This is a genomic window from Enemella evansiae (assembly GCF_002250705.1).
GTDB classification, from domain to species: Bacteria; Actinomycetota; Actinomycetes; order Propionibacteriales; family Propionibacteriaceae; genus Enemella; species Enemella evansiae.
Genome location: NZ_NMVP01000009.1, coordinates 1 through 55859, shown reverse-complemented (window position 1 = coordinate 55859; position 55859 = coordinate 1). Strand labels below are relative to the sequence as shown.

Annotated in this window: 56 protein-coding genes and 1 pseudogene (1 of these 57 running past the window's edge); 23 read left to right on the top strand and 34 right to left on the bottom strand. The window is 70.3% G+C overall.

Going from position 1 to position 55859, the window contains the following annotated elements; genetic code table 11:
• Together BI335_RS07940 and BI335_RS07935 are read left to right on the top strand one after the other, a co-directional pair.
• Window positions 1-531: the 3' portion of a hypothetical protein gene (locus BI335_RS07940; protein ID WP_094430119.1), read on the top strand. It extends 408 nt beyond the left edge of the window; only the last 531 of its 939 coding nucleotides appear in the window; the start codon falls outside the window, past its left edge; the stop codon is at window positions 529-531.
• 79 nt (window positions 532-610) lie between these two features.
• On the top strand, window positions 611-2845 hold the full coding sequence (locus BI335_RS07935; RefSeq protein WP_094430118.1) for a HelD family protein: 2235 nt from the start codon (window positions 611-613) through the stop codon (window positions 2843-2845).
• A 13-nt stretch (window positions 2846-2858) separates the two neighbouring features.
• On the opposite strand, the gene metF is transcribed toward BI335_RS07935, so the two are convergent.
• On the bottom strand, window positions 2859-3749 hold the full coding sequence (gene metF, locus BI335_RS07930; RefSeq protein WP_094430117.1) for a methylenetetrahydrofolate reductase [NAD(P)H]: 891 nt from the start codon (window positions 3747-3749) through the stop codon (window positions 2859-2861).
• 50 nt (window positions 3750-3799) lie between these two features.
• On the opposite strand from metF, the gene BI335_RS07925 reads away from it, so the two are divergent.
• Entirely contained in the window at window positions 3800-4918 is a 1119-nt protein-coding gene (locus tag BI335_RS07925) for a polyprenyl synthetase family protein (RefSeq protein ID WP_094430116.1), read from the top strand.
• Window position 4919: 1 nt separating this feature from the next.
• Here the strand turns inward: BI335_RS07925 and BI335_RS07920 are convergent, their stop codons facing one another.
• The 5 genes from BI335_RS07920 to thiE form a co-directional block, all read right to left on the bottom strand.
• Window positions 4920-6365 (bottom strand): APC family permease, encoded by a 1446-nt coding sequence (locus BI335_RS07920; protein WP_094430115.1) that lies wholly within the window; start codon window positions 6363-6365, stop codon window positions 4920-4922.
• Between the two features lie 86 nt (window positions 6366-6451).
• Entirely contained in the window at window positions 6452-7012 is a 561-nt protein-coding gene (locus tag BI335_RS07915; RefSeq protein WP_094361119.1) for an ATP-binding cassette domain-containing protein, read from the bottom strand.
• 104 nt (window positions 7013-7116) lie between these two features.
• Window positions 7117-7497: a barstar family protein gene (locus BI335_RS07910; protein WP_094430114.1), complete on the bottom strand. Its 381-nt coding sequence runs from the start codon at window positions 7495-7497 to the stop codon at window positions 7117-7119.
• A complete protein-coding gene (locus tag BI335_RS07905) occupies window positions 7494-8039 on the bottom strand; it encodes a guanyl-specific ribonuclease (protein ID WP_229119492.1) in 546 nt (181 codons plus the stop codon). The genes BI335_RS07910 and BI335_RS07905 overlap by 4 nt, the downstream gene beginning before the upstream one ends.
• Window positions 8036-8878, bottom strand: a complete 843-nt coding sequence (gene thiE, locus BI335_RS07900; RefSeq protein WP_208109143.1) for a thiamine phosphate synthase — start codon at window positions 8876-8878, stop codon at window positions 8036-8038. The genes BI335_RS07905 and thiE overlap by 4 nt, the downstream gene beginning before the upstream one ends.
• Window positions 8879-9019: 141 nt before the next feature.
• Between thiE and BI335_RS07895 the strand changes: the two genes are divergently transcribed.
• Window positions 9020-11170 (top strand): Stk1 family PASTA domain-containing Ser/Thr kinase, encoded by a 2151-nt coding sequence (locus BI335_RS07895; protein ID WP_133625815.1) that lies wholly within the window; start codon window positions 9020-9022, stop codon window positions 11168-11170.
• Window positions 11171-11333: 163 nt separating this feature from the next.
• Here BI335_RS07895 and BI335_RS07890 read toward each other — a convergent pair whose 3' ends face one another.
• Window positions 11334-11972: an MBL fold metallo-hydrolase gene (locus BI335_RS07890; RefSeq protein ID WP_094430144.1), complete on the bottom strand. Its 639-nt coding sequence runs from the start codon at window positions 11970-11972 to the stop codon at window positions 11334-11336.
• Between the two features lie 10 nt (window positions 11973-11982).
• Window positions 11983-13020 (bottom strand): threonine aldolase family protein, encoded by a 1038-nt coding sequence (locus BI335_RS07885; RefSeq protein WP_094430112.1) that lies wholly within the window; start codon window positions 13018-13020, stop codon window positions 11983-11985.
• A gap of 723 nt (window positions 13021-13743) precedes the next feature.
• Between BI335_RS07885 and BI335_RS07880 the strand changes: the two genes are divergently transcribed.
• The gene (locus tag BI335_RS07880; protein WP_094430111.1) at window positions 13744-14124 is read left to right on the top strand and encodes a hypothetical protein; all 381 of its coding nucleotides are present in this window, start codon (window positions 13744-13746) and stop codon (window positions 14122-14124) included.
• 42 nt (window positions 14125-14166) lie between these two features.
• On the opposite strand, the gene BI335_RS07875 is transcribed toward BI335_RS07880, so the two are convergent.
• The 6 genes from BI335_RS07875 to BI335_RS07850 all read right to left on the bottom strand — a co-directional run bounded on the left by BI335_RS07875 (window position 14167) and on the right by BI335_RS07850 (window position 19343).
• Window positions 14167-15549, bottom strand: a complete 1383-nt coding sequence (locus tag BI335_RS07875) for a class II 3-deoxy-7-phosphoheptulonate synthase (protein WP_229119082.1) — start codon at window positions 15547-15549, stop codon at window positions 14167-14169.
• Window positions 15550-15614: 65 nt separating this feature from the next.
• Complete coding sequence (locus BI335_RS07870; protein ID WP_094430110.1) at window positions 15615-15893, bottom strand: hypothetical protein; 279 nt, start codon at window positions 15891-15893, stop codon at window positions 15615-15617.
• Between the two features lie 13 nt (window positions 15894-15906).
• On the bottom strand, window positions 15907-16542 hold the full coding sequence (locus tag BI335_RS07865) for a response regulator transcription factor (RefSeq protein WP_094361219.1): 636 nt from the start codon (window positions 16540-16542) through the stop codon (window positions 15907-15909).
• 68 nt (window positions 16543-16610) lie between these two features.
• A complete protein-coding gene (locus tag BI335_RS07860) occupies window positions 16611-17801 on the bottom strand; it encodes a sensor histidine kinase (protein WP_094430109.1) in 1191 nt (396 codons plus the stop codon).
• Window positions 17798-18577, bottom strand: a complete 780-nt coding sequence (locus tag BI335_RS07855; protein ID WP_094361133.1) for a lysophospholipid acyltransferase family protein — start codon at window positions 18575-18577, stop codon at window positions 17798-17800. The genes BI335_RS07860 and BI335_RS07855 overlap by 4 nt, the downstream gene beginning before the upstream one ends.
• Window positions 18570-19343: a lysophospholipid acyltransferase family protein gene (locus BI335_RS07850; protein ID WP_094361135.1), complete on the bottom strand. Its 774-nt coding sequence runs from the start codon at window positions 19341-19343 to the stop codon at window positions 18570-18572. The genes BI335_RS07855 and BI335_RS07850 overlap by 8 nt, the downstream gene beginning before the upstream one ends.
• A gap of 43 nt (window positions 19344-19386) precedes the next feature.
• Here BI335_RS07850 and BI335_RS07845 point away from each other — a divergent pair, with 43 nt between their 5' ends.
• Both BI335_RS07845 and BI335_RS07840 read left to right on the top strand, forming a co-directional pair.
• Entirely contained in the window at window positions 19387-20184 is a 798-nt protein-coding gene (locus BI335_RS07845; RefSeq protein ID WP_229119491.1) for an alpha/beta hydrolase, read from the top strand.
• Complete coding sequence (locus BI335_RS07840; protein ID WP_094361137.1) at window positions 20177-20623, top strand: hypothetical protein; 447 nt, start codon at window positions 20177-20179, stop codon at window positions 20621-20623. Before BI335_RS07845 ends, BI335_RS07840 begins: the two co-directional genes overlap by 8 nt.
• 129 nt (window positions 20624-20752) lie before the next feature.
• Here BI335_RS07840 and BI335_RS07835 read toward each other — a convergent pair whose 3' ends face one another.
• A complete protein-coding gene (locus tag BI335_RS07835) occupies window positions 20753-22144 on the bottom strand; it encodes a sulfatase family protein (RefSeq protein WP_094430108.1) in 1392 nt (463 codons plus the stop codon).
• A gap of 291 nt (window positions 22145-22435) precedes the next feature.
• Here BI335_RS07835 and BI335_RS07830 point away from each other — a divergent pair, with 291 nt between their 5' ends.
• Both BI335_RS07830 and BI335_RS07825 read left to right on the top strand, forming a co-directional pair.
• Window positions 22436-23554: an S-(hydroxymethyl)mycothiol dehydrogenase gene (locus BI335_RS07830; protein WP_094403434.1), complete on the top strand. Its 1119-nt coding sequence runs from the start codon at window positions 22436-22438 to the stop codon at window positions 23552-23554.
• Window positions 23551-24156 (top strand): MBL fold metallo-hydrolase, encoded by a 606-nt coding sequence (locus BI335_RS07825; RefSeq protein WP_094361143.1) that lies wholly within the window; start codon window positions 23551-23553, stop codon window positions 24154-24156. The genes BI335_RS07830 and BI335_RS07825 overlap by 4 nt, the downstream gene beginning before the upstream one ends.
• On the opposite strand, the gene BI335_RS07820 is transcribed toward BI335_RS07825, so the two are convergent.
• From BI335_RS07820 to BI335_RS07795, 5 genes are all read right to left on the bottom strand, one after another.
• Window positions 24153-24584, bottom strand: coding sequence for an SRPBCC family protein (locus tag BI335_RS07820; RefSeq protein WP_094361145.1), 432 nt, complete (start codon window positions 24582-24584; stop codon window positions 24153-24155). The two genes, BI335_RS07825 and BI335_RS07820, sit on opposite strands and share 4 nt — an antisense overlap.
• A 28-nt stretch (window positions 24585-24612) precedes the next feature.
• The gene (locus BI335_RS07815) at window positions 24613-25710 is read right to left on the bottom strand and encodes a glycosyltransferase family 4 protein (protein ID WP_094430107.1); all 1098 of its coding nucleotides are present in this window, start codon (window positions 25708-25710) and stop codon (window positions 24613-24615) included.
• Complete coding sequence (locus BI335_RS07810) at window positions 25707-26999, bottom strand: hypothetical protein (RefSeq protein WP_133625818.1); 1293 nt, start codon at window positions 26997-26999, stop codon at window positions 25707-25709. Before BI335_RS07810 ends, BI335_RS07815 begins: the two co-directional genes overlap by 4 nt.
• A complete protein-coding gene (locus BI335_RS07800) occupies window positions 26923-28083 on the bottom strand; it encodes a C40 family peptidase (RefSeq protein ID WP_094430104.1) in 1161 nt (386 codons plus the stop codon). The genes BI335_RS07810 and BI335_RS07800 overlap by 77 nt, the downstream gene beginning before the upstream one ends.
• A 120-nt stretch (window positions 28084-28203) precedes the next feature.
• Window positions 28204-28449 carry a hypothetical protein gene (locus BI335_RS07795; RefSeq protein WP_094356521.1) on the bottom strand — a complete coding sequence of 82 codons (246 nt, stop codon included), beginning with the start codon at window positions 28447-28449 and terminating at the stop codon, window positions 28204-28206.
• A gap of 252 nt (window positions 28450-28701) precedes the next feature.
• On the opposite strand from BI335_RS07795, the gene BI335_RS07790 reads away from it, so the two are divergent.
• From BI335_RS07790 to BI335_RS07780, 3 genes are read left to right on the top strand one after another with little or no spacing between them, the layout of a single operon-like run.
• Complete coding sequence (locus tag BI335_RS07790; RefSeq protein WP_094430103.1) at window positions 28702-30429, top strand: DEDD exonuclease domain-containing protein; 1728 nt, start codon at window positions 28702-28704, stop codon at window positions 30427-30429.
• 41 nt (window positions 30430-30470) lie between these two features.
• Window positions 30471-30746, top strand: a complete 276-nt coding sequence (locus BI335_RS07785) for an Lrp/AsnC family transcriptional regulator (protein WP_094356519.1) — start codon at window positions 30471-30473, stop codon at window positions 30744-30746.
• Window positions 30739-30930, top strand: a complete 192-nt coding sequence (locus BI335_RS07780) for a hypothetical protein (protein ID WP_094356518.1) — start codon at window positions 30739-30741, stop codon at window positions 30928-30930. The genes BI335_RS07785 and BI335_RS07780 overlap by 8 nt, the downstream gene beginning before the upstream one ends.
• Before the next feature lie 9 nt (window positions 30931-30939).
• On the opposite strand, the gene BI335_RS07775 is transcribed toward BI335_RS07780, so the two are convergent.
• Both BI335_RS07775 and BI335_RS07770 read right to left on the bottom strand, forming a co-directional pair.
• Window positions 30940-31950, bottom strand: a complete 1011-nt coding sequence (locus BI335_RS07775) for a rhomboid family intramembrane serine protease (protein WP_094430102.1) — start codon at window positions 31948-31950, stop codon at window positions 30940-30942.
• 4 nt (window positions 31951-31954) lie between these two features.
• Window positions 31955-32473 (bottom strand): peptidylprolyl isomerase, encoded by a 519-nt coding sequence (locus BI335_RS07770; RefSeq protein ID WP_094356516.1) that lies wholly within the window; start codon window positions 32471-32473, stop codon window positions 31955-31957.
• A gap of 861 nt (window positions 32474-33334) precedes the next feature.
• On the opposite strand from BI335_RS07770, the pseudogene BI335_RS22535 reads away from it, so the two are divergent.
• The 3 genes and pseudogenes from BI335_RS22535 to BI335_RS07755 form a co-directional block, all read left to right on the top strand.
• Window positions 33335-33502 (top strand): annotated as a pseudogene (locus BI335_RS22535) (sunset domain-containing protein); the annotation flags it as partial.
• Between the two features lie 267 nt (window positions 33503-33769).
• Window positions 33770-34270, top strand: a complete 501-nt coding sequence (locus BI335_RS07760; RefSeq protein WP_133625819.1) for a hypothetical protein — start codon at window positions 33770-33772, stop codon at window positions 34268-34270.
• Window positions 34271-34280: 10 nt separating this feature from the next.
• On the top strand, window positions 34281-34970 hold the full coding sequence (locus tag BI335_RS07755; RefSeq protein ID WP_166646712.1) for a prepilin peptidase: 690 nt from the start codon (window positions 34281-34283) through the stop codon (window positions 34968-34970).
• Between the two features lie 9 nt (window positions 34971-34979).
• Here BI335_RS07755 and trpD read toward each other — a convergent pair whose 3' ends face one another.
• Both trpD and BI335_RS07745 read right to left on the bottom strand, forming a co-directional pair.
• Entirely contained in the window at window positions 34980-36041 is a 1062-nt protein-coding gene (gene trpD / locus BI335_RS07750) for an anthranilate phosphoribosyltransferase (RefSeq protein WP_094403427.1), read from the bottom strand.
• Window positions 36042-36051: 10 nt separating this feature from the next.
• On the bottom strand, window positions 36052-36510 hold the full coding sequence (locus BI335_RS07745) for a response regulator (RefSeq protein ID WP_094356511.1): 459 nt from the start codon (window positions 36508-36510) through the stop codon (window positions 36052-36054).
• 257 nt (window positions 36511-36767) lie between these two features.
• On the opposite strand from BI335_RS07745, the gene ctaE reads away from it, so the two are divergent.
• The 4 genes from ctaE to qcrB all read left to right on the top strand — a co-directional run bounded on the left by ctaE (window position 36768) and on the right by qcrB (window position 41218).
• Window positions 36768-37451, top strand: coding sequence for an aa3-type cytochrome oxidase subunit III (gene ctaE / locus BI335_RS07740; protein WP_458859440.1), 684 nt, complete (start codon window positions 36768-36770; stop codon window positions 37449-37451).
• 60 nt (window positions 37452-37511) lie between these two features.
• Entirely contained in the window at window positions 37512-38315 is an 804-nt protein-coding gene (gene qcrC, locus BI335_RS07735) for a cytochrome bc1 complex diheme cytochrome c subunit (protein ID WP_094356510.1), read from the top strand.
• A 119-nt stretch (window positions 38316-38434) separates the two neighbouring features.
• On the top strand, window positions 38435-39466 hold the full coding sequence (gene qcrA, locus BI335_RS07730) for a cytochrome bc1 complex Rieske iron-sulfur subunit (RefSeq protein WP_094403520.1): 1032 nt from the start codon (window positions 38435-38437) through the stop codon (window positions 39464-39466).
• Window positions 39467-39472: 6 nt separating this feature from the next.
• Window positions 39473-41218, top strand: a complete 1746-nt coding sequence (gene qcrB, locus BI335_RS07725; RefSeq protein ID WP_094356509.1) for a cytochrome bc1 complex cytochrome b subunit — start codon at window positions 39473-39475, stop codon at window positions 41216-41218.
• An 86-nt stretch (window positions 41219-41304) separates the two neighbouring features.
• On the opposite strand, the gene BI335_RS07720 is transcribed toward qcrB, so the two are convergent.
• The gene (locus BI335_RS07720; RefSeq protein ID WP_094356508.1) at window positions 41305-41544 is read right to left on the bottom strand and encodes a zinc-ribbon domain-containing protein; all 240 of its coding nucleotides are present in this window, start codon (window positions 41542-41544) and stop codon (window positions 41305-41307) included.
• 61 nt (window positions 41545-41605) lie between these two features.
• Between BI335_RS07720 and BI335_RS07715 the strand changes: the two genes are divergently transcribed.
• Both BI335_RS07715 and BI335_RS07710 read left to right on the top strand, forming a co-directional pair.
• Window positions 41606-43069: a GuaB1 family IMP dehydrogenase-related protein gene (locus BI335_RS07715; protein WP_094430098.1), complete on the top strand. Its 1464-nt coding sequence runs from the start codon at window positions 41606-41608 to the stop codon at window positions 43067-43069.
• Window positions 43070-43119: 50 nt separating this feature from the next.
• A complete protein-coding gene (locus tag BI335_RS07710) occupies window positions 43120-43458 on the top strand; it encodes a hypothetical protein (RefSeq protein WP_094403425.1) in 339 nt (112 codons plus the stop codon).
• 78 nt (window positions 43459-43536) lie between these two features.
• Here BI335_RS07710 and BI335_RS07705 read toward each other — a convergent pair whose 3' ends face one another.
• Genes BI335_RS07705 through BI335_RS07680 form a run of 6 tightly spaced genes read right to left on the bottom strand, consistent with a single transcriptional unit; the run spans window position 43537 to window position 49663 of the window.
• The gene (locus BI335_RS07705; protein ID WP_094430097.1) at window positions 43537-44118 is read right to left on the bottom strand and encodes a nucleotidyltransferase family protein; all 582 of its coding nucleotides are present in this window, start codon (window positions 44116-44118) and stop codon (window positions 43537-43539) included.
• The gene (locus BI335_RS07700; protein ID WP_094430096.1) at window positions 44115-44888 is read right to left on the bottom strand and encodes an SRPBCC family protein; all 774 of its coding nucleotides are present in this window, start codon (window positions 44886-44888) and stop codon (window positions 44115-44117) included. The genes BI335_RS07705 and BI335_RS07700 overlap by 4 nt, the downstream gene beginning before the upstream one ends.
• Window positions 44888-45763 (bottom strand): FAD binding domain-containing protein, encoded by an 876-nt coding sequence (locus BI335_RS07695; protein WP_094430095.1) that lies wholly within the window; start codon window positions 45761-45763, stop codon window positions 44888-44890. The genes BI335_RS07700 and BI335_RS07695 overlap by 1 nt, the downstream gene beginning before the upstream one ends.
• Window positions 45760-48303, bottom strand: coding sequence for a xanthine dehydrogenase family protein molybdopterin-binding subunit (locus BI335_RS07690; RefSeq protein WP_094430094.1), 2544 nt, complete (start codon window positions 48301-48303; stop codon window positions 45760-45762). Before BI335_RS07690 ends, BI335_RS07695 begins: the two co-directional genes overlap by 4 nt.
• Window positions 48300-48779, bottom strand: a complete 480-nt coding sequence (locus BI335_RS07685) for a (2Fe-2S)-binding protein (RefSeq protein WP_094403422.1) — start codon at window positions 48777-48779, stop codon at window positions 48300-48302. Before BI335_RS07685 ends, BI335_RS07690 begins: the two co-directional genes overlap by 4 nt.
• A 56-nt stretch (window positions 48780-48835) precedes the next feature.
• Complete coding sequence (locus tag BI335_RS07680; protein WP_094430093.1) at window positions 48836-49663, bottom strand: helix-turn-helix domain-containing protein; 828 nt, start codon at window positions 49661-49663, stop codon at window positions 48836-48838.
• A gap of 70 nt (window positions 49664-49733) precedes the next feature.
• Between BI335_RS07680 and BI335_RS07675 the strand changes: the two genes are divergently transcribed.
• Complete coding sequence (locus BI335_RS07675; RefSeq protein WP_208109144.1) at window positions 49734-50522, top strand: phytanoyl-CoA dioxygenase family protein; 789 nt, start codon at window positions 49734-49736, stop codon at window positions 50520-50522.
• On the opposite strand, the gene BI335_RS07670 is transcribed toward BI335_RS07675, so the two are convergent.
• Genes BI335_RS07670 through BI335_RS07660 form a run of 3 tightly spaced genes read right to left on the bottom strand, consistent with a single transcriptional unit; the run spans window position 50519 to window position 53656 of the window.
• Window positions 50519-51640: an XdhC family protein gene (locus BI335_RS07670; protein ID WP_094430091.1), complete on the bottom strand. Its 1122-nt coding sequence runs from the start codon at window positions 51638-51640 to the stop codon at window positions 50519-50521. The two genes, BI335_RS07675 and BI335_RS07670, sit on opposite strands and share 4 nt — an antisense overlap.
• Entirely contained in the window at window positions 51633-52763 is a 1131-nt protein-coding gene (locus BI335_RS07665; protein WP_094430090.1) for a vWA domain-containing protein, read from the bottom strand. The genes BI335_RS07670 and BI335_RS07665 overlap by 8 nt, the downstream gene beginning before the upstream one ends.
• The gene (locus tag BI335_RS07660; protein WP_133625823.1) at window positions 52760-53656 is read right to left on the bottom strand and encodes an AAA family ATPase; all 897 of its coding nucleotides are present in this window, start codon (window positions 53654-53656) and stop codon (window positions 52760-52762) included. Before BI335_RS07660 ends, BI335_RS07665 begins: the two co-directional genes overlap by 4 nt.
• A gap of 353 nt (window positions 53657-54009) precedes the next feature.
• Between BI335_RS07660 and BI335_RS07655 the strand changes: the two genes are divergently transcribed.
• Window positions 54010-55623 carry a hypothetical protein gene (locus BI335_RS07655; protein WP_094430088.1) on the top strand — a complete coding sequence of 538 codons (1614 nt, stop codon included), beginning with the start codon at window positions 54010-54012 and terminating at the stop codon, window positions 55621-55623.
• Window positions 55624-55859 lie beyond the last annotated feature (236 nt).

Genomic DNA, 55859 nt, shown 5'->3' with positions numbered 1-55859 from the left:
CGCTCCGCCCGCCGCGAGCTGTGGGTGGGGCGGACGGTCGAGGACCTGGCCACCGACTTCGACCATCCGGTGCTGTCGGAGGTGATCCGCGACGCCGCCGAGGGCGTGCCGCGACACTCCCCCGCCAGTGACGCCGTCTGGTTGAGCGTCGAACGGACCTTCGGACTCTGGCAGGTCACCCACGCCGACGGTACGCCGGCGGGTTCGGCGGCGCTGATCGACGCGCTCGCCCGCCGCCTGGACGCCCGGGGCGTACGCCAGACCGAGTCACCCCCCGACGACGCCGACGCGACGATCACCGCAACCGGCCGGATCCCCGGCGGCCTGCGCGGGCCGAAGCCGTGGTGGCGGCGTACCGGCTCCCGCACCGGACGCCACCACTACACCTGCGGCGCGCACACCGCCGCCGGCAGCACGGTCGCCGGGCAACTGCTCTCCGCCGCGCTCGCGACCTATGCGGTGCACGCCGACCTGACCGGTGAGGACATCCACCCGACCAACAAGGACCTCACCGTGCATCGCCGCCACTGATTGTCGAGCCTGGCTGCCGACTTACCCCGAGCCCGCGTAGAATGCTGAGTCTGTTTCCGACAGGTGAGGATTTACGGGATTGACTGCGCATTCGCGGCCCGAGGGTTCGGGGCCCTCCGATAACCATCCGCAGAGCACGACGGTCGAGCGTGAGCTCGCCATCGAGCAGGCGCACGTGGATGCGGTCTACGACCGACTGGCCGAGGCGACCCGGTCCGCCCAACAGGTGGCCACCGAGGGCCGCTCCCTCTATCAGGGCGACCGGATGAGCTGGGCCCGCGAGGAGGACGGCACCGGCCTCTTCGAGCGCGATGTCTTCGCCTACCAGGCCGCCAAGCGGCTCGCAGTGCTGGACGCCGAGCACGAGGGCCTGGTCTTCGGCCGGTTGGACCGCACCGACGGCGAGACGCGCTACATCGGTCGGATCGGCGTCCGCGACGACGACTACGAACCGCTGGTGATCGACTGGCGCGCCCGCGCCGCCGAACCCTTCTACCGCGCCACCCCGGCCGAGCCGATGGAGGTGGTACGCCGCCGCGTGCTGCGCTGCCGCGGCGATCGGGTGATCGGCATCGAGGACGACCTGTTGGACGGCGAGCATGCCGACACCGAGCTCGTCGTGGTCGGCGAGGGCGCCCTGCTGGCCGCGCTCAGCCGCGCCCGCGGCCCGCAGATGCGCGACATCGTCGCCACCATCCAGGCCGAGCAGGACGAGGCGATCCGCGCCCCCTACCAGGGCGTCACGATCATCACCGGCGGCCCCGGCACCGGCAAGACCGTGGTCGCGCTGCACCGGGCGGCGTACCTGCTCTATTCGCACCGCAAGCGCTTCGAGAACGGCGGCGTGCTGGTGGTCGGCCCGTCCCGGGTCTTCATGAACTACATCGAACGCGTGCTGCCCAGCCTGGGCGAGGATTCGGTGACCCTGCGCGCGGTCGGTTCGGTCGCCTCCGACGTGCTCGGCTTCCGCGCCGAGCGCACCGACACCAGCGCCGCCCATGCCATCAAGGGATCGCTGGCGATGCTGCCGCTGCTGCGCCGGCTGGTCAACGAACCGCTGCTCGAGCAGACCGCCGAGATGGCCCGACTGCGGGTCTCGGTCAAGGGCGAGGTGCTCACCCTCGACCAGCCGACGCTGGCCCGGATCCGCAACGAGGTGCTCCGTCACCACCGCGTGAACTCCGGTCGCGACGCTGCCGAGAAGGGGTTGCTGGAGGCGCTCTGGCAGCGCTTCCCGGCCGAGGAGTTCGACCTGGAACAGGACGCCTTCACCGAACTGGTCACCGACCAGGCGGCGTACAAGATGTTCCTGCAGGCCTGGTGGCCGCCGCTGAGCGCCACCCAGGTGCTGCGCCGCCTCGGCGACCGGCGGCTGACCGCGCGGCTGGCCGGCGATTCGCTGACCGACGCCCAGATCGACACCCTAGCCGCCAGCTATGCCGAGAATGCCGACTGGTCGGTCGCCGACATGGCGCTGCTCGACGAACTCGTCGCGATCCTCGGGCCGGTCCCGGCCGATGAGGAGGAGACCGATCCGACGCTGTTCCTGGCCGACGGCAGCCAGGTGTCGGAGGTGGTCACCACGATGGACCGCGCCGCCCAGCGCACCGAGATCGATCCGGACGCCGACGCGCACGACACCTTCGCGCACGTGCTGGTCGACGAGGCCCAGGACATCACCCCGATGCAGTGGCGGATGCTGCGCCGCCGCGGGGCGCAGGCGTCGTGGACCGTGGTCGGCGACCCGGCGCAGAGTTCTTGGCCGGACCAGGCCGAGACCGATCGGGCGCTGGCGGACCTGATCGGCACCGCCCCGTCGCGCCGGTTCCGGATGAGCACCAACTACCGCTCGCCGGCCGAGGTATTCGAGCTGGCCGCCAAGGTGGTCGTCGCCGCCTACCCGGAGGCCGATCTGCCGACCGCGATCCGGCGCACCGAGATCGAACCGGAACTGCTCAGCACCACCCCCGCGGAGTTGGCCGAGGTGCTCACCGAGCGGGTACGCCGGCTCGCCGACCAGGTGGAGGGCACCGTCGGTGTGATCTGCCCGCCGTCGCGGATCGGTTCGGTGCAACGGATTCTCGCCGATGCCGGTGTCGATGAGGAGCGGGTCGTGCTGGTCACCCCGTTGGACAGCAAGGGGTTGGAATACGACGCGGTGCTGGTCGTCGGCGCCGACGACATCGTCGCCGAATCCCCCGGCGGGGTACGGGTTCTCTACGTCACCCTGACCCGGCCAACCCAGCGGCTGGTCACCCTGGACGTCACCGCCGACGGTCAGCCCGGCGCCTGGCGTTCGGTGCTGGCGGACTGAGCGCGGGCCCCGCTCAGGCGGGGACCCGCTGCAGCCGGGAATGGATCTCCCGGGAGGCGCGGGAGCGGTTCTGGGTGAAGAAGTGCAGCCCGGGTACGCCGCCGGCGAGCAGTTCGTCGGCCAGCTCGGTCCCGATCCGTACCCCCTCGGCGCGAACCGCATCGGGTCCGTCGGCGGCCAGCAGCCGGTCGGTGACCCCGGTCGGCAGCGCCGCCCCGGAGAGCTCGGCGAAGCGCTCGATCTGACGCAGATTGGTGACCGGCATGATGCCCGGGATGATCGGGATGTCACAGCCCAGCGACCGCACCCGGTCCACCAGTTCGAAATAGCTGCGGGCGGTGAAGAAGAGCTGGGTGATGGCGAAGTCGGCGCCCGCATTCGCCTTGTCCACAAGGATTCTGGCGTCCAGCTCGGGATCGTGGTGCTCCGGGTGCACGTCGGGGAAGGCGGCGACTCCGACGCAGAAGTCACCGAGCGAGGCGATCAGTTCGACGAGTTCGGTGGCGTTCCGCAGGCCGTCGGGATGCGCCTGCCAGGGCGCGGTCGGCCCACCCGGCGGGTCGCCACGCACCGCCAGGATGTGCCGGATGCCCGCGTCGGCGTACGCCCCCACCACCCGGCGGATGTCGTCGCGGCTCTGGCTGACGCAGGTCAGGTGCCCCATCGTGCGCAGCGTGGTCTCGCGGGCGATCTGCCGGGTCACGTTGATCGTCCGGTCCCGGGTGGAGCCGTTGGCACCGTAGGTGACCGAGACGAAGTCCGGCGCCAGCGGTTCGAGCTGGCGGACCGTCTGCCACAGCGTGCGAGCGGCCTCCTCGCTGGCCGGCGGGAAGAACTCGAACGAGAACAACGGCCGGTCGCTGGCGGCCAGCAGCTCGGCGATGCTGGGATCACGGCGGGACATGGCGTCAACCCTAGGCGAGGACCGGTGACCGACCCGCATAGGCTCAGCGTGTGGGCAGCCCTCTCCTCGACAGCAATCGTCTCGACCCGGGCGATCCGGTATCAGCCTCCCTCCGCGAGGGGGTGCAATCGGCGATCACCGACTTCCTGGCCGGCCAGCGGGAGCCACTCGCGGCGATCGGCCCGGAACTGTCCGAGCTGAGCGAGCTCGCCGCCGTCTTCACCGGTGGCGGCAAGCGGTTGCGGCCCGCGTTCTGCCTGTGGGGGTACGCCGCAGCGGCCGGCCTGCCGTCCGCCGAGCAGCTGCCGCCGCTGCTGCGGGCCGCGGCCAGCCTGGACCTGCTGCACGTCTCGGCCCTGGTGCACGACGACGTGATGGACGCCTCCGACACCCGCCGCGGGCTGCCTGCGGTGCACCGGCAGCTGGAGGCCCGGCACCGCGATGCCGGCTGGCAGGGCCCGTCCGACCGGTTCGGGCAGGCCGGGGCGATCCTGCTCGGCGATCTGCTGGTGATGTGGTCGGTGCAGCTGCTGGAGTCGGCCGGCCTGGAGCCCGCCGCGCTGACCCGGGCACTGCCGCTGGCCCAGGCGATGCGGACCGAGGTGACCTGCGGGCAGTATCTGGACGTGCTGATGCAGCACCAGCCGAGCGATGATCCGCAGCGGATGCTGGACCAGGCGCAGCGGGTGGTGGAATACAAGACCGCGCGCTACACGGTGCAGCGGCCGGTCCAACTCGGCGCGGCGCTCGGCGCCGGGGACCCGGCCCTGCTCGACGCACTGGCGGCGTACGGGTCGCCGCTGGGCCGGGCGTTCCAGTTCCGCGACGACCTGCTGGGCGTCTTCGGAGACGCGGAGACGACCGGCAAACCCGCCGGGGACGACCTCCGCGAGGGCAAGCGCACCGTGCTGGTCGCCCAGGCGTACGCCGCCAGCTCCCCCGCCGCGCGCGCCGAACTGGACCGTCTGCTCGGCGACCCCGACCTGGACGAGAGCGGCGTGACCCGGGCCCGGGAGCTGATCGCCGATTCCGGCGCCGCCGAGGTGGTCGAGCAGATGATCGATGCCGAACTGGAGCGAGCGCTGGCCGCGCTGACCGCCCCGATGACCGCCGAGGGCCGGCAGGCGCTGACCCGGCTCGCGGAGCTGGCCGTGCACCGGGTGGCATGACTCAGCGGCCTGCCCGCAGAGCCCGGCGCTCGGCGAGCGCCCGGTGCAGCGCGGGCTCGGCGTCCGGGCCGGGTTGGATGCCCGTCGGTACCCGCAGCAGGAAGACCAGGCCCAGCACCCACCAGGCGACGAACAACGCGTACGAGGCCGGCGCGATCGAGGCGGGCATTCCGGGGATGTAGAGGCTGAGCAGCCCGGCGCACAGCACGACGCCGGCGATGCCGAGCACGATGCCACCACGACCGGGACCACCCGCGACGAAAGGGCGCCCCATCCGCGGCTCGCGGCGGCGCAGCATCACGAACACCAGGCACACCAGCAGATAGGCGATGACGATGCTCGGGGAGCCGGAGTCGACGAGCCAGCCCAGCATGTCGGGGCCGAAGAACGGGGCGATCGCCGAAAGCGCGCCGACGAACAGCAGCGCGTTCACCGGTGTCTGGAACCGCGGGTGCAACCGGCCGAACCAGCGCGGCAGCATGCCCGACTCGCCGAGCGCGTAGAGCAGCCGCGAGGCGCCGATGAGCAGCGCGATCCAGGAGGTGAGGATGCCGGCGATGCCGCCGGCGAGCAGCACCTTCGCCATCACCGGGTTGCCGAACAGTGCCGCCATCGCGTCCGCGGTGGCCAGGTCGGAGGCGGCGAGCCGGTCGGCCGGCATCGACGACGAGGTGGTGAGGATCGTCAGCACATACCACGCGGTGGCGATCAGCACCGAGATCACGATCAGCCGGCCGATCCGGTTCGGCGCCAGCTTGAGCTCCTCGGAGGCCTGCGGGATGACGTCGAAACCGACGTAGAGGAACGGGACGACGATGAGCACGGTGAACAGCCCACCGGCACCGGTGAAGAACGGGGCCATGTTCGCGGCCGAGCCACCGGTACCCGCGCCGACGGCGAGCAGCACGCCGACGATGAGCAGGAACAGCACCACGAACGTCTGCGTCACCCCCGCCGCCTTGATGCCGACGATGTTGATCGCGGTGATCACGACGGCCGCGAGCGAGCCGATCAGCGCCCAGACCAGGAACACCGGGGAGCCGAACATCGTCCAGGACGGGCCCGAGTTGACCTGCGGGAGGATATACGCGATCGTCCGCGGCAGCGCGACGGCCTCGAAGGCGACGATGGTGATGTAGCCGCCGGTGATGCCCCAGGATCCGAGAAAGGCCCAGCGCGGTCCGAGGCCGCGCATCAGGAAGTTGTGCTCACCGCCCGCCTTCGGGATGGCCGCGGTGAGCTCGGCGTACACCAGACCCACGACCGCCATGATCAGGCCGCCGATCACCATCGCGACCACCGCACCGAACGTGCCGGCGTCGCTGATCCAGCCCCCGGTGAGGACGACCCAGCCGAAGCCGATCATCGCGCCGAAGCCGAGGGCGTACGAGTCGACGGTCCCCAGGGCCTTCTTGAAGCGGGGCTGCGTGTCGGCGGGGTCGACCATGGGCCCTCCTCGGCCTCGTTGCCGTGTGCGTGGGCGTCACGTTACGCGACGCGCACGCACCCGGCGCCAAGCAGGGCCGATGAGCCTCAGAGGTCTTCGACGACCCGGCCCTCGTTGACCACCAGCGCCCGGTCGGCCCCGAGGGCGACCTGGAGATCGTCGGTGGCCAGCACCACGGTCACCCCCTGCTCGTCGGCGGCCCGGCGCAGCGAGCCGAGCACGGTGTCGGAGACCGCGCCGCCGACGGTGTCCAGGAACAGCAGCCGCGGTGCGGTGGCCAGTGCGCGGGCGACGGCATCGGCGAGCGCCACCGGGGTGCGCTGCGGGCCGACATATTCGCTGCGGGCCAGTTCCCGGGCCTGGCGACGCTCCCGCTCGTTCAGGCTGCTCAGCTCGCGGCCGGCCAGGAAGACCCGGCCACCGTCGATCCGCTCCACCCCGGCCAGGCAGCGAACCAGTTCCGAGGCGCCCGAGCCGCGCCGTCCGGCGACCGCGGTCCAGCGACCGTGCTCCAGATTGACACTGGTCTGGTCGACCAGCACCCGGCGGTGCAGCCCGGCGCGCGGGCCCAGCCGGGTCAGATTGAACGCCGAGCAGGCGATCGCGGTGTGTGTGCGGTTCTGCAGGGACTGGCTCGTTCGGCTCATGGGGACAACGCTATGCACCGCGCCAGCCCTGCGAATCCGTCTGCGGACCCGAGCTCGGAGACCCGGGTCGGACCGCGGGGGTAGGGGTTCTCCCGAAGTTCCCCTCAGACCAGAAAAACCGTGAAATCCGGGTGCTCGCGGGCCCGCTCGTCGAAGATCTCCAGCAGCGCCGACCAGGCCCGCGGATCGGTGCGTACCAGCTGCTGCCAGCCGGACCAGACGAGCGCCGTCGGCCGGTCCAGATCCCGCAGGCACTCATCCAGCGCGTCCAGATTCCTGCCGTAGTAATCGGGGAAGTGCAGGGTCTCGCCGATCTCGGCGAGCAACTCCCGGCGACCGGTGGCCGGACCGAGGCGGCCGATCAGCCAGCCGTCGCGGCGCAGGGTGCTGATCAGCTCGGTGGGTTCACCGAGCACCCGGTGCACGCCGGGTCGCGGCCGGTCGCGCGGCGACCGGCTCCCCTGGTCCGGGCTGCCCGCGCTCATCGCCGGATCCTGGCGAAGCTGGCGTAGTGGTCGGGGGTCCAGAAGAATTCCTTGTCGTTGTTGCCGGTGACGATCCGGCGCGCGCCGCGGTCACCCTCCCCCGGGGTCTTCACCGTGTACTCCTTGTAGTAGCCGCGCGGCTGCTGGGGCAGGATGCCTTCGAAGTTGCCGAAGGTCGCACCGTCCTTGTCATAGGGATAGGGCCCGCCCCGGTCGATCAGCTGCAGGGTGGTACGCGCCTCGGCGGGCAGCTCGGCGGCGTCGATCCAGCGCAGTCCCGATGCCGGGTCGGTCGCCCCGCCGCCTCGGGCAGCGGTGGTCTTCGCCCCGCCGGTCTTCGTCCCCGTCGCCTTCGCACCCGGCGACTTCGCGGGCTGGGCGGTGCCGGATTTCGTCGCACCGGCGACCGGGGTGGCGCCCGACCCGGTACCGGGCTGCTGCTTGCAGGCGTACAACCCGATCGCCATCGCGATCACCAGCACGAGCAGGACGATGCTGGCGATCCGCCGATTCGGCGTACCGCCGCGCGCGGCTGCGCTCACTCGTCGGTGTCCTCGCCCCAGTGCCGCTCGCCCGGCTCACCGGCCATCTCCTCGCCGATGGTCTCCGGCTGGTCGGCGGTGCCCGATTTGTCCTGCACCGGCACGAAATTTCCGCCCTGGCCGAGCTGGAAGACGCTGCCCAGATAGTCCTGCATCGCCGGATCGTCGTTCCAGGCCTGCCGCAGCCGGCCGCTCAGTTCGGCGGCGGCCGCCTCGGCGTCGGCGGCCCTGGTGATCGCCCGGGCGACGACGACCCGCCGGGCACCGGCGGCGAGCACCTCATCGAGGTTGTCGGCGTTGATGCCGCCGATCGCGAACCACGGCTTGCTGTCCGGGTCACCGGGCGGTGCGATGGTGGCGGCGGCGCGGACCAGCTCGGTACCGACCGGTTCGTAGTCCGGCTTGGTGGAGGTGGCGTACACCGGGCCGACGCAGAAGTAGTTGACCTCGGGGTTCTCCAGCGCGGCACGGGCCTGCTTCTCCGAGTGGGTGGACTGGCCGATCAGCGCCCACTGGTGCAGGAAGGTACGCGCCAGCCGCGGCTGCTCGTCCGCCTGGCCCAGATGCAGCACATCGGCGGAGAACTTGCGCGCCAGGGTCGGCGAATCGTTGACCACGACCAGTCCCTGGTAGTGGTAGGCGATCGTGCGGGCCAGCTCGAGGGCCTCCAGCTCCTGCTCCTCATCGAGACCCTTCTGCCGGACCTGGAGCACGTCGACCCCGCCGGCGAACGCCGCCTCGACGAAGTTGCCGAAATCCTTTGTGTCGCTGCGGATATCGGTCACCAGGTAGAGCCGCGCCGTCTTCAGGCGTACGTCGAGTCCCATCAGTGCAGTCACGAGGGCCAGCGTAATCGCACCCACTGGGAGATTGGTGATCATCGGCGCGCCACCGGGAAATGTTCCCCTCGCCCCCTAGACTCCGATCCGACGGCTTACACACGAGTCAACCTTCCCCAACCCGTGTACGGAGCGCAGATCGTGACGACGACCAATATGAGCGATCCCCTGGTGGGATGTGTGCTCGACGGTCGCTACCAGGTGCTGCAACGTCTCGCCCGCGGCGGGATGGCGACCGTCTATCGCGCCCTCGACACCCGGCTGGATCGGATCGTGGCGGTCAAGGTGATGCACGAGGGCCTCGGTGACGACCGGGATTTCGCCCGCAAGTTCGACCGCGAGGCCCGCGCCGCCGCCCGACTCTGCCACCCGAACGTGGTGTCGGTCTTCGACCAGGGCCACGACCACGACCGGCCCTACATCGTGATGGAGTTCGTGGCCGGCTGCACGATGCGGCGGGTGATCAGCCGCGACGCCCCGCTGCCGCCGCAGCGCTGCCTGGAGCTGATCGATCACGTGTTGTCAGCACTGTCCGCGGCGCACGAGAACAATCTGGTGCACCGCGACATCAAGCCGGAGAACATCCTGCTGTCCGACCGCGGCCAGCTGAAGGTCGCCGACTTCGGGCTGGCCCGCGCCATCACCGCACAGACCGCGACCGCCACCCAGGGGATGCTGATCGGCACGGTCTCCTATCTGCCGCCGGAGCTGGTGCTGCACGGGAAGGCCGACACCCGCTCCGACGTCTACTCCACCGGCGTGGTGCTGTTCGAGATGCTCACCGGCAGCAAGCCGCACACCGGCGAGACGCCGATCCAGGTGGCGTACGCCCACGTGCACAACGAGATCCCGTCCCCCTCGACGCGGGTGCACACCTCCTGGCGCACCTCCCGCGACGGCATCCCGCCCTATGTCGATGCGCTGGTCCGCGCGGCCACCCAGCGGGAGCCGGACCGCCGCCCGCGCGATGCCCGGCAGCTGCAGCAGATGGTGCGCCGGGCGCTGAAGGCGTTGTCGGCCGGGGTGATGAACGATCAGCTGCTGACCGCCGAGTTCTCCCGCAGCTATGCGGATCTGGAGAACACCGAACCGCTCGACTGGGGTACGCCGGTCTCCCCCACCGTGATCGAGCCGGCCGAGCCGCCGGCGCCGAAGGATGCGCTGCACGCCAGCGAGCGGGTACCGGTGGGTCCGGCGACCAGTGGCCGTTCGGGGGTCACCGCGAGTTCGATCAGTGCCGGTGGGGTGAACGTCGACAGCCCCTCGATGCTGGACGCCTACGAGACCTTCGACGTGCCCGACCGGGAGCCGGTGGCCGCGCTGCCGCTGCCCACCGACGAGGACGGCGAGGACGACGGGAGCGGCGAGGACGGCGGGTACGCCGGGAGCGAGCGGGTCGCACAGCGGCCGGTACGCCGCCGTGGTGCGCTCGTCGCGCTGGTGCTGCTGGTGCTGGCCGGCGTCGTCGGCGGGGGTGGCTGGTGGTTGCTCGACGGCCGTTACGTGGCGGCGCCGACGATCGCCGGGCAGCCGCAGGCCGTGGCGGCCCAGGCGGTGTCGGCGGCCGGTCTGCAGCTGACCACCGAGGAGGCGTACAGCGAGACCGTGCCCGCGGGTCAGGTGATGTCCACCGATCCGGTGGCCGGGGCCGACGTGGTCCGCGGTGGTGAGCTCCATGCGGTGATCTCGCGCGGGCCGGAGCGCTTCGACATGCCGAAGGTGACCGGCATGGGCCGGCAGGAGGCGACGAGCGCGCTGACCGCGGCCAATCTGTCGGTCGGCAAGGTCGGTGAGGAGTGGGACGAACAGGCACCCGCCGGTCAGGTCACCTCGGCCTCGGTCGAGCCCGGGACGAAGCTGAAGCGCGGCGACAAGGTCGACCTGGTCATCTCCAAGGGGCCGAAGCCGATCCCGATCACCAACTACTCGCGGCGCTCGGCCAGCGACGCCCAGGACAAGCTGGAGTCGGCCGGGTTCACCGTCGAGGTGCGCACCGAGAACTCGAAGACCGTGCCCGCCGGACAGGTGATCTCCCAGAGCCCCGGCTCCGGTACCGGCCGCAAGGGCGACAAGATCACCCTGGTCCGCTCGCTCGGCCCGGTGATGGTGGCCGTGCCGGAGGTGAAGGCGATGAGCGTCACCGACGCCACCGCCGCCATGCAGAAGGCCGGTTTCACCGTGCAGAGCAAGCCCTCGGACACCTATCTGGGGCTGGGATTCGTGGCCTCCACCGATCCCGGCGCCGGCGCGAAGGCGCCCGAGGGCTCGACGATCACGCTGCTGCTCGTCTGAGCGTCAATGGGAGGCGAGCGTCCGGCAGCGCGCCCCCGCGATACAGGCCCACCAAGGAGAAATCCTCGCGTCGCCGGCGCCCCATCCGCGGACTCCCCGCGCGGATTTCGACGACTGGGCCGAAGAGCGGGGTCATTGCGCGCTGCGCGCGAGCCGACATCAATCAGAGCGTCAGCGGCGTACCGTCGCGCAGGTCGGTCAGCTCGGTCGGGGTCATCTCGCCGAGCCGGTTGGACATCAGTCCCCAACCGCGGTCGCTGATCAGCGCCTCATGGATCAGGAAGCCGCGCGGCGCGGCGACCTGGCGGGCGAAGTCGATGTGCTCCTTGAGCGCCGCCCAGGGGCCCATCGCCGGCAGCGCCAGCACGTCGACCCCGCTCGGTACGGCGGCGAGCGAGTCACCCGGGTGGAACAGGGTCGGTTCGCCCTCGGCGCGGATCAGTACGCCGACGTTGCCGATCATCGGGATGTCACGGTGGATCACCGCGTGCTCACCGCCGACGGTCGCGATCTGCGCGGCACCCACGGTGACCGAGCTGTCGGCCGGGAGCCGTTCGGCGTTCGGCAGGTCGTATTTGTCGGGCACCGAGGGCTCGACGATCAGCCGGGCGTCCGGGTTGGCGGCCAGCAGCTTCGGCAGCTGCTCGGGATCGATGTGGTCGGGGTGCAGGTGGGTGACCACCACCGCATCCAGGTCGGTCAGGTCGTGCCAGGCGTCGGAGAAGTTGCCCGGGTCGATCAGGATGCGCTGGTCGGCCACCTCGACCAGCACCGCGGAATGTCCGAGGTGAGTCAGTTGCATGGGCATCACGCTACTCCGGGTCTCGGTCGGCGAGCAGGGTGCCCAACTGCTCCCCCGCGCTACGGGCCTGGTCGACCGAGATCCCGTTCCAGGTGACCGCGCGGACCATCCGCGGACCGAGCGCGGAGACCCGGATGTCGGCCTCGGCGGCCTTGGCGGCGATCTCGGTGGCCGGTGTTGCGCCGGTGCCGAGGACGACGATGTTGGTCTGCACGGTCGTCAGGTCGACGGCCTGTGGGGCGCGTTCGGCGACGGCTTCGGCGAGTGCCCGGGCGGCGGTGTGGTCGTCGGCCATCCGGGCCAGGTTGTTGCTCAGCGCATGGTCCGCGGCGGCGGCCAGGAGACCGGCCTGCCGCCAGCCGCCGCCCAACCGTTTCCGCATCACCCGGGCGCGGGCGATCGTGTCGGTGTCGGCGAGCAGCATCGAACCGACCGGCGCACCGAGACCCTTGGAGAAGCAGACGCTGACCGTGTCGAACAACCGCCCGTAGTCCGCCAGCGGCGTTCCGGTGGCGATATGGGCGTTCCACAACCGGGCGCCGTCGAGATGCAGGCGTACGCCGGCGTCGCGGCAGAGTTGGTGGACGGCCTGCAGGTGGTCCAGCGGCTGGATGCTGCCGCCGCCGAAGTTGTGGGTGTTCTCCAGTGCGACCGCGGCGGTGGAGACCAGGTAGGGGCCGGCGTCGGGGGCCAGCATCGACTCGATCGTGGGCAGGTCGGTGATGCCGCGCACCGACGGCCAGGTCCGCATCGTCACCCCGGTGTAGGCGCCGTGCGCACCGAGCTCGGCGCGGGCGATGTGCGCGTCCCGGTCACAGAGCACCTCCTGCCCAGGCCGTACCAGCATGGCGACGCCGAGCACATTGGACAACGATCCGGTGGCGCAGAACAGACCGGCCTGGTGGCCGAGCAGCTCGGCGGTCCGCCGCTCCAGCGCCTCGATCGTCGGGTCCTCGGCGTACACGTCGTCCCCGACCGGCGCCGCGGCCATCGCCTGCCGCATCGCCTCGTCCGGAACGGTCAGGGTGTCTGAGCGCAGATCGATCACGCGGTCTGTTCTACCGCACCGCGTCGGTGTCCGGCGCGTCGGCTCAAGTGGCGTGCGTTGGGACATGCAGTAGTGGGAATCGACCGATCGGTAATACCAGTCCCACTGGGTTTGATCATGAACGGTTGCGACCACTGCATGTCCCAGCGTTCGCAGATTTCCTGTGGATAACAGCCCGGTGGCCCTCCCCCGGTGGCAACGGGCGCACCAAGCTGGCCGTATGGATGTCACGGGTTGTCTGGAGTTGTGGGGCGGAGTCGGTCGCTGGTCGGCGCTGGTGCGGGCAACCTCGCGGAGGGAACTCGCGGAGGCGGTCAGTGCCGGTGCCGTGGTCCGTGATTCCCGGGGCCGATACGCCCTCCCGACCGCCGGCGAAGCCCTGCGCCGGGCGCACGCCATGTCGGCGGTGCTCTCGCACCAGAGTGCAGCTGCCCACTGGGGCTGGGAGCAGAAGGACACACCGGCAACGATCACGGTCACCGTCCCGCGGAGCCGCCGACTGCGGACGATCCCGAAGGACGTCTCCGTGCACTGGGCCGATCTCGCTCCCGACGACGTCGACCGTGCCGGCGTGACCAGCCGCAGCCGTACCCTGGTCGACTGCCTGCGCACCCTGCCCTTCGACGCGGGTCTCGCCATCGCCGATTCGGCCCTGCGCAACGGGGACTGCGCCGAGTTCAGCCTTCAGCGGTTGGCCAGGGCGGTCCGCGGCCGGGGTGCCGGGTGGCCTCCTGTGCCACCGCGCTCGCGGCGAATCCGTTCGAGTCCGTGCTCCGCGCTCTCTGCCTGGACGCCGGTCTCGACGTGGAACCCCAGGTGGCGATCTACCGCGAGGACGGCCCCCAGCGGGAGTTCCTCGGCCGACCGGATCTGGTCGATCGCGGCCGGCGGTTGATCTTCGAAGCCGACTCGTACGAGTACCACGGCGGCCAGCATGAGTTCCGCAGGGACTGCCGGCGCTACAACGGTTTCCAGCTGGTGCCGTTCCGCTGTTTCCGGATGCCGTGGCTGGACACCATCCGCGAGCAGCACCGGGTCACCGACGTGCTTGTGCAACTGGTGAATCCGGCCCCGGTCCCGCTCACCTTCCTGGTCGCCGCCTGAAGGCCGTGCGCACGGACCGACCAGGCCAATCCGGACCCAGGATCAGAACTCGACCGGGGTGAACTCCTGTACCGGGTTGATCCGGTTGATCCGGCCGTCGGTGAGCCGCTCGGCGACGGTGAACGCCAGCTCCAGCGACTGGTTGCGGTTCAGCCGCGGGTCGCAGGCGGTCTCGTACCGGTTCTCCAGGTCGGCCTCGGTGAGCTCGTTGACCCCACCCACACACTCGGTGACGTCGTCGCCGGTGAGCTCGATGTGCACCCCACCGGGCCAACTGCCCAGCCGGTCGTGCACGTCGAAGAAGCCGTTGATCTCATCGACGATCTGGCTGAACGCCCGGGTCTTGTAGCCGTTGGCGGCCTCGAAGGTGTTGCCGTGCATCGGGTCGCAGACCCAGACCGGCTTGCGGCCGCTGGCCTCGACCTCCTCGATCACCCGCGGCAGGTTCTCGCGCACCCTGCCCGCACCCATCCGGGTGATGAAGGTGATCCGGCCCGGCTCCCGGTCCGGATCCAGCCGGTCGGCGATCGCCAGCGCGTCCTCGCCGGTCGCGGTCGGGCCGAGCTTGACCCCGATCGGGTTGCGCACGCTGCGCAGCAGCTCGACGTGCGCACCGGTCAACTGCCGGGTCCGCTCACCGATCCAGATGAAGTGCCCGGAGGTGTTGTAGGGCAACTGGGACCGGGAATCGATCCGGGTCATCGCCTGCTCGTAATCGAGCAGCAGCGCCTCGTGGGAGGAGTAGAAGTCGACCGTGCGCATCGACTCGTCCTCGATCCCGCAGGCGACCATGAACGCCATCGCGCGCTCGATCTCCTCGGCCAGCCGCTCGTAGCGCTCCACCACCCCGGCACTGCGCACGAAGGTCGCGTTCCAGGAGTGGATCGAGCGCAGGTCGGCGAAACCGCCGGTGACGAACGCGCGGGTCAGGTTGAGCGTCGCGGCGGAGGCGTTGTAGACGTCCAGCAACCGGGCCGGGTCCGGGACGCGCGCGGCCTCGGTGAAGTCGAAACCGTTCACCGCGTCGCCGCGGAAGCTGGGCAGGGTGACACCGTCGCGGGTCTCGGTGTCCTTGGACCGCGGCTTGGCGTACTGCCCGGCGATCCGGCCGACCTTCACCACCGGCACCTGGCCGGCGTAGGTGAGCACCACCGACATCGCGAGCAGCACCTGCAGCTTGTTCTTCACGTTCTGCGCGGTCACCCCGGCGAAGGTCTCGGCACAGTCGCCGCCCTGCAGCAGGAAGGAGCGCCCCTCGGCGACGTTGGCCAGCTTCCCGCGCAGCTCGTCGCACTCGCCGGCGAACACCAGCGGCGGCCGGGACCGGAGCTGGTCGACGACCCCGTCCACGGCGGCGGCGTCGGGATAGGTCGGCTGCTGCTGAGGGTTGAGGGTGCGCAACTGCTCAAGACTCGGGAATGACACCCCGCAAGAATAGGCGTACGCCACCAGCGGTCGCGACGGCGTTTGCCGGGTGGACGCCGGCAGGGTCAGCGCCACAGATGCGTCACATACCAGCGGAGCGCCTTCAGCGCCTCGGCAGACAGTCCCGGGTAGCGGCGCGCCATCGAATCCCTGACCTGATCGCCGGCCTGGGCGAGTGTGGTGGTCCCGTCGGCCCAGTCGATCGGGGTGGCGGCGGCCTCGCTCACGATCCGCTCGACCTCGCCGAGCACCTGATCGCCGTACTGCTCGCGGACCCCGTCCGGCGACTGCCTGGGTGAGGCGTGGTCGGCCATCCCCAGGTAACTGACGATGGCCGCGCTCACCGCGCCTGCCGACTCAGGCCTCGTGATAGCCCTGCTCCACCGCGTACAGGGCCAGCTCGACGCGGTTGTGCAGCTGCAGTTTGCGGAGCACGTTCTGCACATGGTTCTGCACGGTGCGGTGGGAGACGAACAGTTCGTCGGCGATCTCGCGGTAGGCCATGCCCTTGGCCACGTAGCGCAGCACCTCGACCTCGCGGGCGGTCAGCGAGGGGCCGGTCTCATGGTGCTCCTCGGCGTTGGAGACCATCCGCCGGAACTCGCCCAGCACCATGCCGGCCAGGCTGGGGGTGAACACGGCCTCCCCGAGCGCGGTCTGGCGCACCCCGTCGCGCATCTCGTCGGGGGTGGCGGACTTGAGCAGATAACCGCGGGCACCGGCCTTCACCGCGCGCAGCACGTCGGCGCGTTCACCGGAGGCGGAGACCACCAGCACCTTCACCTGCGGGAACTCCCCCATCAGGATCTCGGTGCAGGTGGCGCCATCGGGCTCGGGGATCTGCAGATCCATCACCACGACCTCGGGCCGGGTGGCGCGGGCCCGGGACAGACATTCCTCGCCGTTGCGGGCGGTGGCGACGATCTCGAAGCCGTCCTCGGTGAGGTCGGCACCCATCGCCTCCAGCCACATCGGGTGGTCGTCGACCAGCATCACTCGGGTGCCGGCGATCTGGCTCTCGCTGCGGTTGTTCAACGCCGAATCCTCGCTTCTCGTGCTGCTCACGGCTCGATCGGGATCCGGAACTCCCACTCCACCCCGCGCCCCGGCGCGGTCCGAAGCGTGGCCTGACCGCCGAGCTCATGGATCCTGCCGTAGATGGAGTCTTTCATGCCCATCCGGCCACTTCGCATGGCTGCGGCGAACTGATTCGGGTCCCCGCCGACGCCGTTATCGCGGACCGAAACCATCGCCGTGTTGCCCTCGACCTCGAGGAAGAGCCAGGCGCGGGCGTTCGGCCCGGCGTGCTTGGCGACGTTGTTCAGCACTTCGCTGATCACCGCGTCCAGCTCCAGCGCCCGCGCCGATTCCAGCAGCAGCGGTTCGGCCGGGGTGGAGACGGTGACGGTCGCCGAGGCGTGCCGGTCCAGGGCGACCGCGAAATTGCGGTGGGTGCGGTCCCGCGGGTTGCGGGAGTCGGGGTCGATATCGCGCTCCTGCAGCAGCGCGCGCAGCTGCACCTCCTGATCGCGGGCGTGCCGGGCCAGCATCATCCCGCGCTGGCCCAGGTGCGGCCCCTCGCGTTCCACCATGGCCAGCACCTGGAGTACGCCGTCGTGCACGATCCGCGCCAGCCGCTGCCGCTCCCCGATCACCGCGGCATTGCCGGAGAGCCGTTGCTGTTCGGCGGCCACCACCCGCATCCGGTCCACCATGTAGCCCAGCCCGCCGCAACCGACGACCAGCGAGGCCATCAACCCGAGCACCTCCGGGCGCAGATCGGGATGCTGCAACTGGATCAGCGCGAACAGCACCAGCGCCGAACAGGTACCGGTCAACCAGCCGTACCCGACGGCCAGCGTGATCGGTGCCGCGGCGGCCCAGAAACCGGTGACCGGCAACCAGTGGCCGCCCACGCCCAGGGCGGTACCCGACAGCGCGGTGAGGATCAGGGTGAGCAGGAAATCGCTGAAGAACAGCCAGGTCCGCCGGCGCTCCGGTTCGGCGTACAACAGCTGCATCACGACCGAACCGATGATCATCACCCCGCTGATCAGCAGCACCAGCACCGGGCTGCGGCTGTCCCCCAGCCGGGTCAGGTTCACCACCAGGGTCAGCGCGAGCAGGGCGTACCGGGTGATCGCCAGCAACCGGAACAGCGGCTGCAGGACCCGGTCCCCCGGACCGCCCGGATCCACGGTCCCCGGGCCCGCCGCACCCGGACCCGGGCTGCCCGGGCCCGCGGCGCTCACGCGGTACCCGCGGCCTCGGACCTGCCGCGTTCCTTCGCCACGGTCGCGTACAGGTCGACATACTCCTGCCCGGAGAGCTCCATGATCGCGTACATCACCTCGTCGGTGATCGAGCGCAGGATGAAGCGATCGTCCTGCATTCCCTGGTACCGCGAGAAATCCAGCGGTTCGCCGAACTTCACGATCGGGGTGACGACCTTGCCGAAATGCTTGTTCACCGGGGCGATGATGTCGGTGTTGATGACCGCGGTCGGGATCACCGGGACCTGCGCCTCCAGCGCGAGCCGCGCCACCCCGGTGCGTCCCTTGTAGAGCTTGCCGTCGTGCGAACGGGTGCCCTCGGGGAAGATCCCGAACAGCTCGCCGCGGCGCAGCACCCGCAGCCCGGCCTTCAGCGCACCCTCGGATGCCTTGCCACCGGAGCGGTCGATCGGCACCTGCCCGGTACCGGCGAAGAACCGGCGCTGCAGCATGCCGCGGAGGCCGGTCCCGGTGAAGTAGTCGGACTTGGCGACATAGGTGATCCGGCGACGGATGGCGAGCGGGGTGAACAGCCAGTCGGCGATCGAGAGGTGGTTGCTGGCGATGATCGCCGGGCCGTGGCTGGGCACGTTCTCCGCACCCTCGACGATCGGCCGGAAGACCCGCTTCAACCCGGGCCCGAGCAGCACGTTCTTGAACAGCCAGTAGAGGCTGCGGCCACCGCCGGCGCCCTCGATGTTCTCGGAGACCGGGTCGACCCGGATCAGTTCCCCGCCGAGATCCTGGTCAGCCATCGGTTGTCTCCTTCGGTACGCCCGGGCGCGGCTCCGGCGCGCTGCCGCCGGTTCCCGGGCGGGGGCGTACCTTCTCCTCGATGTTACGCCCGGCCAGCGCGCCGGACTTGATGCTGGTGGCGTACACATCCACATAGGTCTGTCCGGACAGCTGCTGCACCGCGGCCATGATCTCGTCGGTGACCCAGCGCAGTACGCCGCGGTCGGCGGCCTGGTCGTAGTAGGCGGAGAAGTCCAGCGGCGGGCCGATCCGGATGCCCGGGCGGCGCATGTAGGGGATGCCGAACCAGCCCTTGACGAACTCGGTGCCGACGGTGGCGACCGGCAGCACCCGGACCCGGTGCCCGAGCACCAGCCGGGCGACACCGGTCTTGCCCTTGTAGAGCCGGCCGTCCGGGGAGCGGGTGCCCTCGGGATAGATGCCGACGATCTCCCCGGCCTCCAGGATCGCACCGACCGCATCCACCGAATCGTTGCTGGCCCGCCCGCCGGAGCGGTCCATCGGCAGCATCCCGACCGACTTCAGGAACCAGGCGACGACCTTGCCGCCGAAGGAGCGGCCGGTGAACAGTTCGGCCTTGGCCGGGAAGGTCACCTTGCGCTCGATCATCGCCGGCAGCACCACGGTGTCACCGTAGGAGAGGTGGTTGCTGACCAGGATCGCCGGGCCGGTCGGTGGGACGTTCTCCCGGCCCTCCAGCCAGGGTCGACAGACCAGCTTGATCACGGGCGCGAAGAGGAACCATTTGAACAACCAGTACGGCACGGGCAGAAGGTTACCGGCTGCCGGTGCGTAATACAGTTGGTCCGTGGTGACCGACGAGCAGGCCGCAGACGCGCTGATTGCCGAGCATGCGGCGCCGATCCACGGCGGTTCGGGCGAGGTGGGCGTGCTGCTCTGCCACGGTTTCACCGGTACGCCCTGGTCGATGCGCGAGTGGGCCGAGTATCTGATCGAGGCCGGTTACCGGGTGTCGGTGCCGCTGTGGCCGGGTCACGGCACCACCTGGCAGCAGCTGAACGACACCACCTGGCAGGAGTGGTACGCCGCCGCGGAGACCGCGCTGCGGGAGCTGCGCCAGCAGTGCGACACCGTCTTCGTCGGTGGCCTGTCGATGGGTGGCGGGATGGCACTGCGGCTCGCCGAACGACAGGGCTCCGACATCCGCGGGCTGGTCCTGGTGAACCCGGCGATCGCCCTGTCGGACAAGCGATTGCTGGTGCTTCCGGTGCTCAGCCGGTTCGTGCCCTCGCTGGCCGCGATCTCCGGTGACATCGCCAAACCCGGTGCCGACGAATACGGCTATCGGCGGACTCCGTTGAAGGCGCTGCTGCAGCAGACCCGGATGTGGCTGGACATCCGCTCCAACCTGGACCGGGTCGATCAGCCGATCCTGATGTTCCGCTCCGAGCAGGACCATGTGGTCGATCCGACCTCGGCGCGGCTGATCCAGGAGGGTGTGTCCTCGGCGGAGGTGACCGAGCGGGTGCTGACCCGCAGCTACCACGTCGCCACCATGGACTACGAGGCCGAGGACATCTTCGCCGAGTCGGCGGAGTTCTTCGGTCGCCACAGCGTCCGCGCGGCGGAGGCCGAGGATGCCTGAGCGCCGACCCGAGGACTACGACCGGGACTTCGCCGAGCTGGTCTCCGGGCTGGAGCTGGGCGGCGGCCCGGACAGCTCACCCTCCCCGAGCGAACCGCCGGACCTGTCGGGACGGCGTACGCCCCCGCGGGCACCCGAGCCGGACCCGGGCTGGTTCAACCTCGGGGATTCCCTGGAGCGCGCCGAACCCGACGAGCCGGATCCCTCGGAGTGGAAGCCGGAGGCGCAGCCGATGCCGCGCCCGAAGACACCGGCACTGGTCTCGCTGGGCCTGCTCGGCTACTGCGTGGTCATCCTGGTGCTCGTCATCGCCGGGATCCGGTTGCCGATGTGGGTCGCCTGGACCGCGGTGGCCGCCTTCGTCGGCGCCATGCTGATCGGCTGGCGGGCCCTCCCCCGCGACCGCGACCCCGGTGACGGTGACGGCGCGGTCGTCTGATCCCGCGTCGGCTGAGCGAGCGAGGAACCACCTTCCCCCGTCGGCTGAGCGAGCGAGGAACGAGCGAGTCGAAGCCACGCCCACCGAGGTCGGCCCCCGGGACACGATCGGTCGCCGGCTTGCGGGGCGCTACCGCGCGCCCAGTCCGATGTCCGCGCGCCAGGCGTCGTGGAGTTCGGTCAGCCGGGCGACCTGATCGGGGTGGTCGTCGGCGAGGTTGGTGGTCTCGCCGATGTCGTCGGTCAGCCTGGTCAACCGCAGCCCCGAACCCATCGGCGCGTGTTCATAGGAGACGAGGTGCTGCACCTCCTGCGACGCGCCGTCGGTGAAGCTGAGCTTCCACTCGGCGTCGCGAACCGCCCACTGGAAACCGCACTCCCAGTGCAGCGTGTCATGCCCGCCGCGCCCACCGCGGAGCGCGTCGAGTTGGGGGCGGCCGTCGGCGTGCTGCCAGGTCGCTGGCTCGGCCCCGGCCGCGGCGAGCACGGTCGGATAGACGTCCATGCTGCTGACCAGCACACCGGTGGCAGCGCCGGCCGGCAGCTCGCGGGGCCAGCGGACCAGCATCGGAACCCGGATCCCGCCCTCCCACAGCGAATACTTCGTGCCCCGCAGGGGCGTGTTGTCGCCGTAGTTGCAGGTGGAACCGCCGTTGTCGGTCAGATAGATCACGATCGTGTCGTCGGCCTGCCCGGTCTCGTCCAGCAGATCGAGCACCTTGCCGATCTCGGCGTCCATCAGTTCGAGTTGGGCGAGGTAGTAGTCCCGGCCGTGCGCCAGGTTGGGCTGGATCGCGTCGTCGTACCATTCGCCGTACGCGACCTCACCGGGCTGCCAGTCCTCGTACGGGGGCAGGCCGCGCCTGGCGAGTTCGTCGGCGGGGAGCTGCCAGCAGAAATTGTGGACGGCGTTGAACGCCAGCATGCAGAAGAACGGCTGGTCGGCAGCGCCCTCGGCACCGATGAAGTCACGGGCCTGCTCGCCGAGGAAGCTGGTCAGGAACCCTTCGTGTTCGACCGGTTCGTCACCACTGAGCAGCGGCTGCACCGCCATGTATCGGGTGGCCGCGGGACCGTACTCCTCGGTGGCCGCGACGGAGTGGCGCAGATAGTTGAGCCGACCGGTCGACTGCCCGGCCAGGCCGTAGAGGGTGGTCTGGAAGCCGTGGTGCGGTGGGCAGGCGCGATCACCGACATCCTCGTGGCCGTAGTGCACCTTCCCGAAGTAGCCGGTGCGATATCCCTGTCCGGCAAGGGACTCCGCGATCGTCGGCAGGTCGTCGGGGGCGAACCGGCTGGAGTCGAACCACAACGCACCCCAGCGCTGCTGGTAGCGGCCGGAGATCATCGCGGCACGGGACGGGCTGCAGATCGGGGCGGTCACGTACGCGTCGGTGCAGGTCACCCCTTCGGCCGCCAACCGGTCGAGCGCCGGGGTGTGCACATCGGGGTGGATGCCCGCCGCGGACCGGTCGGCGTACCCGTGATCGTCGGACACGATGAACAGGACGTTCGGCCTCACGTCGGCACCCTACCCAGCCGGAATCGAGGTCCGGGAACAGTCGTGTTCAGCGCGGGCAGGTGCACCACTGATCGGCCGGCACCTGGCGCTTCACGTCCTCGACGTGGTCACCGCAGCCGGCCCAGGTCGTCTTGCCACACTTCTCACACTGCACCGGTCGGCACATGTTTTCCCCTTCTGGCTATCCATTTCTCACTCATCGAGCGGACATGGCCGATGTTAGCGCCCGGTTTGCCCGAGTCCCGCATCTCCAACAGACTGGTGAAAACCAGCACACCGCAGGAGGAAGCAATGCCGCAGACCGTCAAGGGTGTCATCGCCCGCACGAAGGGTGCCGAGGTCGAGGTCGTCGACATCAATGTCCCCGATCCCGGACCGGGTGAGGCACTGGTCCAGGTCCAGGCCTGCGGGGTCTGCCACACCGATCTGCACTACCGCGAGGGCGGTATCAACGACGAGTTCCCGTTCCTGCTCGGCCACGAGGCCGCCGGGGTGGTCGAGGCCGTCGGCGAGGGGGTCACCGAGGTCGCCCCCGGTGACTACGTGGTGCTCAACTGGCGCGCGGTCTGCGGCGAATGCCGCGCCTGCAAGAAGGGCAAGCCGTGGTACTGCTTCGCCACCCACAACGCGACCCAGAAGATGACCCTGGCCGAGGGTGACCCGGACGCGGGCGCCGAGCTCTCCCCCGCGCTCGGCATCGGCGCCTTCATCGAGAAGACGCTGGTCGCCGCCGGTCAGTGCACCAAGGTCGACCCCGAGGCGAAGCCGGAGGTCGCCGGGCTGCTCGGTTGCGGCGTGATGGCCGGTATCGGCTCGGCGATCAACACCGGCCAGGTGGGCCGCGGCGACTCGGTCGCGGTGATCGGCTGCGGCGGTGTCGGGATGGCGGCGGTCGTCGGCGCGGTACTGGCCGGGGCGACGACGGTGATCGCGGTCGACACCGATCAGCGCAAACTGGACAAGGCGACCGAACTGGGCGCCACCCACACCATCGACGCCAAGGCCGAATCGGATGTGGTGGAGAAGATCCGCGAGCTCACCGACACCTTCGGCGCCGATGTGGTGATCGACGCGGTGGGCCGGCCGGAGACCTTCGACCAGGCGTTCAAGGCCCGCGACCTGGCCGGCACCGCGGTGCTGGTCGGCGTACCCACCCCGGACATGACATGGGAGACCCCGCTGCTGGAGGTCTTCGGCCACGGTGGCGCGACGAAGTCGTCCTGGTACGGCGATTGCCTGCCCAGCAGGGATTTCCCGATGCTGATCGACCTCTATCTGCAGGGCCGGTTGCCGCTGGACGCCTTCGTCACCGAGAAGATCGGGATCACCGACATCGAGTCCGCCTTCGACAAGATGCATGGCGGCGACGTGCTGCGTTCGGTCGTGATGATCGGGGAGGGGCAGCGATGAGGATCGACCACACCGTCACCTCGGGCACCTTCACCCTCGACGGGGAGACCTTCGACGTCGACAACAACGTCTGGGTGATCGGCGACGACACCGAGTGCGTGATCATCGATGCCCCGCACTCGGTGGCCCAGATCCTGGAGGTGGTCGGCGACCGGCGGGTGCTCGCGGTGCTGTGCACCCACGCCCACGACGACCATGTGCGGGTGGTGCACGAACTGGCCGACAAGGTCGATGCGCCGATCCTGCTGCACCCCGATGACAAGCCGCTGTGGGACCTCACCCACCCCGGTACCGAGTGGGACCGCGATCTGCGCGACGGCGAGAAGCTGATGGTGGCCGGTGAGGAGGTCCGGGTGATCCACACCCCGGGCCACGCGCCGGGCGCGGTCTGCGTCTATCTGCCCGCCGACGGCGTGCTGTTCTCCGGTGACACCCTGTTCCAGGGCGGCCCGGGCGCGACCGGACGCAGCTTTTCCAATGAAGACACGATCAAGGCCTCGATCCGCGAGAAGCTGTTCGTGCTCCCCACCGAGACCGTCGTGCACACCGGCCACGGTGATTCCACCACGATCGGTGCGGAGAAGGAGGCGCTGGGCGCCTAGCCCAGGCTCTCCACCCGCTTCTTCAACCCCTGCAGGGCTCCGTCGATGATCGTCTTCTCGGCCTTGCGCTTCAGCGCGCCCAGCATCGGCAGTTTGATGTCGACCTTGAGCGCGTAGGTGACCCGGGTGCCGTTCGCGATCTCTTCGAGGGTGTAGGAACCGTCCATCGCCTTCAGCACCTTGGCCTCGACGAGCTTCCAGGACACCTGCATATCGCTCCAGGTGTAGGCCAGGGTGTAGTCGTCGGAGATCATCGGGTGCTTGAGCACCATCCGCACCCGGTCCGGGCGGCCATCGGCTTCGGAGAGCACGGTCGCGGAGACCAGGTTGTCCACCCACTGCGGGTAGGCCGGGATGTCCGCGATCACCGCCATCACATCATCCGGGGTTGCGTCGATCTCGATGCTGGCGGTGGTCTGGTCGGCCATCTCGTCCCTCCTGGTGGTCTGGGGCCGCTCACTCTAGCGGCAGGTCGAGTGCGGTTCGGAGGGTACGCCGGGCCGCGGCGGTGCCGAAGTGGTCGCGGACGTGGTCGCTGCCGGCGGCGCCCATCGCGGCGCGGCGGGCCGGATCGGCCAGCAGCGCCGCCAGCGCCGCCGACCAGGCGTACGGATCGTCGGGGAGCACCAGGCCCGATGATCGGGTGACGGTCTCGGGCGCGCCGCCGGAATCCCCGACCAGCACCGGCAGGCCGACGGCCGCCGCCTCCAGCATCGCCAGCCCGAGGCCCTCGGGGTTGAGCCCGCCGAGCCGGGTACGGACCGGGGCGGCGAAGAGCGCGGCCCGGGCCAGTTCGGCGGGCATCGCCGGGTGCGGTACGCCGCCGCCGAACTCGACATCGGCCAGACCCGCGGCCCGCCGGAGCAGCGCCGGGCGCTGCGGCCCGTCACCGAGCAGCCGCAACCGCCCGGGCAGGTCGGGATGGTCGCGGCGCAGCAGCCGCCAGGCCTCGATCAGGGTGTCCAGGCCCTTCTGCCGGATCATTCTCGCCGCGGCGAGCACCACCGGTGGCCCCGGGGCGCGCTCCCCCGCGGTGGCGGTGAAGGCCGGGTCGATCGGCGGCGGCAGCCGGACCAACCGGGCCCGGGCGGGCGCCGACAGGGCGGGCGCGATCCGCGCGGCGGCGTATCCGGAGATGGTGGAGATCGCATCGACCCGGTCCCCGATCCGGCGCAGCAGCCGGCGGCTGCCCGGCAGGCTCGCCCACCAGACCTCGTGGCCGTGGCTGAGCGCGAACTGGCGGGTCGCGGTCGGCCGCAGCCGGTCGCCGAGCAGACCGAGCGGGGCGGCGGCACCGTAGACGATTCGGCTGGCCCGGTACCGGTGCAGCAGGTCCAACCCCCGCTCGGCCAGTGCTCCGGTGGGCAGCAGCGGCCCGGGCAGCCGGTGCACCGGGAAGGACAGTTCGCGATCGTGGGCGGCGGCGTCGGGGTGGTCGCTGGTCAGCACCACCACGTCACCGTCGAGCAGGTCGCAGACGGTGGCGACGAAGTTCTCGATGCCGCCGATCCGGGGCGGGAAGTCATTGCTGATCACCAGCGTGGTGCGGCTCATCGGGCCGCCAGCCGGCTCAGCTCGGCCGCGACCGCGGCATCGAGGGCGCGTTCGTCCCAGCCGGCCGCGGCCAGTGCCTCCGGCCAGCTCCGGCCGGCCCGCAGCCCCTGCAGCACCCGGTCGGCGCTGCGGTCGCCGCGGTCGAGCACCCGGACGGCGGTCCAGGCGCGGGTGTACGCCTCGGCCAGCCGGGGCGCACCGGCGGCGAGTTCGGCATCGGTGGGCGGCCCCGCGGCGGGCCCGTACCGTCGCTGGTCGGCGGCGAGCTGGGCCGTCAGCTGCCCGGCGGCCTCGGGCTGGTCGCCGAGCGCGACCAGGTCGGCGTACCCCTCGTTGAACCAGAGCGGGGCCGGCAGCCGCACGCTGCCGGTGGCCAGGTGGGTGGCCTCGTGGGTGATCAGGATGCTCCGGGCGGCGCCGGTGGTGGCCGCTGCCGCGGCGGGGTTGATCACGATCCGCACGGCGGGCCCCTCGGTCCAGGCCGCGGCGGCGATGTCGCGGCGGCTGTTCGGGGGTACGCCGAGCAGCCGCTCGAAGGTGTCCGGGCCGTCGGGCAGTTCGGCGACCAGCAGCGGCGGGTTCAACCCACGGGCGGCGAGCGGTCCGCGGGCCCGGTCCAGTTCGGCGAGCCAGGGGTCCGGGTCGGTACCGGCGGCGGTGATCACCGCCGCCCCGGGCCGGTTGGCGACGCGGACCGGCTGCCGCCACCAGATCGGTTCCTGCCGGGTGCTGTCGGCGGGCGCATCGCCGAGTCCGGCGAGCCGCAGGGCACCGTCGCGGCGGGCCGCGGTGAGGAAGATCCGGTGCTCGGCGGCGACGGGTTCGCCGGCCACCCGCCAGGCCACGGCGAGTTCGCGGACCTCCAGACCGGTTCCGAGGCGGGCCACGGTGGCCGGGGCCGGGGTCGCGGTCCGGCTGGTGGCGGTGAGGGTGACCTCGAAGCGCCCCAGGTTGCTGCGCAGTTGTTCGGCGGCCTGGGCCAGGCCGGGATCAGCGGCAACCGCCTGGGGGTCGAGCAGGCCGGCGAAGGCCGCCGGATCGCCCAGGGCCCGCTGCAGTGCGGCGACGAAACCGGGCCAGTCGGTCGCCGACGTGGTGGCGGGCGGCGGTGACGGTGGTGGCGCGGGAGCGGGCGGCGCCGACGGCGTACCGCAACCCGCCAGGCTCAGCGCGAGCAGGACCGAGGCGGCGCCCCGGGCCCACCCTCGGCGATCAGCCGACGCGCACCGCCAGGGTGTAACGGCTGGTGAGGGAGGCGTACTGGACGGGGACCGAGGAGTTCGGCGCATGGATGACGGTGCCGTTGCCGATGTAGAGCGCGACATGGGTGAGGCTGCCGTAGAACACCAGGTCACCGGGCTGGATCTGGCTGATCGGGATCTTGTTGCCGCTGGCGTACTGCTGCTGGGAGGTCCGCTGCAGGGACACCCCGGCGGCCTTCCAGGCGGCGCCGGTCAGGCCGGAGCAGTCGTAGGCGTCGGGCCCGGTGCCGCCCCAGCGGTAGGGCTTGCCGACCTGGGCCTTGGCGAAGGCGATCGCAGCCCCGGCGCGCGAGGAACCGGCCGGCACCGGCGGGGTCTCGACGGCGGCCTTGGCATCGCTGGAACGCTCGGCCGCGGGGCTGGCCGAACGGCTCGGCTTCGGGCTGGCGGACGCGCTGGGGGTGCGCGAGGCGCTCGGGGTGGCGGTGCTGCGCCGGCCGGCGGTCTCGGCGGTGCTCTCCTCCTGCTGCGCCGCGGCCTGGGCACGCTGCTCGGCCTCGCGGGCCTCCCGGGCCTGTTCCTCGGCGAGCCGGGCGCGCTCCTCCGCGCTCAGCCGATCGAGGACCTGCTGTGCCTCGGCGAGCTTCTTGGCGGAATCCTCGCGGGACTTCTTGATCGCCTTGGTGGACTTGTCGATGGTGTCCACATCGGCGGCGGCGCCGCGCTTCATGTCGGCCAGGTTGGCCTGCTCGGTCTGGAACGACTGCAGCGTGCTGTTCTGGTTCGCGGTGACCTGCTGGACCGTCGAATATTCGCTGAGGAAGGAATCCTGGTCCGAGCGCAGGATGATCTGGGTGCTGGGGCTGAGCGTCCGGTTCTGGAACTGGGCGAGCGCGACCTGCCCGACCTGGGTGCGCATCCGGTCGACCTTGTTGGCCTGCTGGGCGACGTCACCCTCCCGGGTCGCCAGTCGCTTGGTCGCGGCGTCGAGGTTCTCCTGGGCGCCGAGCGCCTCCTGATCCAGGGCGGCGGCGTCCATCGACAGCTGCTCGACCTTCTCCTTGGCCCGTGCCACCGCGCCCGGATCGGCCTGTGCCCACTGCGGTGCGAGGGTGGCGCCGAGGGCACCGATCGTCACGGCCAGTACGCCGGCGCGCAGCGCCTTGTGCATGCGAGTCCCCTTCAATCACCAGACCGGGTGGGTGGGCAGAGCCACCCCGCCCGCAGTCACCCTAAGGTCACGAAAGGATCACCGCAACCTGAGAGTCCGGTCAGAGTTGGCGCGGGGTCTTTACAGGTTTCCCGCGAACCGCACGGGCAGGCTCTCAGGTTCCTCAGGCGGCACCGGGCGTACCAGCCGGAGCGGCGGAACCAGTCCCTGGTCCGCGAGCACCGCCAGCGCCTCCTGCTCCTCGGTCGCCAGCTCGACCCGGTCGTGGCGATCCTCGGGCACCCCCATCAGCACCGAGATGACGCAGTCGGAGCAGGCCTTCGGCCGCGCGATGCAGGTCCCGCAATCAATCTCAATCGTCTCCATGCCCAGAAGTGTGGAGAAGAGGTCTGACAGTCTGTTGTCGGCTCGCGCGCGGCGCGCCATCACGGGAGGCGAGCGTCCAGCGGCGCGCCCCCGCGATGCAGGCCCACCAAGGAGAAATCCCCGCGTCCCACGACGCGACCAGCAACAGACCGATCGCGAGGGATTTCGACGACTGGGCCGAAGAGCGGGGTGATGGCGCGCCGCGCGCGAGCCGACGAAAGATTGTCAGAGGTGTTGCTTAGCGTGCGGGGCATGTCGACGGCCCACCGCATCGCACCACCCCTGCAACCCAGCCTGACCGATCTGGGTACGCCGCTGCCGGAGACCACCTTCGTGGTCGTCGACCTGGAGACCACCGGCGGGTCCGAGAGCGATGCGATCACCGAGATCGGCGCGGTCAAGGTGCGCGGCGGTGAGGTGATCGGTGAGTTCCAGACGCTGGTCGACCCGAACACCCACATCCCGGCGCTGATCCAGGTGCTCACCGGCATCACCAACCAGCTGGTCGCCGGCGCGCCGAGGCTCGCCGAGGTGCTGCCTGCGTTCCTGGAGTTCGGCCGCGGCGCGGTCTGGGTCGCGCACAATGCCGGCTTCGACATCGGTTTCCTGAAACGGGCCTGCGCCACCCACGAACAGCCCTGGCCGGCCCCGCGCACCCTGGACACCGTCGCCCTCGCCCGGCAGGTGCTGCTCCGCGACGAGGTGCCGAACCACAAGCTCGCCACCCTGGCCAACCACTTCCACGCCGCCACCACCCCGAACCACCGGGCGCTCTCCGACGCGCGGGCCACCGTCGATGTGCTGCACGGCCTGATCGAGCGGATCGGCAACCTCGGCGTACACACCCTGGAGGATCTGCTCGAGTTCACCCGCCGCGTCTCCCCGCAGCGCCGCGCCAAGCGCACCTGGGCCGATGACCTGCCCGCCAAACCCGGGGTCTATCTCTTCCACGACGAGGTGCCGGGGCCCGACGGCCCGCAGCGCCGGGTGCTCTATGTCGGCAAGTCCACGAACATCCGCCGCCGGGTGCGCAGCTACTTCACCGCGGCCGAGACCCGGCGCCGGATGGATGAGATGGTCCGGGTCGCGCACGGCGTGCAGGCGGTGGTCTGCGTGACCCCGTTGCAGGCCGAGGTGACCGAGCTGCGGCTGATCGAGCAACACTCCCCGCGCTACAACCGGCGCTCCAGGTTCCCCCGGAAGCTGCACTGGCTGAAGGTCACCGACGAGCCCTATCCCCGGCTCTCCCTGGTCCGCCAGGTGCGCGCCGACGACGCCAGCTATCTGGGCCCGTTCCGCAACCGGCAGTCCGCCGAGCAGGTGCTGGCCGCCCTGCACGACGCCTTCCCGATCCGGCAGTGCACCGACCGGTTGACGCTGCGCGGCATGGGATCGCCATGCGCGCTGGCCGGGATGGGCCGCTGTCTGTCCCCCTGCGACCACTCCGTTGGCCTCGAGGAGTACGCCGCGGTGGTCGAGCAGTTGCGGGAGTGCCTGGCGGGCGATGTCCGTCCGGTGCTGGCCGCGGCCCGGTCCCGGATGCACCGGTTGATCGAACAGCAGCGGTTCGAGGAGGCCGAGGTGCTGCGGGACCGGCTGACCGCCTGGTCCAGCACCGCCCTGCGCCACCACCGGGTCGCGAGCCTGTCCCGCTGCCCGGAACTGGTCGCCGCCCGGCACACCGACCAGGGCTGGGAGATCCATGTGATCCGCCACGGCCGGTTGGCCGGTGCGGCGCTGGCCCGGCCCGGTGAGGTGCCGCAGGCGGTGGCCCGGGAGGCGGTGACCCTGGCCGAGACCGTGGTCGCTCCGCCGCCGCCACTGCCCGCCGGGACGGTCGAGGAGGCCGAGCGGATCGCCGCCTGGCTGGAATCTCCGGGCGTACGCCTGATCGAGGTGACCGGCGACTGGTCCTGGCCGCTGCACGTCGGGCTCGGCGAGGGCGGCTTGGCCGCGCACACCCTCGGCGAGCGTCGGTGAGCGCCGCGCGAGCCGAACAGAGATTGGATAGGGTGCGAACCATGGTCACTGCCATCGTCTTCGTCAAGGCCGATGTCGCCCGGATTCCCGAGGTGGCTGAACAGATCGCCGCTCTCGATGGGGTGACCGAGGTCTACTCGGTGACCGGCCGGGTGGACCTGATCACGATGGTCCGGGTCCGCGACCACGACGCCGTCGCCGCGGTGGTGGCCGACCGGCTGAACAAGATCCCCGGAGTGAGTGACACCGAGACCCATATCGCGTTCCGGGCCTACTCCAGCCATGACCTCGATGCGGCCTTCTCCCTCGGTGACTGACAAGGCCCCTGGGCCCACCGAGGATCCGCTGCTGGAGCATCGCTCGCGCTCGCGGCGGTTCTGGGTGACGCTGGCGATCCTGACCACCCTGCTGGCGGTGACCGTCGGCGTACTCGCCTGGGCACTGGCCCGGCAGGAGGCGTGGACCCCGATCCCGATCCCGACCGCCAGCCCGGGCTACTGACCGCGGCCGTCAGACGACCGCGCGGCCCAGGCAGACGCCGGCCAGCACGACACCGAGGGTGATCAACGCGATCGTGTCGAACCGGGTCCGGTTCGCGCTCGCCGTCCCGAGCAGCGCACCACTCGCGATCCCGGCGATCACCGCACCGAGCAGGCTCACCGCCCCGGCCATCGACCCGACGACCAGATTGAACACCAGCAGGATCGCGAACAGGATCAGATAGCTGCGGACGTCCTCACCGGCCCGGTAGCCGAGCGCGGCGCGAGCGGCGATCAGCCCGATGATCACGCTGTACGCCAGCCCCCACAGCGGAATCGTCGGATAGAGCAGCGAGAGGGCGGCCGCCGAGCCGAGCCCGGAGATGATCGCGATCCCGACCATCCGGCCGCGACCCAGCGCGGCCTCCACATCGCGGCCGATCAGCCACAGGAAGAGCAGGTTCAGCAGCAGGCTGAGAATCGTGCCGCTGGGCACCAGGATGCCGGTGACCAGCCGCCAGAGCTGACCCTGCGCCAGGCCGGTGCTGGAATAGCCGAGCACCTGGCTGGCGAGTCGGCCGGGGGTGACCAGGTCGATCAGCCCGACCGAGGCCATCAGCACCATCAGCGCCGCGGTGACGGTGACCGGGCCACCGCCGAGCCGGAACCCGGCCAGCGAGGGGCCGCTGAACGGCCGGCGGCCACCGGAACCGCCGCCGCGCCAGTTGCTGCCGCCACCCCGGCCGGAGCCACCCCGCCGGCCACGGCCGCGGCCACCGCGACCGCCGCCGGAGGGATGGTCGGCGAGCTGCTGCTCCGCGACGCAGACCGGGCACTGGAAACCCACCGAGGCGGGTCGCATGCATTCCCCGCAGATAGCGCGGTCGCACCGCTGGCAGGTGATTCCGGTGGAGCGGTCCGGGTGCCGGAAGCAGGGCTTGAAGCGCTCGTCGTCACTGGGCGGCGGCCCGCCACCGGGCCCTGGTGAGGCCGCGAACTCCTCCCAGGTGAAGTCCGGCCTGTCGTCGCGCCCCTCGGTCATGGAATCAGCTCTCGGAGACCTCGACCGACTCGATCACGACCGGCTCCACCGGGCGGTCCGACGAACCGGTACGCACCTTGGCGATGGCGTCCACGACATCGCGACTGGCCTGATCGGCGACCTCACCGAAGATGGTGTGCCGACGGTTCAGGTGCGGGGTCTGGGTGACGGTGATGAAGAACTGCGAACCGTTCGTACCGGGCCCGGCGTTCGCCATCGCGAGCAGGTAGGGACGATCGAACTGCAGCTCGGGGTGGAACTCGTCGCCGAACTTGTACCCGGGACCGCCGGTGCCGTTGCCGACCGGATCGCCGCCCTGGATCATGAAGCCGTCGATGATCCGGTGGAAGCCCAGGCCGTCGTAGAACTTGCCGGTCTTCTTCTCCCCCGTCTCCGGGTCGGCGTACTCCTTGGTGCCGGTGGCCAGGCCGACGAAGTTGTCGACGGTCTTCGGCGCGTGGTTCTCGAACAGGTTGATCACCACGTCGCCGTGGTTGGTGTGCAGGGTCGCGGTCTTCGCCACCGTGGGCACCTTTCTCTGCGGGGGTATGCCGTTGTCCCGCCACCTCGGCGGGTGGCTCCATCTTGGCACGCTCCTCCCAATGAGGGGGACCGGACAGCCCCCGCCCGCAACCGGGTTGCCCGGGACGGATACCGTGGCAGAACTCCCATCCGGGAGGCCCCATACGAACTCGGAGGAAAAGTGAAGGCAAAGAAGAACGCCGCCGCAGAGATCACTCACACGGCCGCGGAGACCGGTGCCGCCTATCTCGCCGACGCCCGCAAGCGGATCGCCCCGCTGGCTGCGAGCGCCAAGGAGAAGGGCAATGCGTACGCCCAGCAGGCCGCTGTGGCAGTGGCCCCGGCCGTCTCTGCCGCCAAGATCAAGGCCCGCGGCAGCTATGAGGACGTGGTGCCGAAGATCTCCGATGCACTGGAGAATCTGGCGAACAACCCGAACGCCCAGGAGGCGCAGTACCGCGGTCTGGCCGCCCTGCAGGCCCTCCGCGGCGACCTGACGCTGTCCCGCGGCGACCGCAAGAAGCTGCAGAAGGCCCAGGCCCAGCAGATCAAGGCGCTGCGCAAGAGCGCCAAGCCGGCCAAGACCAAGAAGAAGGGTGGCGGCTTCGTGGTGCTGCTGCTCCTCGGTGGGCTGGGTGCCGTTGGCTACTTCCTGTGGAAGAAGTTCATGGCGCCCTCCGACTCCGACTGGCAGGCGCACAGCGCCTCGGCGTACCAGCCGAGCAAGCCGACCTCGAGCACCCAGTCCTTCGGCGAGCCGGTGGACGCCCCGGGCCGCGCCGCTGCCGGGACCGCCACCGGGACCGGCCCGGCCAACGAGACCGCCGCTCCCGATGTGGACCGCTCCAAGTACGGCTCCGACGCCTACGTCGGCGCCGAGCCGCCGGCGGGCTTCACCATCAAGGGCAACGAGCGCTCGATGAAGTACCACACCGCCGGCAGCGGTGGCTACGAGCGCACCATCGCCGACGTCTGGTTCACCACCGAGGACGCCGCCGAGAAGGCCGGTTTCTCGAAGGCCCAGCGCTGAGCCACGGCGCCGAGCGTTGACACCGCCGCGGGGCGGGCATCCCACCGGGATGCCCGCCCCGTTCTCATTGCCCGGTGACACGGGTCTCCCACGGCCGACCTCGCGAACGCGAGCGAACCGGGAGAGGAGCGGTTGGTCCGAGTGACGTGTCGGCCCCCCCCCGACGACTGACTCCGCCGCGAGCAAGATTTCCTTCCCGCAGCACTGACATCGGCGCTCCCCCGCGGGCCTGTAAGGGGTGAGAGATCACCTCAAGGGGGGAAGACGATGCCGATGATCACCGATGCGCGGCACGACTGGGTCGATGCCCGGCCGTTCCGGATGCACTGCCGCCGGCTGCTGGCCGAGACCGGGTTGGGTGTGACCGAGCTGGCGGTGTACGCGGGGGTGCCGCCCAGGGTGCTGCACCGATTGGTCGGTGTCGGCGGCCGGCCGCTGCGCAAGCTGTTCCCGGTGTCCGCGCACCGGCTGATGCGGATCGAACTGCACCGCTTGCGGGAGGCGCTGGCCACCCCGGTCCGGGCCGAGCCCGCGGTGCTGCTGGTCCGTCGGCTCACCGCCGCCGCCGTGCCGCACGAGCAGTTGCTGGCTGCCCTGGGTGGTGACGAGCTCACCGTCCGCGCGCTCGGTGACGGTGCCGAGGGCACGGTGCTGCTGCGGCAGGAGTTGGCGCTCTCCGCGCTGGCCGTGGCACACGGCGCGGTGACCGTCTGGTGCGACGAACCCGAGGAGCTCGGGGCCGCCGGGGCCGAGCCGCTGGCGGCCTAGAGTGAGCGCCGTGATCGGCCGGCAGCTGGGGGACGCGCCGCTGCTGGCCGCCCTGGGTGGCTGCGTGCTGGCGCTGCTGGCGATCGGCACGGCGCTGACCGGTCGGGTGCTGCTGGCCCGACTCGGCGAACCCGACGACGGCGCCGAACAGGGCAAACTGCCCTATACCGCGCTGGCCACCCCGCGGTTCGCGGTCGCCGTCGGTGGCTGTTCGGCGGCCGCGCTGCTGGTGCTGACCAGCCGGGCGCCGCCGGCGCTCTGGCCGCTGTGGCTGCCGCTGGCGACGCTGGGGGTGTTGCTCGGCTGCATCGATGCGGCGACCACCTGGCTGCCGCTGCGGCTGACCAGGCCGTTGTGGGTGCTGACCGCGGTCGGGGCCGCAGGCACGGTGCTGGCGGCCGGGTGGCGGGTCGGGGTCCGCGCCCTGCTCGGGGCGCTGCTCTGCTTCGCGTTCTGGTGGCTGATCTGGCGGTTCGTCGGCGGTCTCGGCTTCGGCGACGTCCGCCTGGCACCGGTGCTCGGCGCCACCGCGGCGGCCGGTGGCTGGGGGGTGCTGGTCTGGGCGATGCTGCTCGGCACCTTCGCCGGTGCGGCCTTCGGCCTCTACCGGACACTCCGCGGCCGCCGCGGGGCGTTCGCCTACGGGCCGGCGCTGCTGATCGGCCAGTTCGCTGCCCTGATCTGGCCCGGCCTCGGCTGAGCCAGAGGGTCAGTCGTCCTGCGCGGCGGCCGCGTCCCGGGTGGTACGCACCCAGAGGTCCAGCTTGGCGCGGGCACTGCCGTCGTCGAGCACCGTCCGGGCCCGCTCCAGCTGCTCGGCGAACTGCTCGGCCACCGGGCGGTCCAGGTCCGGTCCGGCGAAGGCCAGCAGCGCGGCGGCGGCGTTAAGGGTGACGATGTCGCGGACCGGTCCCGGCTCACCGGCGAACACCGCGCGCGCCACCTCGGCGTTGCGCACCCGGTCGCCACCGACCAGGTCCTCGACGCGGGCGGCAGGGATGCCGAGTTCGCGCGGATCGAGGGTGGTCTCGACGACCCGCCCGTCGTTGATCAGCCAGATCCGCGAGCTCGTGGTGGTGGTCAGCTCATCGAGCCCGTCGTCACCGTGGAAGACCATCCCGCGCACCCCGCGGGCGGCCAGCACCCCGGCGATCAGGGCCGCGGCGCGGGCGTCGGCGATGCCGATCGCCTGGGCCCGGGGACGGGCCGGATTGGCCAGCGGGCCGAGCAGGTTGAAGGTGGTCTGGATGCCCAGGCCGGCGCGCACGCCGGCCGCGTGGCGCAGCGAGGAGTGGTAGTAGGAGGCGAACAGGAAGACGATGCCGGCGGCGTCCATCACCTGCTGCTGCTTGTCCGCGGGCAGCTCCAGCACCACCCCGAGCTCCTCGAGCACGTCGGCGGTGCCGCAGGCCGAGGAGGCCGCCCGGTTGCCGTGCTTGGCCACCCGGGCCCCGGCGGCCGCGGCGGTGATCGCGGCCATCGTGGAGATGTTCACGGTGTTGGCCCGGTCCCCGCCGGTCCCGACGACGTCGACCGCGTCGGGATCGAGATCGAGCGGCCGGGCCTTGTCGAGCATCGCCTCGGCCAGTCCGCGCAGCTCCTCGACCGTCTCCCCCTTGGCACGCAACGCCACCGCGAAGGCCGCCAGCTGGACGTCACTCGCCGACCCGCTGAGCACCTCCTGCATCGCCCAGGCGGTCTGCTCGGCACTCAGATCGCTGCCGGCGACCAGCGTGGTGAGCAGGTCCGGCCAGCGCTGTTGCGACACCATCGGGCCCGCTTCAGGCCTGCGCGGGGATGCCGGCGATCCGCTGGCGGAGCAGCCCGGCGACCTCGTGCGGCAACCGCACCGGGTCGATCGGATGCGCCACCACGGCGTCCGCCCGCGACCAGGTGGCGAGCCACGCGTCGTCCTGCCGGCCGACGACGACCAGCACCGGTGGGCAGTGCGCGATCTCGTCCTTGAGCTGGCGGCAGATCCCCATCCCGCCGGCGGGCACCGCCTCGCCGTCGAGGACCACCACGTCGATGCTGCCCTCCGGGCGGAGGCCGGCCTGCCCCACCGAGTTGTCCATGGTCTGGATGACCGCGCGCGGGGTGGCGCACTCCACCACCCGCACCGCGGGCAGGTCGGGGGCCACCTCGGTGCCGAGAGCCAACCGGATCGCGTCCCGGACCGTGCGGTCGTCGGAGTAGACCAGCACGGTTGCCTGACGCTGGGTGGACGATTCTGCGCTCATCTGTTCCTCACTGGGCCGCTACCGGCCGGACGTTCTGGTGACCCTAAGACCTCGCAGGGAGTGTATCCGTCCTATCGCGCACCGCCAGCACCGCCCAAACCGCGCCTGACCCGCGCCCGCGGGCGCGTGATCCGCAACACATCGGGGCCCCGATTCGGGCCCCAGGAGGCCCCGTTCCGGGCAACGATCCGATTCCAACGCCACCATGGCGGTGATGCCGGGATGACGAGGCCGCAAACTCTGGCAATAATGACCCCGTGGCTACTTCTTCCGAGACGACCCCCCACGCCGGTTCCACAGACCTGCCCACCGGTGCGTTGCAACCGATCGCCCGTTCGCGGCTGACCGGGGTCAAGGGGCGCCCGGACATGGTCGCCGTCGGCACCATGGTCTGGCTCGCCTCGGAGCTGATGTTCTTCGCCGCGCTGTTCGCGGCGTACTTCACCGTCCGCTCGGTGACCAACAACACCACCGCCGGTGATCCGAACGGCACCCTGTGGCAGCAGGGCTCGAGCATGCTCAACGTGACCTTCGCGCTGATCAACACGATCATCCTGGTGCTGTCCTCGGTCACCTGCCAGATGGGTGTCTTCGCCGCCGAGCACGGCAACGTGAAGAAGCTGCGCTTCTGGTACATCCTCACCTTCATCATGGGCTCGATCTTCATCGGCGGTCAGGTCTACGAGTACGCCCAGCTGTGGCACGAGGGCCTGACCATGCAGTCCAACGTCTACGGCTCGCTGTTCTTCCTGGCGACCGGCTTCCACGGCCTGCACGTGACCGGTGGCCTGATCGCATTCATCTACGTGCTGGGGCGTACCTATCTGGCCCGCCGCTTCACCCACGAGCAGGCAGTCTCGGCGGTCGCGGTCTCCTACTACTGGCACTTCGTCGACGTGGTGTGGATCATCCTGTTCTCCGTCATCTACTTCCTGAGATGATGACCGCTCGATGACCACGCCGACCGCCATCGTCAACCTCCAACGAAGGGACGTCCCCCAGTGAGATTCCTGTCAGCCAAGCGACGGCACAAGGCAGCACGGCCGCTGCTGCTCGTTCTGGCGCTGTTCCTCATGGGTGTCGTGTACGCCGGGTTCGCGCCCGCCGGCAAGTCCAACGCCGACACGACCATGACCCAGCAGGTCAAGGAGGGCCAGGCGCTGTTCGCCGTCGGCTGTTCCTCCTGCCACGGTCTGCAGGGCGAGGGCGGTTCGCAGGGTCCGTCGCTGGTCGGCGTCGGTGCCGCCGCGGTCGACTTCCAGGTCAGCACCGGCCGGATGCCGATGGCGCACCCGGGTGAGCAGGCACCGCGCAAGCCCAACAGCTACACCCCCGAGGACACCGAGAAGCTGGCCGCCTATGTCGCCAGCCTGGGCCCCGGCCCGGCCATCCCCACCGATGCGCAGTACAACCCCTCCGGGCTGACCGAGGAGCAGATCGCCAAGGGCGGTGAGCTCTTCCGCACCAACTGCTCCGCCTGCCACAACTTCGCCGGTCTGGGCGGTGCGCTGCCCGACGGCCGCTACGCCCCGGAGCTGCAGGGCGTACCGGAGAAGCAGATCTACGAGGCGCTGCGTACCGGCCCCCAGCAGATGCCGGTGTTCTCCTCCCAGACGCTGTCCGATGACGACGTCCGCGCCATCATCGGCTACCTCAAGGAGCTCGAGGAGCAGCCGAACCGCGGTGGCCTGAACTTCGGCGGCATCGGCCCGGTGGCCGAGGGCTTCTGGGCCTGGGTCGTCGGTATCGGCGGGCTGATCGGCTTCGCCGTCTGGATCGCTTCGAAGGGAGCGCGCGCCAAGTGAGCGACAACACCAACAACCTCCCCGACGGCGCCAGGCGTCCCGAGCCGGGTGCCGGGGAGCACGACGGCGTCGTCGCCACCCGTCCGGAGCCGGACGAGAACGGCATCGTCGCCGAGTCGATGGTCGACGATCCGGGCATCGAACCGCACGTCGAGCGCTACAGCGACGTCGACGACAAGGCCGCCGCCCGGGCCACCCGGCAGATCGTGGCCTGCTTCGCCGCCGCCCCGGTGCTCGCGCTGGCGTTCATCGTCTTCTACTTCTGGCCCGGCCTGGACCGCTACACCATCGAGTTCGGTCTGCTCAACGCCAACGCCCAGCACGTCCTGCTCGGCCTGAGCCTGGGCCTGGCGGTGCTGTTGATCGGCATCGGCGCGGTGCAGTGGGCCCGCGAGATCATGGGCGACCACGAGATCTCCGAGGAGCGGCACGTCGCGCACTCCTCCCCCGACGACATCAAGGCCACCATGGCCGAGGTCGACAAGGGCATCGCCGAGACGGGGCTCTCCCGCCGCGCGGTGATCGGACGCTCGCTGCTGGGTGCCATCGGCCTCACCGCCCTGGCTCCGCTGGTCACGCTGGCCGATCTGGGCCCGTGGCCGACGCCGTCCCGGCTGAAGGTGACCAACGAGCGCACCCTGTGGGCCGACGGCACGCCGGCGCGGCCGATCCGGCTGGTGAACGACATCACCTACACCCCGATCAAGGCCGCCGACATGGAGATCGGCCAGCTGGTCAACGCCCAGCCGGAGAATCTGCAGGAGGCCCACGGCACCGAGAAGATCGTGGCCAAGGCCAAGGCCGCCATCATCATCGTCCGGATGGACCCGAACTCGATCAAGATCCCGGCGAGCCGGACCGATTGGCACGTCGGCGGAATCATGGCGTACTCCAAGATCTGCACCCACGTCGGGTGCCCGATCTCGCTGTGGGAGCAGCAGACCCACCACCTGCTCTGCCCCTGTCACCAGTCGACCTTCGACCTTGGTGACGGCGGCAAGGTGGTGTTCGGGCCGGCGGCCCGGGCGCTCCCCCAGCTCCGGATCACCGTCGACGACCAGGGTTATCTGGTCGCCCCCGGTGACTTCACCGTGCCTGTCGGACCGAGCTACCCCGAACGGCAGATGACCGCTGAAGACAAGGGTGAGTGATCGCTGATGGCCAAGCCCGCACAGGTCTCCGAGACCCCCACTGACGCCACCACGGCGCAGTCCCCCGACACGAAGCACCCGCTGCAGCCGCTCGCCGGCCCGGCCAAGTGGGCCGATGACCGGCTCGGTCTGGCCGCGCTCGGCAAGAAGAATCTGCGCAAGGTCTTCCCCGACCACTGGTCGTTCCTGCTCGGTGAGATCGCGCTCTACTCCTTCGTCATCCTGCTGCTCACCGGTGTCTTCCTGACGATCTGGTTCAAGCCGTCGATGGCCGAGATCGAATACGAGGGCTCCTACCAGCTGCTCAAGGGTGTCGAGATGTCGGAGGCCTTCGCCTCCACCCTCGCCCTCTCCTTCGACATCCGCGGCGGTCTGCTGATCCGCCAGATCCACCACTGGGCGGCGATGCTGTTCATCGGTGCGATGTTCGTGCACTCGCTGCGGGTGTTCTTCACCGGCGCCTTCCGCAAGCCGCGCGAGCTGAACTGGCTGATCGGCGTCGGCCTGCTGTCGATGGGCATGGTCGAGGGCTTCGCCGGCTACTCGCTGCCGGACGACCTGCTGTCCGGTACCGGCCTGCGGTTCGCCGACGGCATGATCCGCTCGGTGCCGATCATCGGCAGCTGGGCCGAGTTCTTCGTCTTCGGCGGCGAATACCCCGGCAGCCTGATCGTGCCCCGGCTCTACATGGTGCACATCCTGCTGCTGCCCGGGCTGATCCTCGGACTGATCGCCGCGCACCTGGCGCTGGTCGTCTACCACAAGCACACCCAGTACCCGGGCCCGGGCCGCAAGGAGACGAACGTCGTCGGCTACCCGCTGTTCCCGGTCTACATGGCCAAGGCCGGTGGCTTCTTCTTCATCGTCTCCGGCGTGCTGGTGCTGATGGGCGCGTTCTTCCAGATCAACCCGGTCTGGTCCTACGGCCCCTACAACCCGGCCGAGGTGACCGCCGGTTCGCAGCCCGACTGGTACATGGGCCCGGCCGAGGGTGCGGTCCGGATCATGCCGAACTGGGAGTGGCACTTCCCGAACGCCTCGGTGTTCTCCACCTGGTCGTGGAACGTCTTCATCCCCGGTGTCGGCATGCTCGGCCTGCTGTTCACCTCGATGGCGCTCTACCCGTTCATCGAGCGGTGGATCACCAAGGACGAGCGCGAGCACCACGTGCTCGAGTACCCGTGGCAGAACCCGAACCGGACCGCCTTCGGCGTCGCCGCGATCACCTGCTACCTGATGTTCCTGTTCGGTGGCGGCAACGACATCCTCGCGGTGAAGTTCAACCTGTCGCTGAACGCGGTGACCTACTTCCTGCGGGTCGCGGTCTTCCTCGCCCCGGTGATCGCCTTCATCATCACCAAGCGGATCTGCCTGGGCATCCAGCGGCAGAAGAAGGAGCGGATCCTGCACGGCTCCGAGTCCGGCCAGATGGAGCGCTCGGTCGACGGTGGCTACTCCGAGGGCCACGTGCCGATCTCGACCGATGAGGCGTACACCCTCACCTATCGCAGCGATGTGCTGCCGATCGAGCCGGGTGAGACCACCGACGACGCGGGTGTCCGCGTCAAGGGTGGGGCGAGCAAGGCGCGGGCCCGGATGCACCGCTGGTTCTTCCGCGACAACATCCGCAAGCCCAGCCGCGAGGAGTACCAGGAGGCCGTGGAGCACACCCTGCACGAGTCGAACGGTGACGGCTCGCACGAGGTGGAGTCCAGCGACCCCAAGGAGCTGGACCGCAGCGGCCAGCAGTGAGGCCGATCAGCCAGCAGTAACGCGACAGGGCCCCGGACCGATTGGTCCGGGGCCCTGTTCATTGCCGTGGGGGCGCTGCTCCGGGGTCAGGAGGCGGCGACCTGCCGGTGGTGCTGCGCCTCCTCGGCGGAGATCTGGTATTCCTCGCGGCAGAAGTTGCAGACCAGCGACCAGCGCGTGGAGACGGTGAACAGCGGGATGAAGAACAGCGTGAACTTCGACCCGTGCTTGACCAGGGTGAGCGGTTGGTTCCCGCAGCGCCGGCAGGAATACATCAGCGTGGCGACGATCTCCGCGAAACCCTTGGTACCGAACAGAATCAGCATGCGGCCCAGTTTACCGATGGGCGAAGCGGCGATGCTGGCCCGGTGTACCTAGAATGGTCCGGTGCGCTTCCTGAACAACAACACTCCGACCCACGACCTGACCTACAGCGACGTGTTCATGGTCCCGTCGCGTTCGTCGGTGGCCTCCCGCCTCGATGTGGATCTCAGCTCCACCGACGGGCTGGGCACTCCCCTGCCGCTGGTGGTGGCGAACATGACCGCGATCTCCGGGCGTCGGATGGCCGAGACCATCGCCCGCCGCGGCGGCATCGCGATCATCCCCCAGGACATCCCGACCGACATCGTCGGTGAGGCGATCGGCAAGGTGAAGCGCTCGCACACGGTCTTCGACACCCCGATCACCGTCACCCCGTCCACCACCCTCGGTGAGGCGATGAGCCTGATGCCGAAGCGGGCGCACGGGGTGGCCCTGGTCGCCGAGGGTGACCGGCACGCCGGGACGGCCTGCCCGCGCGGCATCGTCTCCCCCGCCGATGCGGTGGATGAGGACCGCTTCGCCCAGGTGCACGAGGTGATGACCGACTTCCTCAAGGTGTCCCCCGACGCCACCCCGCGGGAGATCTTCGACCTGCTGACCGCGAACCACCAGGAGGTCGCGGTGGCGGTCGACGGTGATCGACTGGTCGGCGTGATGACCCGCAAGGGTGCGCTGCGTTCGGCGCTCTACCAGCCCGCGGTCGATGCCGAGGGCCGGCTGAAGATCGGTGCCGCGGTCGGGATCAACGGCGACGTGGCCGGCAAGACCGAGGCACTGCTCGGTCACGGCGCCGATGTGCTGGTGGTGGACACCGCGCACGGTCACCAGGAGAAGATGATCGAGGCGTTGGCGATCGTGAAGAAGGTACGCGACCGGGTCGCGCCGGACGTGCGGATCGTCGCCGGCAACGTGGTGACCGCCGACGGGGTACGCGATCTGGCCGAGGCCGGCGCCGATGTGCTGAAGGTCGGTGTCGGCCCGGGCGCGATGTGCACCACCCGGATGCAGACCGGCGTCGGACGGCCGCAGTTCTCCGCGGTGCTGGAGTGCGCCGAGACGGCGGCCGGGCTGGGCCGTTCGATCTGGGCCGACGGCGGTGTCCGCCACCCCCGCGATGTGGCGCTCGCGCTGGCCGCCGGCGCCGGGTCGGTGATGATCGGGTCCTGGTTCGCCGGTACCCATGAGTCCACCGGCGACCTGCGCACCGACGCCCAGGGCCGGCGCTACAAGGAGTCCTTCGGGATGGCCTCGGCGCGCGCGGTGAAGATGCGCACCCGCGACCAGTCCGGTTTCGACCGGGCGCGGGCCGGGCTCTTCGAGGAGGGCATCTCCTCCTCCCGGATGTATCTCGACCCGGATCGACCCGGGGTGGAGGACCTGGTCGACTTCATCGTCTCCGGGGTGCGGTCCTCCTGCACCTACGCCGGCGCACGCTCGCTGCCGGAGTTCAACGAGCTCGCCACCATCGGCATCCAGTCGGTGTCGGGTTACGAGGAGGGCCGCCCGGTCAGCGCCAGCTGGAGCTGATTCGAGCGAACGGGCCCACGGCGCGCTGTCGCGGTCCTATAGTTCGCCTCATGAGCAACCCCGGCCCGCAGCAGCAGGCCATGCCACCGCAGCCGCCGTACCGCCCAGCGCCCCCGCAGGCGAACCACAAGCCGGCGCTCCGGGTGGCGAACGCCATCGCGGTGATCAAGTGGATCCTGATCGGCCTGGAGGTCATCGCCGTGCTCCTGGCGGTGGTCATCGGGGTGCTCACCCAGCTCGACGACCCTGACGACGACGGCTGGGTCCCGTTCGCCTTGAGTGCACTGGGCGGGATCATCATGACCGGCCTGACCTGGGTGCTGTTCGGCTGGTTCGAACAGGTGCTGCGCACGCTCGTCGGGATCGCGGAGAACACCCGCCGCCCCTGAAGAACCCCGCCGCGAATGATCATGGAATATTCGCACTTATATTTGAATACTTCAGTTTGATGGCCGAATATTCCATGATCATTCGTTGCGGGTGTCGATGCCGGCCTGCGGGTGGTCGATGTCGGCCCCGTCGCCGAGATCGGCGCAGGGAATGAGGCGTACGCCGTCGCCGGTGAGCAGTTCGCGGGCACCTTGGTCACCGGTCGCGACCCGGGCTGCTGCGGCCCAGTGGGCGCGGCCGAGCAGCACCGGATGCGCCGGGCCGGTGCCGTAATCGGCGCGCAGCAGCACCGTCTCGTCCTCCCCGGCCACCTCCCGCAGCCGGTGCACGATCGCCGGGTTCACCCCGGGGGTGTCCACCAGCGAGATCAGTACCGCGGTCGCGGGAATCCCTGCGAGCGCGGACAATCCGGCCCGCAGCGAGGCACCCATCCCCTCGGCCCAGTCGGGCGCGATGACGGCTGCCACCCGGTCCGGCAGCTCGGCCTGGGCCTCCTCGGCCGCGGCACCGAGCACCGCCAGCACCGGCTGGCACCCGCCGTCGAGCAGCACCTGCGCGGACCGGCGCACCCAGGGCACGCCGTCCTCGCCGCGGACCAGCGCCTTGGGTTGCCCCATCCGGCGTCCGGCCCCCGCGGCGAGCAGCAACCCGGCGATCACCGCCGGAACAGGCCCCGCAGCACCAGGAACCCGAGGAGCGCGATCAACCCCTCCCGCCAGTAATTCTTGATCAGTACCGGCAGCACCGTCGCACCGAGATCGAGAGCCTCGGAATCCTTGTCCTGGCTGGATTCCTGCTGCTTGGGGGTCTCCTGCTTGGGAGTCTCCTGCCCCTTCGACTCGGTCATACCTCCCTCGCTCAGGGAACGGGAGGGAGACTCGGTCGTTCCTCCCTCGCTCAGGGAACCGGAATCGGTGGGTGACGGGGGTGGTGAAGGCGCAGGGGACGGTGTGGACGGTGCGGGCTCTGGCTGCTCCTCCTCCGCCCCGGAGAGCTTCTTCTCCAGGCAGGCGACGAACTGGCCTAGCAGCTTGTCCGAGACGTCCTGCATCACCCCGCGGCCGAACTGGGCCGGTTTGCCGGTGACGTTCAGGTCGGTCTTCACCTGGACCCTGGTCTGCTCCTCGCCGGCCGCGGTCAGCGCGACCTTGACGGTCGCACCCGCCGTACCGTTGCCGCGCTTGTCCTTGCCCTTGGCATTGACGGTCATGGTGTGCGCGGATTCGTCGCGGTCGGCGTACTCCCCCGTCCCGGTGTAGACGAGCGCGATCGGGCCGAGCTTGATCTTCGCCGTGCCGGTGAAGGAATCGCCGTCGACGCCGGTCACCTGCGCCCCCGGGAAGCACTCCGACAGCGCCTGCGGGTCGTTGAAATGCTGCCAGGTCTCATCGATACCGGTCGGGACACTGAACTCGTGGGTCAACTCCATCAGGCGGCTCCCTTCTCCTGCTTCGTGCCATCATCGAGGCCGGCGGCCTCGAGGAGTGCCCGCCGGGTCAGCACCTTGGCCAGGTGCCGGCGATAATCCGAATCCCCGTTGAGATCCGAGGGCGGGTTGGTGCCGTCGGCTGCCTGATCGGCGGCCCGGCGTACGCTCTCGGCGGTCAGCTCACCACCGAGCGCCTCCTCGACCGCGCTGGCCCGCAGCGGCGTCGAACCCATATTGGTCAGCCCGACCGCGGCCTGCGACTTGTCCGGTGACACGGTCGCCGCGACCGCGACGATCGGCCACTGGTGCGCGATCCGGACGAACTTGAGGTATGCCGCTCCCCAGCCGGTGTGCTTCGGGATCCGGATCGCGGTGAGCAACTCGTCATCGCCGACCGCGGTCTCGAACAGGTCGGTGAAGAACTCCGCCGCCGGCACCCGCCGTTCGCCACCGGTGCCGGTGATCACCAGCTCGGCATCGAGGGCCAGGATCGGCGCGCCCAGGTCACCGGCCGGGTCGGCGTGCGCGAGCGCCCCGCCGAGGGTGCCGCGATGCCGGATCTGCGCATCGGCGACCTCCACGGCGGCCTTGTGCAGCACCAGCGCATGCTCCTTGACCAGCGGATCGGCGATCACCTCGTGGTGGGTGGTGAGCGCCCCGATGAAGATCGCGTCGCCGTCGTCGCGGATCCCGCGCAGCTCGTCGATGTGGCCGATGTCGACGACCACCTCCGGGGCGTTCAGCCGCATCCGCAGCACCGGCAGCAGGCTCTGCCCGCCGGCCAGCACCTTGGCGTCGTCACCGTGTTCGGCGAGCGCGGCCAGCGCCTCGGCGACCGAGGTCGGGGCCAGGTAGTCGAAACTCGCTGGAATCATGCCTGTGCTCCATCCTGATCGCCTGCTCCGTCATCATTGGCCCCGGCGGTCCGGTCCGCCGTGCCCTGGTCGCCGGTCGCCTCGTCGAAGTGCGGTGCGGCCGCCCCCTCGGTCTGATCGGCCCCGCCGGCGTCGACGTCGTTGATCGCCTTCCAGACCCGTTCCGGCGTACACGGCATCTGGATGTCCTTCACACCGAGGTGGCGTACCGCATCCAGCACCGCGTTCACCACCGCCGGGGTGGACGCGATCGTGCCGGCCTCACCGACGCCCTTGGCACCCATCGAGTTGGTGGTCGCCGGGGTGGTGGTGTGCTCGACGGTGAAGGAGATCGTGTCGGCCGCGGTGGGCAGCAGGTAGTCGACGAAGGACGCCGAGACCAGGGTGCCGGATTCGTCGTGCACCGCTTCCTCCCAGAGCGCCTGCGCGATCCCCTGCACCAGCCCGCCGTGCACCTGACCCTCGGCGATCATCGGGTTGATGATCACCCCGATGTCGTCGCAGCACACGTAATCCCGCATTCTCACCTGCCCGGTCTCGGTGTCCACCTCGACCGCGCACAGGTGCGTACCGTGCGGGTAGTTGAAGTTCACCGGGTCGAAGGTGGCATCCGAGTCGATGCTCGGCTCCACCCCGTCGGGCAGGTTGTGCGCGGCGAAGGTGGCCAGCGCCACCTCCGGCATCGACATCCCCTTGTCGGTGCCCTTGACGGTGAACTTCCCGCCGCTGAACTCCAGGTCGTCGGCGTTCGCCTCGAGCAGGTGCGCCGCGATCGGGCGGGCCTTCTCGATCACCTTGTCCGAGGCCCGGACCAGCGCCTCACCGCCGACCACCAGCGACCGGGAACCGTAGGTGTCCAGGCCCTTGTGGGCGATCGCGGTGTCACCGTGCAGGATCTCGACGTCTTCGAAGGGTACGCCGAGCCGGTCGGCGACGATCTGGGAGAACGCCGTCTCATGCCCCTGGCCGTGCGCGCTCGCACCGGTGGTGACCTCGACCTTGCCGGTCGGCAGCATCCGCACCGAGGCGTACTCCCAACCACCCGCGCCGTAGTCGAGCGAACCGAGCACCCGCGAGGGCGCCAGTCCGCACATCTCGGTGAAGGTGGACACCCCGATGCCGAGCTGCACCGGATCGCCGGAATCCCTGCGCTGCTTCTGTTCGGCGCGCAGTGCGTCGTAGTCGAAGGACTCCTTCGCCTTGGCGGTGGCGGCCTCGTAGTTGCCGGAGTCGTATTCCAGTCCGGCGACGGTGGTGAACGGGAATTCGGAGTGGGTGATCCAGTTGCGTTCCCGGACCGCCAGCGGATCCTCACCGAGTTCGGCGGCCAGCTCGTCCATCATCCGTTCGATGCCGAAGGTGGCCTCGGGCCGGCCGGCACCCCGGTAGGCGTCGGTCCAGGTCTTGTTGGTGAGCACGGTCTGGCAGTTGAACTGGTAGGCCGGGAATTTGTAGATGGCGTTGAACATGAACGCACCCAGCACCGGTACGCCGCCACCGACCAGCGAGACATAGGCGCCGAGGTCGGCGAGCAGTTCGACCTTGAGGCCGGTGACCTTTCCCTCCTTGGTGGCCGCCAGGGTCAGCTTCTGCCACTGGTCGCGGCCGTGGTGGGCGGCCATCAGCGATTCGGAGCGGGTCTCGGTGTACTTGATCGGCTTGTTCAGCCGCCGAGCCAGCACCATCGCGATGAACTCCTCCGGCGTGGTCTGCAGCTTGCCGCCGAAGCCGCCGCCGACGTCGGGCGCGATCACCCGCACCTTCGATTCCGGTACGCCGAGCACCGCGGCGAGCAGGAAGCGCAGGATGTGCGGGATCTGGGTGGCCGACCACATGGTGATCTGCTCACCGGTCGGGTCGACGAGCACCGACCGGGGCTCCATGAACGCCGGGATCAGCCGCTGCTGGCGGAACTCGCGCTCCAGCACGATGCCGTCGGCCCGGGCCTTCTCGATGGCCTCGTCGACGTTCCCGCCGGTACCGGCCTCGGCCGAGTCGAACTTCCAGAACGCGCTCTTGTTGGTGCCCAGGTCCGGGTGCGCCAACACCGTGTCCTCGGCGGATTCCTTGAGGTCGAGGGCGGCCGGCAGTTCCTCGTAGTCGACATCGACGAGCTCGGCCGCATCCCGCGCGTCGGCGGGCGTACGCGCCACGACGACGGCCACGATCTCGCCGGCGAAGGCGACCCGGTCGACGGCCACCGGCGGGTGATCCGGCGTCACCTGGTCGGGGGTGATCGGCCAGGCGTTGGGCAGCGCACCCTGCTCCTCGGCGACGTCGGAGCCGGTGATCACGGTGACCACATTGGGCGCCGCTTTCGCTTCCTCGGTGTTGATGTTGGTGATCTTCGCGTGCGCGAACGGGCTGCGCACCATCGCCAGATGCAGCATCCCCGGTACCGACAGGTTGTCGGTCCAGCGGGTCCGCCCGGTGATCAGCCGCGCGTCCTCCTTGCGGCGCCGCTCCCGGCCGATCTCCGGCTTCTGCTCGGTGTTCTCCTGTGCGCCCTCGGGGGCCTGGGGGTCGGTGTCGACGCTCATCGTGCTCCCTCCCGCTGCCCGCTGGCGTACTGCACCGAACGGACGATGTTGTGGTAGCCGGTGCACCGGCAGAGGTTGCCCTCCATGCCCAGGCGGATCTCTTCCTCGCTGGGGCTGGGGTTCTCGTTCAGCAGGTCGACCGCCTGCATGATCATCCCCGGCGTACAGAATCCGCACTGCAGGCCGTGGCATTCACGGAACGCCTCCTGGACCGGATGCAGCTCGCCGTCCGCGGTGGCCGCCAGGCCCTCGATGGTGGTCACCTCGCCGCCGTCGGCCTGCACCGCGAGGACGTTGCAGGACTTCACCGAGCGGCCGTTCAGGTGCACGGTGCAGGCGCCGCAGTTGGAGGTGTCGCAGCCGATCACCGTCCCGGTGCGACCGAGCTTCTCGCGCAGATACTGCACCAGCAGCATGCGTGGTTCGACATCGTCGGAGACCTTCGCCCCATCGACGGTGAGGGTGATCCTGGTCATGCAACCTCCTGGGCACCTTTGCCGGGCACGTGATCCCGGTCACGTATGCACCGACCCTAGTCAGCGCGGGGAGGCCGGGGCAAGCGCTGTCGCCAGCCCGTGGGCGAGACCCCGTGCCGGAGCCGGAACCGGGTGCTGAAATACAGCGGATCGGCGTACCCCACCTGTGCCGCGATCACGCCGACCGGCAGCTCGGTGCTCTGCAGCAGCAATCGGGCCCGTTCCATCCGGCGGGACTCGACGTGCGCCATCACCGTGCCGCCGAGCTGGTCGGCGAACAGATGCTGCAGGCGCGAGGGTGAGAGCCCGGCGACCGCGGCGAGTTCGGGTACGCCGAGTGGCTCGGCCAGGTGGGTGTGCAGGTGTTCCAGCACCTGCCAGAGCCGGGGGTCGACCTGCTCGGCCCGCGGGTTGCGGGTGTCACACCACAGCAGCGCTCGCTCCAGCGCGTTCCGAGCCAGGGCTCCGGAGTGCCGGCCCGGGGAGGGCAGCAGCATGCTCGCCTCCTCCAGCGCGGCGGCGACCCGGTCGGCGATCCGCCGGTCCAGCACCAATCGGCTCACCCCGGACTGTTCGGCGGGCCAGTCGAGCAGCGCGTCGAGGGTGTCGCCGGCGGGCAGGTGGGCGTACCAGAATCCCCAGCGGCCGGCCGCGGGATCGGTGCCGTAGTCCTGCGGGTGGGCCCGGTCGAGGTGGACGATCGCGCCGGGTGGCACGGGTACGGCGCCGGCGGCGGTACGGATCAGGCCGGCGCCGTCGCGGGTGAGCAGCAGCAGGTGGTCGTCGCGTCCGGCGAGCCGGCGGACCCGGTAGCCGGTGGCCTGGGACATCCAGCCGACGAGGGTCCCGGCGGCCGGTTCGAATTCGGTGACGAGGGCGCTCACAGCAGGATCTTCCATGCAGACAGCTCTTGAATCAATGGTGAGCATGGATTCTGCGAACCAGGCTTGGAGCATGTCACATGCACTGCGGGAGCAACTGGTGTCGGAGTTCGACCGGGAGGGGGTGGTCCAGGTCGCGGGCCTGCTGACCCCGGCCGAGGCGGTGGAGATCGGTACGCGGTTCACCGATCGGATCGAGGCCGACACCGCGCTGGGGCACGACGACCACGTGTCCGCCGACGATGTGCTGCACCGATATCCGCGGATCGTCCATCCGCATCGCGAGGATTCGTCCGACGGCGCCCGGGTCCGGGACCTGATGCTCGACGAGCGGGTGCAGTCGGTGGTCACCGGACTGATCGGGCCGGCCTGGGGTGCGCAGTCGATGTTCTACTTCAAGCCGCCGGGTGCGCGCGGGCAGGCGCTGCACCAGGACAACCACTTCCTGCGCGCCCATCCGGAGACCTGCCTGGCCGTCTGGATCGCGATCGATGACTGCGCGGCCGAGAACGGTTCGCTGCGGGTGGTGCCCGGGTCCCATCGCCAGCCGCTGCTCTGCCCCGAGCCCGCCGACACCGAGGCGTCGTTCACCAACGACCAGGTGCCGGTGCCCGCCGGCGTGCCGATCCGGACCACCTCGATGGCGGCCGGTGACGCGCTGGTCTTCCACGGCAGCCTGGTGCACGGGTCGCTGCCCAACCGCACCGCCGACCGGTTCCGGCGCGCGCTGATCTTCCACTTCGTGCCGCAGGCCTCGGTGCAGGTGGCGTCGTTCTATCAACCCCTGCTCGCCCCGGACGGCTCGGCGGTGCGGATCGGCGAGTCCGCGATGGGCGGCCCCTGCGGTACGGGGTGGGTCTAGTGATGGATGCGGCCGGCGAGCTCACTGAGCGGGTCGCCGCTCCCGCCCCACTGCCGGGCGATGATCTCGGCGGCGATGGAGACGGCGGTCTCCTCCGGCGTACGCGCCCCGAGGTCCAGTCCGATCGGTGAGGAGAGCCGCTCGAGTTCGGCATCGGTGAGCCCGGCCTCGCGGAGCCGGGCCAGCCGGTCGTCGTGGGTACGCCGCGAGCCCATCGCGCCGACGTAGGCGACCTGGGGCAGCCGCAGCGCGACCTCGAGCAGCGGTACGTCGAACTTGGGGTCGTGGGTGAGCACGCAGATCACCGTGCGGGCGTCGATCCTGCCGGCCTCCAGTTCGCCGCGCAGGTAGCGGTGCGGCCACTTCACCACCACCTCGTCGGCGTGCGGGAAGCGGCTGGCGGTGGCGAAGATCGGCCGGGCGTCGCAGACGGTGACCTTGTAGCCCAGGAAGGAACCGACCCGGGCGACCGCGGCGGCGAAGTCGATGGCGCCGAAGACCAGCATCCGCGGCGGCGGCGCGAAGGCCCAGACGAAGACCCGCATCCCCTCGCCGCGGCGCTCCCCGTCGGGCCCGTATTCGAGGGTGGCGTGGTGCCCGGCGGCGAGCAGCCCGGCCGCGTCGTCGCGGATCGCGTCGGTGGCCCGCTGACTGACCAGCACCTCCGTCGGCGCGGGACGATCCGGCCGGATCACCATCCGCCGCCCCAGCCACTGCGGGTCCGGGTGCGCCACCACCGTGGCCACCGCGATCGGCGTACCCTCCTCGATCGCCGCCGCGACCTCACCGAGCTCGGGGAAGGTCTCGGTGTTCACCTGCTCGACCCACACGTCGAGGATGCCGCCGCAGGTCAGCCCGACGCCCATCGCGACATCGTCGGAGACGCCGTAACGCTCCAGCTGGGGCGTACCGGTGCCGCGGATCTCCTCGCCGAGGGTGTGCACGGCCCCCTCGACACAGCCGCCGGAGACCGAGCCGACGGCCTCCCCGGCGGGGCCGACGATCATCGAGGCGCCGGGCGGGCGGGGCGCGGAGCGGAAGGTCGCGACCACGGTGCCGAGGGCGACGGTCTCGCCGGATTCCCACCACTGCAGCAATTCTGGGAGCACCTCACGCATCGGCGATCACCTCCGCCAGTTCGGTGTACGCCGCCAGCGAGTGCCCGGCGACGAACGCATCCAGGTGTGGCAGCACCGCCACGATCCCCGACTGTACGGGCTGGTACCCAACCCGGCCACGATGCGGATTGGCCCAGATCAACCGATGCGCGAGCCGGTGCAGCTGCTCGACCTGTTCGCCGAGCAGTGCCGGATCGCCGCGTTCCCAGCCATCGGAGACGATCACCACGACCGCCCCGCGAGCCAGGCCGCGGCGACCCCAGCGCTCGGTGAACGCGCGCAGCGTCTCCCCGAGCCGGGTGCCGCCGGAGAAGTCGGGGACGGTGCGGGCGGCCGCGCGCAGCGCCTCGTCGGCGTCACGATGCCCCAGTGCGCGGGTCAGCCGGGTGAGCCGGGTGCCGAGGGTGAACACCTCGACCGGGTGGCGGCCGTGGGTGCTGTCGGCGACCTGCAGATAGCGGTGCGCGAGCCGGAGCAGCACCTCGGCGTAGGGCTCCATCGACCCGGAGATGTCGAGCAGCAGCACCACCGGGCGGGGCCGGTGACCGCGGCGGCGGTGCGCGATCCGAGCGGGTTCACCCCAGTGCCGCAACGAGGCCCGGAGGGTACGCCGGGCATCGACCCGGCCGCGATGGGCCGGGGTGGCGCGGCTGGCGCGGCGGGTCGGTAGGCGGAGCGGCAGCGCGGCGAGCAGGCGTTCCAGGATCTGGCGCTCGGCGGGGGTGAGTTCGCCGACATCGCGCTGGCGGAGCAGTTCGAGTTCGCTGGCGGCGGCGCGGACCACGTCGTCGGTGTCCTGCTCAATGCCCTGGCCGTCGGCGCGGTCGTCGGTGGGTGGCAGGGTACGCAGGGTGGCCGGCTGGGGCGGGGCGCCCGGGCCGGGTTGCTGGTCGTGGCCAGCGCCGAACCAGGCGTCGAAGACCTGATCGTGGCGGTGCAGGTCGTCGGGATGGCCGCACAGGGTGGCGCGGCCGGCCGCGCGGACCCGTTCCGGTTCGGCCAGGTCGACCAGGCTGGTGGCGCGCAGGAAGTTCTCGGTCCGGTCCGGTCCGGCGGGTACGCCGGCGGCGCGGATCGCGGTGACGAAGCCGAGCAGGATCTCCTCGGGTGGGTGGGCGGTCATGGCGTCAGCAGCCGGTCCAGGGCCTGGCGGACCCGCTGGGAATCCTCGCGATACTTGACGATCGCGCCGAGGCTGGCGGCGGCGCGGGGCAGGTCGAGTTCGGTCGCGCCGAGGCGGTGCAGGGCGCGCGCCCAGTCCAGCGATTCGGCGACCCCTGGCGGTTTGACCAGGCCCTCGGTGGCGCGCAGTTGCTGCACCACGGTGACCACCTGTTCGGCGAGCAGGGGTGGGACGTCGGGGAGCCTGGTACGCAGGATTTCCAGCTCTGCCTGGAAATCCGGGTGATCGACCCAGTGATAGAGGCAGCGTCGTTTGAGGGCGTCGTGCAGCTCGCGGGTGCGGTTGGAGGTGAGCACGGTCAGCGGTGGCGTCTCGGTGCCGATGGTGCCGACCTCGGGGATGCTGACCCGCCACTCGGAGAGCACCTCCAGCAGGAAGGCCTCGAACTCGTCGTCGGCGCGGTCGATCTCGTCGATCAGCAGCACCGACGGGCGGCGGAGGGCGGCCAGGATCGGGCGTTCCAGCAGGAATCGGTCGGCATAGAGGGAGTCCTCGGCGGCGTCGGCGTCGACCGCGCCGGCGGCTTCGAGGGCGCGCAGGTGCAGGATCTGCCGCGGGAAGTCCCAGTCGAAGAGCGCCTGCGCGGCATCGATGCCCTCGTAGCACTGCAACCGGACCAATGGGAGCCCGACGCTGTCGGCGAGCGCTTGCGCGAGCGCAGTCTTTCCGGTGCCCGGTTCACCCTCCAGCAGCAGTGGCCGCTGCATCCCGGCGGCGAGGAAGACCGTGGTGGCCAGCGCATCACCGGCCAGATAACCGGTACCGGCGAGGGTCTCGCGGACCCTGTCGGGCGTACCGAGGGTGTCGGCGTACGCCGAGACGTCGTCGTCCATGCCCGCCACCCTAGGAGATACCCCACGCTCATCGAGCAATCGGCCATGCGCGGCACCCCCCCCCACGTCCATCGAGCAGGCCGCGCAGCGAGGCCTCCACCCGTTCATCGAGTAGGTCGCGCAGCGACCGTGTCGAGATGAACCCCGTACGCCCCTGCGCCCTCACGTTCATCGAGTAGGTCGCGCGGCGACCGTGTCGAGATGAACCCCGTACGCCCCTGCGCCCTCACGTTCATCGAGTAGGTCGCGCAGCGACCGTGTCGAGATGAACCCGAAAAAATCTCCCCAAACCTCTTGAGTTATTCGAACACTATGACTAATGTTGGGCGTAGCAGTTGAGGAGGTGACCAAAGATGACCACCAACCCACGAGCCGAAGTGTTCGCAGCGATCCGCGCCGAAAGCGACACCATCGCCCAGGCCGAAGCACACCGGCTGGTTGCGATCGCCGCCGCCTGCGACACCTACTCCGGGTTGAACACCCACACCGACGAGTTGACCGCCCGCGTGCTCCACGGGGAGCAGCTCGTGTTCCCCGGTGCGGACGGTACGCCCGGCATCACCGAGTTCTTCCACCTCGAGTTGGCGATGTCATTGGGGTGTTCGCCCGAGACCGCGCAGGTCTGGACCGCCGACGTGCTGAATCTGCGGCATCGGCATCCGATCCTGTGGCAGGCCACCTTGGACTGCGACATCCCCGTCTGGGTCGCCCGCGACATCACCCGCGCCGCCTTGCACCTGAACTTCACCCAGGCCCGCGAGTTCGACTCCCTGTGGTCACTCCGGCTGGTCAACCTCACGCCGAAACGAGCGGTGGCGACGACCGAGGCCCAGGTCGCGTTGATTCTCAACGACGACATAGAAGCCGAACGCCAGGCCGCCAAGAAGCAACGCCGCGTCGAGTTCCAGTCGTCCTCGATAGCAGGGATCACGAACCTGTTCGCATCGATGGACGCTTGTGATGCGCACCAGCTCAACGGCACCCTCGACCGCCTGGCCGATGTCTTGAAAGCCGGCGGCTCCACCGCCGGCCGTGACGAACTCCGCGCCGAAGCCCTGGGGCATCTGGCGCATCCCGACCGGGCGCGGCAACTGCTGCAGCCCTCCCTGTTCGACGGCGCGATCGTCACCCCGCAAGGGGATGTGGTCAACAACAACGGCGAAGTCGTCACAACGACAAGCGAGAGGTGCCGGCACGGTGCCGAGCTGATCCTTCACATGACCTCCCGCGACCTCGCGAATGGCCGTGGTGGTGAAGGCGACACCCTCGGACCGGTCACCCTCCAGCACTTGAAGGAACTGCTGGAACACTGTTCTGGCACCGTGCGGGTGCGGCCGGTGATCGACCTGGCCGCCCCGGTCATGGTGAACACCTACCGACCCAGCGACGAATTGGCGCAGCGGGTGAAGCTCCGCGACCGGTATGTGATGTTCCCCCGCTCGAATCGCAGTGCGTTCGGCCGCGGGATCGACCTGGACCACACCATTCCCGCCCCCGAGGGGCCGACCAGTTCGGACAACCTGGGGCCGTTGAGCCGGGCCTCGCATCGGGCACGAACCCACGCCGGATTCCGGGTCGAGCAACCCTCCCCGGGGGTGTTCCACTGGAAAACACCGGCAGGGCAGGAAGCCTGGGTCAGCCGCCACGGGACCTGGGACCATCCACCGCCCGATCACCTGATCAACGACCCGGCCGCCTCCCTGTCCCGGACCGAACAGCTGCTTCGCGACACTCTGTGCAACGGTCAATCCCAGTTGGAGAAGGAACAGGCCGAAGCCGAACAAGCCGCCGACGAAGCTCGCGAACGCGAGCGACTCCGCCGTGCCCGCAAGAACCAACGCCTCCGAGACCTACGCCAAGCTGCCCGCGACCAGGCCGACGCGGCGACACAGAAGAGGGCGAAGAAGGAGACGAAGAAGCCGGCTCCGCCGGAGTCCCAGCCTGCCCTGATTCCCAACCCGGGCTAGGTTTCTGCACGCTCATCGAGTAGCTCGGCATGCGCAGCGAAGCGGAGCAGTGCCGAGCGACGGTCCTATAGATCGTCAAGTGGTCATGAGGTCGGTTTTGAGGTTTCGGTAGATGGTGCGGGCGAGGTGGCGTTTGAGGCATCGGATGGTTTCGGCGCGGGTCTTGTGTTCGCTGGTGCGTCGGTGGAAGTAGGCCTGGGTGTCGGGGTCGCGGCGCAGCCGGCCGATGATGACCA

Excerpts from the sequence above, each read along its gene's own strand:
- metF (WP_094430117.1), bottom strand. The coding sequence starts at position 3,749 with ATGTCCCGCCGTGATCCCAGCATCGCCGAGCTGCTGGCCGCCAGCGAC.
- BI335_RS07920 (WP_094430115.1), bottom strand. The coding sequence starts at position 6,365 with ATGGTCGACCCCGCCGACACGCAGCCCCGCTTCAAGAAGGCCCTGGGG.
- BI335_RS07915 (WP_094361119.1), bottom strand. The coding sequence starts at position 7,012 with ATGAGCCGAACGAGCCAGTCCCTGCAGAACCGCACACACACCGCGATC.
- BI335_RS07910 (WP_094430114.1), bottom strand. The coding sequence starts at position 7,497 with ATGAGCGCGGGCAGCCCGGACCAGGGGAGCCGGTCGCCGCGCGACCGG.
- BI335_RS07890 (WP_094430144.1), bottom strand. The coding sequence starts at position 11,972 with ATGCAACTGACTCACCTCGGACATTCCGCGGTGCTGGTCGAGGTGGCC.
- BI335_RS07865 (WP_094361219.1), bottom strand. The coding sequence starts at position 16,542 with ATGCTGGTCGACGACCACCCGATGTGGCTGGAGGCGATGGGTGCCGAC.
- BI335_RS07855 (WP_094361133.1), bottom strand. The coding sequence starts at position 18,577 with ATGGCTGACCAGGATCTCGGCGGGGAACTGATCCGGGTCGACCCGGTC.
- BI335_RS07840 (WP_094361137.1), top strand. The coding sequence starts at position 20,177 with ATGCCTGAGCGCCGACCCGAGGACTACGACCGGGACTTCGCCGAGCTG.
- BI335_RS07830 (WP_094403434.1), top strand. The coding sequence starts at position 22,436 with ATGCCGCAGACCGTCAAGGGTGTCATCGCCCGCACGAAGGGTGCCGAG.
- BI335_RS07825 (WP_094361143.1), top strand. The coding sequence starts at position 23,551 with ATGAGGATCGACCACACCGTCACCTCGGGCACCTTCACCCTCGACGGG.
- BI335_RS07820 (WP_094361145.1), bottom strand. The coding sequence starts at position 24,584 with ATGGCCGACCAGACCACCGCCAGCATCGAGATCGACGCAACCCCGGAT.
- BI335_RS07815 (WP_094430107.1), bottom strand. The coding sequence starts at position 25,710 with ATGAGCCGCACCACGCTGGTGATCAGCAATGACTTCCCGCCCCGGATC.
- BI335_RS07810 (WP_133625818.1), bottom strand. The coding sequence starts at position 26,999 with ATGCGCCGAACTCCTCGGTCCCCGTCCAGTACGCCTCCCTCACCAGCC.
- BI335_RS07800 (WP_094430104.1), bottom strand. The coding sequence starts at position 28,083 with ATGCACAAGGCGCTGCGCGCCGGCGTACTGGCCGTGACGATCGGTGCC.
- BI335_RS07795 (WP_094356521.1), bottom strand. The coding sequence starts at position 28,449 with ATGGAGACGATTGAGATTGATTGCGGGACCTGCATCGCGCGGCCGAAG.
- BI335_RS07790 (WP_094430103.1), top strand. The coding sequence starts at position 28,702 with ATGTCGACGGCCCACCGCATCGCACCACCCCTGCAACCCAGCCTGACC.
- BI335_RS07785 (WP_094356519.1), top strand. The coding sequence starts at position 30,471 with ATGGTCACTGCCATCGTCTTCGTCAAGGCCGATGTCGCCCGGATTCCC.
- BI335_RS07775 (WP_094430102.1), bottom strand. The coding sequence starts at position 31,950 with ATGACCGAGGGGCGCGACGACAGGCCGGACTTCACCTGGGAGGAGTTC.
- BI335_RS07760 (WP_133625819.1), top strand. The coding sequence starts at position 33,770 with ATGCCGATGATCACCGATGCGCGGCACGACTGGGTCGATGCCCGGCCG.
- trpD (WP_094403427.1), bottom strand. The coding sequence starts at position 36,041 with ATGGTGTCGCAACAGCGCTGGCCGGACCTGCTCACCACGCTGGTCGCC.
- BI335_RS07745 (WP_094356511.1), bottom strand. The coding sequence starts at position 36,510 with ATGAGCGCAGAATCGTCCACCCAGCGTCAGGCAACCGTGCTGGTCTAC.
- qcrA (WP_094403520.1), top strand. The coding sequence starts at position 38,435 with ATGGTCGACGATCCGGGCATCGAACCGCACGTCGAGCGCTACAGCGAC.
- qcrB (WP_094356509.1), top strand. The coding sequence starts at position 39,473 with ATGGCCAAGCCCGCACAGGTCTCCGAGACCCCCACTGACGCCACCACG.
- BI335_RS07720 (WP_094356508.1), bottom strand. The coding sequence starts at position 41,544 with ATGCTGATTCTGTTCGGTACCAAGGGTTTCGCGGAGATCGTCGCCACG.
- BI335_RS07710 (WP_094403425.1), top strand. The coding sequence starts at position 43,120 with ATGAGCAACCCCGGCCCGCAGCAGCAGGCCATGCCACCGCAGCCGCCG.
- BI335_RS07700 (WP_094430096.1), bottom strand. The coding sequence starts at position 44,888 with ATGGAGTTGACCCACGAGTTCAGTGTCCCGACCGGTATCGATGAGACC.
- BI335_RS07695 (WP_094430095.1), bottom strand. The coding sequence starts at position 45,763 with ATGATTCCAGCGAGTTTCGACTACCTGGCCCCGACCTCGGTCGCCGAG.
- BI335_RS07690 (WP_094430094.1), bottom strand. The coding sequence starts at position 48,303 with ATGAGCGTCGACACCGACCCCCAGGCCCCCGAGGGCGCACAGGAGAAC.
- BI335_RS07685 (WP_094403422.1), bottom strand. The coding sequence starts at position 48,779 with ATGACCAGGATCACCCTCACCGTCGATGGGGCGAAGGTCTCCGACGAT.
- BI335_RS07675 (WP_208109144.1), top strand. The coding sequence starts at position 49,734 with ATGTCACATGCACTGCGGGAGCAACTGGTGTCGGAGTTCGACCGGGAG.
- BI335_RS07670 (WP_094430091.1), bottom strand. The coding sequence starts at position 51,640 with ATGCGTGAGGTGCTCCCAGAATTGCTGCAGTGGTGGGAATCCGGCGAG.
- BI335_RS07665 (WP_094430090.1), bottom strand. The coding sequence starts at position 52,763 with ATGACCGCCCACCCACCCGAGGAGATCCTGCTCGGCTTCGTCACCGCG.
- BI335_RS07660 (WP_133625823.1), bottom strand. The coding sequence starts at position 53,656 with ATGGACGACGACGTCTCGGCGTACGCCGACACCCTCGGTACGCCCGAC.
- BI335_RS07655 (WP_094430088.1), top strand. The coding sequence starts at position 54,010 with ATGACCACCAACCCACGAGCCGAAGTGTTCGCAGCGATCCGCGCCGAA.